This is a genomic window from Nocardiopsis sp. NPDC055824, assembly GCF_053616335.1.
Genome location: NZ_JBSHDN010000028.1, coordinates 1 through 46,265, shown reverse-complemented (window position 1 = coordinate 46,265; position 46,265 = coordinate 1). Strand labels below are relative to the sequence as shown.

Genomic DNA, 46,265 nt, shown 5'->3' with positions numbered 1-46,265 from the left:
GGCCGAGCGCCTCCTACGGCAACCGCAACCACCCCGTGCGCACCTGCCAGGAGCCCCCCGACTCCAACCGCTCCACCACCGCGCGCTCCAACCGCGTCCGCCTCGGCGCACCCCCCACATCCACCCGCGCCATGCCGAACACGAACCGGAACACGTCCGACTCCCCCGGCACACCCGCACCCACCAGCGTGAACCGCCGCTGGAACCCCACGATGTTGGACCCCTCCCCCAACACCGAGCCCCACTGCGGATCCAGCAACCACGACGTACACGTGGCCACCACCGGATCGATCCCCAAACACTCCCGGGCGAACCCCCGCGCCCGCCCCAGCGCCTCCTGCACCGCCACCGGGTCCAACCCGCCCGTGGGAATGTGCAACCGCAGCACCGGATCACCCACACCCATCCCCGGACCCAGCCCCCGCGCCTCCTCGGGCGCATACCACTCCACCCCGCCCTGGTTCCCCAACAGGGCCGGCTCGAACTGCAACCCGCCCACCCAGAACAGGCGGCCCCGGAACTGCGCCGCCACCCACGACGCCGTCTCCAGCGACAGCCGGCCGAACATCCGCCGCGAACGCCCCATCTGCACACCCACGTCCGCGAGCGTGGCCGCCGTCACCGACCGCTCCACACCCCGCGCACCGTGCGAGGCGAACTGCGCCCCCACCATCGCCGCGAACGCCCACAGCGACGCCACCCGCACCCGCGGATCCTCCACACCCACCAGCGAGGGCCAGTCCCGCCACTGCCCCGCCGCCAGCTCCGCATCGGCGCACAACCGCCGGTACATGCACTCCACCACGTACCACAGCTCCGGCGGCCACACCCCCCACGGCCCGCCCGACCCCGGCCACAACCCCTCCACCTCGGCCCGGTCCACCGCCTCCAGGGCGAACAGGTCCAACACCCGCGCCGCCTGCGCCCCCGAGGGCACCACCAGCGCCCTCACCGGCTCCGGCAACAGCGCAGCCTCCTCCAACCACGCACGCTCACCAGCACCCAGCCCGAAACGCTCCGCAACAGCACCACTGTCCATCCCCACATCATGGCCGAACCGCCACACCCGGCGCGAGTGAGGCCAGGCTCACAGGTGGGCATAGGGTTGACGTAACCCGGCGATACCAACAAACCCACCGAAACCGAGGAAGACCACCGATGCCCGTGCCCGACCCGGCGCACCACGTACGCGACTGGCTCGCCACCTACGACACACCCACCACATCGGTGGCCCACCTCCTCTGCGACCGCCACGACCCCCACACCGTCGCCACCACAGAAATCGGCCCCACCCTCACCGCCACCACCCTCACCTACGGCGAACTCGCCCACCGCTCCCGCGCCCTGGCCACCGGACTCGCCGACCTCGGCATCACCACCGGCGACCGCGTCGCCACCCTCCTGCCCAAAGGCACCGACCTCACCGTCACCGCCCTCGCCGTCTGGCGCCTGGGCGCCGTCCTGGTCCCCCTCCTCTCCTCCTTCGCCCCCTCCGCCATCAACGAACGCCTCACCAACTCCCGCGCACGCCTGGTCGTCTGCGACGACGAATACCGCACCAAACTCGACCCCACCCCCCACACCAGCCCCACCTGGGACATCGCCACCACCGGCACCCACCCCCTACGCCCCGGCGACCACACCCTCACCACCCTCACCCAACACACCACCACCCCCACCGTCACCGACACCCCCATCGGCGGCCACGGCACCCTCGCCATCCTCTACGTCTCCGCCAACGTCGGCCCGCCCCGCGGCGTCCCCGTCCCCGCCCGCGCCCTGACCGCCATGCACGCCTACCACCACTACGGCCTCGGCGTCCGCGACGACGACGTCTACTGGAACACCGCCGACCCCGGCTCCGCCTACGGCCTCTACCACGGCCTCATCTCCCCCCTCCTGGCCGGACACGGCTCCCTCGCCCTGCGCGCGGGATTCTTCGACCCCGAACTCACCCTCGACGTCCTGGGCCTGTACGGCGTCACCAACCTCGCCGCCGACCCCACCACCTACCGCACCCTGCGCGCCGCCACCAAGACCCTGCCCCCCGAAGTCATGGTCCAACGCCTCACCAGCGCCGGCGAACCCCTGGCCCCCGACGTCATCGACTGGGTCGCCGACGTCTTCGGCGTCCCCGTACGCGACCACTACGGCCAGACCGAACTCGGCTGGTGCATCGGCGTCCCCAACGGCGACACCCCCGCCCCCGCCACCCCCCTCGTCCCCGGCGCCATCGGCCCCGCCCTGCCCGGCTGGAACATCCAGGTCCTCGAAGCCGTCTCCGACGACCCCGCCCCCCTTGGCACCTACGGCCGCATCGCCATCGACCTCGCCAACAGCCCCCTCGCCTGGTTCGAGGGCTACCTCGACAACGAGGCCGCCTCCCAGGTCCGCTTCACCCCCGACCACGCCCACTACCTCACCGGCGACACCGGCATCCAGGACCGCGACGGCCAGATCTTCTTCTCCACCCGCGACGACGGCGCCATCCGCACCCACGGCTACCGCATCGGCCCCACCGAGGTCGAGGCCGTCCTCAACGACCACCCCGCCGTCGAGGAGTGCGGCGTCTACTCCATCCCCGACGAGATCGCCGGACAGCTCATCGGCGCCCGCATCGTGCCCGCCCCCGGGCACACCGCCACCCCGCGCCTGGCCGACGACCTCAAGGAATGGGTACGCACCCGCTTCGCCACCCACGCCGCACCCCAGGTCGTCGACTTCGTCGACGAACTCCCCCGCACCGCCTCCGGCAAGATGCGCCGCTCACGCCTGCGATGACCCCGCCGGGCGGTCCGGCACAGGGCCGGGCCGCCCGGCGTGCACGCCCCCGAGAACCACCGCGAACCCACACAGACCCCCCCCCCCAAACCACCCCAGACACCCACCAACCCTCACTTTTGATAACTTGACTTATCGAAACTCAAAAAACAGGCGTCCACCCCACCCCCGGAGCCCCCGTGACAGCCCAGCCGCCCCCCCACCCCACCGACGACCCGACCCAGGCAATCGCCCTCCACAACCACCACACACCCGCCCTCCCCGACACCGCACTGACCGCATCCGCAGCCGCACGCGTGGCCGACGGATGGGCCGCCTCCACCCGCACCGGCTACGCCCGCGACTGGCACACCTTCACCACCTGGTGCTCACACACCTCCCGCACCCCCCTCCCCGCCACCGCCGAAACCCTCGCCTCCTACACCGACCACCTCGCCACCACCGCAGCCGCCCCCACCACCGTCGACCGGGCCCTGGGCGCCATCGCCTCCCGCCACGCCGCCGCCGGACACGCCGTCTCCACCAAGGCCGCCCGCCTCGTCCTGCGCTCCTACCGCCGCGAATGGGCCGCAGCCGGAGGCCGCCGCAAACAGGCGCCGGCACTCTCCGTCGAAGAACTCCGACAGATGCTCGACGCCGCCCAAGAAGGCCTGACAGGCCTGCGCGACCGCACACTCCTCCTCCTCGGCTACGCCATGATGGCCCGCCGCTCCGAACTCGCCGCCCTGAACACCACCGACCTGCGCCAGGTCCCCGAAGGCCTCGAAGTGTTCGTGGCCACCTCCAAGACCGACAAGGACTCCGCCGGCACCACGGTCGCCATCCCCTACGGCACACACCTGCTCACCTGCCCGGTACGCACCACCACCGCCTACCTCGCAGCCCTGGCCGACGCCGGGGTCACCGAAGGACCGCTGCTGCGCTCGATCGACCGCCACGGACGAGCGGCCGGAACCGCCGATTCGGCCGGACGCGGAACAGGCCGCATGTCCGGAGCCGGGATCAACCTCGTGGTCAAACGCCTCGCGGACAAGGCCGGCATCGAGAACGTCACCGCCCACTCCCTACGCTCCGGACCCGCCACCGCCGCAGCCGCCGCCGGCGCCCCCCGCGCCTGGATCGCCCGCCAGGGCCGATGGTCCGAAGCCTCCACCGCCGTCGACACCTACATCCGCCCCGCCGACGCCTGGCGCGACAACCCCATCCGCAAAGTCGGACTCTGACCCCCGCCCCCACCCGGGGGCACACCGGGTAAGGCCGAAAGGGGCAACCGCCCGGCGAGGCCCCTGGGCGCCGCCCGGATGCGATGGCCGGCGCTGTTCGGTTGCACCTCCGCGCAGATGCGGTCTTCAAGGCGACGGAACGCGGCTGGCCTTGAGGACCGCTTCGAGCTGCTCGCGCATCCATGCTGCGAGGGATCCCTCGCGGTGCAGTGCCCAGCCGATCAACGCGCCGTGATAGGCCGTCTCGAGAAGCTTGGCCAGGGCAATGACGTCGGTGCTGTCACAGAGCTCACCCTCGGTTACCGCTGCCTGCAGGTGGCGCTCGAGTGCCGCGCGTAGCCGGCGCGCGCCACGCAGGGTCTCCGCGTGGAAGTCGGGTTCGACGAGGTCCAGCTGGAGCATCGCCACCGAGTTCGCAACCCCCTCCGGGGTCATGTCCGGGTCCACCGCGCCGACCAGGCCCTCGACGACCCGGTCCAGCGGCGAAGGGTGTTCGGCCTTCTCAACCGGGAGAACCCACCGCTCCACGCCGCGGCGGTCTGCGGCGAGCAGCAGCTTACGCTTGGTGCCATAACGCTGGACCAGCGTGGCGGGAGCGAGGCCGACCTCGCGAGCCGCCGCGGCGAGTGTGAGCTTGGCTGGGCCGACACGGTGGGCGAGCGCGAGAACGCCGTCCAGGACGTCCTCGTCGGAGACAGTGCGCGGACGTGGCATCTATTCGACGGAGGGTTGCGCGGCCTCGGCGTCGGCCAAACGCGCCTCCGCGTCGACTACACCCCAGTCCGGGTACTCTCCGTCGACGTCGGAGAAGCCGTAGGTGTGCATGAGCTCCCACGAGCCGAGGCATTGCCCGGCGAAGCGGGCCCGGTCGGGGTCGGCGGCGAGGGCCGCGATCCCACGACCGAGCAGGTGGGGGGTCTCTGAGTAGCGGAAGTAGCCGCTGTGGGCATCGGCAGCGTCGCGCCAGGTGGCCTCGGTGACGCCGAAGTGTTCGAGCATGGCCTCAGAGCGCAGGAAGCCGGGGGTCACCGACAGCGCGGTCGCACCGTACGGGCGCAACTCGGCCGCCAGCGAGAAGCCGAGCCGCACGACCGCCTCCTTGACGTGGTCATAAGCGACGACGCCACGGAACGGGACGCCGGCCTTGCCGTCGCCGACCTCCACGACCAGCCCGTCTCCGGTCTCGATCAGCAGCGGCAGCGCGTAGTGCGCGGTGATCAGATGCGTCTCGATCCCGTTGCGCACGATCCGCAGCGTGTCCTCAAGCGGATGTTCCCACACACCCTTGACCCAGCGCGTGTACGGGTCGCCGCCCCAGACGTCGTTGACGAGCACGTCCAAGCGGCCGTGCTCGGCGCGGATCCGGTCCATCAACGCCGCGACATCGGCACTCTGGGAATGGTCGCAGCGGACGGGGATCCCGGTCCCACCGGCGGCGTCGACTAGTTCCGCGGTCTCTTCGATCGTCTCCGGCCGGTCCATCTCCGAGCGCCCGTCGCGAGTACTGCGGCCGCTGCCGTAGACGGTGGCTCCGAGCGCTCCGAGCTCGACAGCGATCGCGCGGCCACAGCCGCGAGTGGCGCCGGCGACGAGGGCGACCCGACCACTGAGGGGAGGCGTGATACTCATGTGGACGATTATAACCAAACGAACGTTTATATTGCCATTCGGAACGCTCAGGGTGAGATCTTCCCGTGTGCACAGTGCGGACGCGCCGTCATGGTCCACCTCGACCTGCAAGAGGTGCGACCGCTCGGAAAGGGTGGTCGAGATGGAGCGGGGTCGGGACGCTTCTTCAACCGGGGCACCCCGTCGTCGATGACCAGGTCGGCGTTGCCGGCATAGCCCACCTCCAGGGCCCGGGAGGCGTCCAGGTGCCGGTTGCGCAGGTGCTCCACGAACCCCGCCGCGGTGGCGGGCAGGCCGACCTCGCCGCAGAAGGCCTCCAGTGGTTCACGACGGGCTCAGGGGTGGCATTGCCCCTCTCGGGCCTACTTGGTTCACCCCCACCCGCCCCGCGCCACCGAGAACAGCCACCCGCCGACCCCGCCCCCCAGGGGTCGCGCCGGCGGACGAGAGGCCCCGCAGCGGACCGGCCGAAGGAGCCGAATGCCATCATCTGCACATGGTGATGGAGCCGATGCCCGACTACGACGACTTGATCTGGCTCTTCGAGGACGAGCCGATCCATCGGTATGCCGAGGACGAGAAGGCGACCGGGTACGAGTACGGCTGGCGCGAGCTGTGGCCGTACACGTCGGTGACCTTCAAGACCACTCGGTCCGGCTATGAGATCGCGATGGACATCGAACCGGGATACGAGGTTGTCCGCCTGCGGCTACGCGCCGAGAGCGACGGCACCGGACTGTTCGACCTGAACCTCGTCGGCGTGCGAACGGTCGGGGTGGAACGAACAGGTGGCCGCGAGTTCCTCCGCGTCGACTTTCCCGACGACGCCCCGGCGGCGACGCTATGGCTACGCATGAAACCGGACGTAGCGCTCCTGTGGTCATACGACGCGAACTCGTCCTGAGGAGGAGCACCGGCACGACCCCTGGCTACACGGCATCACACCCACACATAGTCGTCATCGGTCACAGCACCCCACCCCGCGTCGGCCACCACCGCACGCGGAGACGACAACGCCGCCAACGCCGCACCCACCGGCGGGAACAACGGCAGCGCACCGACCGCACGAAAATCCACCCACTCCACCACACCCACCTCGAAACCGCCGTCCCGCTGCTCGTCGTACTCCTCCACCGCCAACACCTCCCGCACCGCCTCACTCACATGCAACCGGTACAACAGGTGCAGCTTGCGCGGAGAGGGCGTGGGCCCCGGACGCGTCACCCGCTGATCCACCACCCACAACAGCTCCGGCGCCCCCGCCTGCCCCTCCCCGAGCCACAGCTCCTCGCCCAGCTCGCGCCACAGCGCGACCAGCAGGTCCTCACCGGGCTCGACGTTCCCGCCCGGAGGCGTGTAGTGCACGGAACCGGGCCGGTCCCTGCGGATCAGCGCGACCTCCTCACCGCAGAACACCAGCGCCCCGACACGGATCTTCACACGCGAGAACGCCTCGGAAGCACTCACAGCGCAGCCCCGCCGAACGGGAACCCGGCGCCCTCCGGACCCCGGAACACCGCCTCGCGCACCCCGCCCGGGCAGGCCCCGCGCCCCGCCGGCGCGATGCCGCACCCGGCGACCCCGGCCTCCGAGTCGTCGACGAACATTGTGCTCATCGCACGGCCCGCACGTTCGGGACAGACCTCCACGAACACGCCCCGGTGCCCGGCCGACTCCCGCACCGCCTCCGTCTCACCGTCCCCGTACACGGGCGGCGAGCCGAACAGGCGCTGGTACCACGCCGGGGCGGCCTGGTGGTCGGTGACGGGGATTCCCGCGTACAGGTCAAGGGCCATGCCGAGATCCTAGGGACTCCCCTCCCCCGCCACCAGGAGCGGCCCCGCACCACCGCGGCGCCGGGAGGCGCTCAGGGCACGAGCTCGTCGATGCGCGCGGCCAGGGCCATGTCCTTGTCGGTGAGAGCGCCCTCGGAGTGGGTGCTCAGCGCCAGGTGCAGCGTGTCGTAGCGGATGTCGATGTCGGGGTGGTGGTCCACCTGCTCGGCGGCCTGGGCGATCTCGTTGACCAGGGAGACGGCCGCCGGGAAGCCGGGCAGGCGCACCGTCCGGCGGATGACGGGTGCGTCGGGGTCCAGCTCCCAGCCGGTGAGCCTGGTCAGGCCGTCACGGACCTGGTCCTCGGTGAGCTTCATGCGGATCCTCTCCCCTGCCCGCGCACGGCGGACGGTCTGCTGCGCCCGGTACGCGGGACGGCCGGGACCGACCGTCCCGCGTACCGTTTCCGGCGCCGTTGGGTGAACACCCGGTCGCCCCGGGTGCACGCGGATGTGTTCGCAGGAGGCTACGTACCCCTCGGAGAGCCCCTGTTCACACAGAGCTCTCGCTACGGAAGTGATTTCTGGTATTCAGTGCGGCGAAGCCGCCCCTTTGTTCTGTTTGTCTGATTTTTGAGAGAAGTGTCCATCTTTACGACGTAGATTTTTTGCCCGTTTCGCGTTATCAAGCTGAGGCCCACGCCCTGACCTGCGAAGATGCTCTCACACACCCTCTCATCAGCCTTTTCAGCCCTTTCAGGCTTGCGTAATCCCCCGCGGAGCGGTTCACTCTGGGAAACCCCGGCCCTCCCCCACCCCGGCGGACGCTTCCCAGCCACGCCCGCCTCTCCCCCGGAAGCGAGCCCATGCCCCACGAGAAGCGCCGGTCGCTTCGCGCCCGCATGATCACGCTGGTCCTGATCCCCAGCACCGCGCTGCTGCTCCTGTGGGCTGCCTTCACCGCCGTCCTGGTCACCGACATCCGCGAACTGCGCACCACCGCCGCCCTCACCGAGCAGGTCGCCACCCCCGTCATCACGGTCATCGGCGAACTCCAGCGCGAACGGCGCGCCACCATGGACTCCGCCAACGGCACCGAGCGCACCGCCCACCGCCTGCGGACCACCCGGCAGGAGACCACCGAGGCCGTCGAAGCCCTCCGCCTGCGCCTGCGCGCGTTCGACGAGGACGACCTGCCCGAACAGGCCCTGAACTTCCAGCGCTCCCTCAACCGGCTCGAGGCCCACCGCCAGAGGGTCGACGCCCTCTCCCCCGGCGAACGCACCCTGGAGGAGGCCGCCACCGCCTACACCGAGATCATCGAGAGCGGGCTGCGCGTGTGGGACGCCCAGGTCGAGCGCGCCGACTCCGCCCAGGTCCCCCACCTGCGCTCCCTGACCTCCCTGGCCCGCACCCGCGAACTCCTCAACCAGCAGGACGCCGTCCTGGCCCACGCGGTCGCCACCAACGCCTTCCCCGCCGAGGCCCACGCCGAGTTCGCCGCCGCCGCCGGGGCCCAGCGCTACACCTGGGGCCGGGTGGGCGCCGAACTCAACGACCAGGACAGTCAGCACTACCTCCTCCTGGAGTCCTACTCCGCCCTGCAGAGCGTCTACCAGCTCCAGGAGAGCATCATCAGCATGCCCATCCGGGGCGAGAACACCGTCCCGGTCAACGCCACCGCCTGGCGCGGCGCCGCCGAGGCCGTGGACCTGCGCATGCGCGGTGTGGAGGAGGCCCGGACCGAGCAGGTCGTCGCCTTCAGCCACACCCAGTCCGCCGAACTGCGCAACAGCGCCCTGCTCATCAGCGTGCCCGCCCTCGTGGCGGCGCTGGCCTCCTCCGCGGTGGCCGTGGGCGGCACCCAGCGCCTGGGACGCCGGCTCCAGCACCTGCGGGTCCTCACCCTGGAACACGCGCAGGTGCGCCTGCCCGAGGTGACCGCCCGCCTGCGCGCGGGCGGCAGCGTGGACGTGGACGCCGAGGTCCCCAAACTGCGCGTGCGGGTGCGCGACGAGATCGGCCGGATGGCCGAGGCGTTCAACGACGCCCAGCGGGCCGCGGTCGCCGCCGCCGTGGAGGAGGCCCAGGTCCGCGCCGGGGTGCGCGCCATGTTCCGCAACATCGCACGCCGCACGCAGTCGCTCGTCCACCGCCAGCTGGGGCTGCTGGACACCCTGGAACGGGGCGAGACCGACCCCGAGGTGCTGGAGGCGCTGTTCCGCATCGACCACTTCAGCACCCAGCTGCGGCGCAACGCCGAGAACCTCATGCTGCTGAGCGGGGACACCCCCGTGCGCCGTGGACTGGGCCCGGTACGGCTGTACGAGGCGGTGCGAGCCGCCGCCAGCGAGATCGAGGACTACGCGCGGGTGCGCATCCTGGCCCTGCCCGCGGTCGCGCTGCGCGGCGACGTGGGGACCGACACCGTCCGGCTGCTCGCCGAACTGCTGGAGAACGCGACCTCCTTCTCCCCCCCGGGGACGGAGGTGACGGTCCGGGGCCGCGAGGACGACCTCGGCCGCCACGTCCTGGAGGTGGAGGACCGCGGACTGGGCATGACCGACGCCCAGCTGGACTCGGCGAACGTGCTGCTGGCCGACCCGCCCCGGTTCGACCTGGCCCGCATGCGCGAGGACTCGCACCTGGGCCTGTTCGTGGTCGCCACGATCGCGGCCCGGCACGACTTCGAGGTGACGCTGCGGGACTCCCCCCACGGGGGGACCCGGGCCGTGGTGTCCATCCCCCGCCGGGCCCTGGCCGCGCCCGGGGACGGCCCCTCGCCGCTGCAGGCCACCGGGCCGCACCGGCGACCCGTCCCCGGCGCCGGAACGGCCGACCCGGCCGCGGAGCCCGGCGTGGTGCTCACCGAGGTCGCGGCGGCCCCCGCCCCCTCCGAGCCGCAGGACCGGGGCACCCCGGCCGGCGAGGGGGCCGCCGACGGCGCCGGGGACGGGGCGGAGGACACCTACATGGGGCTGCCACGGCGCCGGCGCAAGCACGTGGCGCCCCCCCAGGAGGCGCCCGCGGCGGCGCAGGACACGGGCGGGCAGCGTTCGCTGTCGGACATCCGGTCCATGATGAGTGCCTTCCAGTCCGGGACCCTGCGCGGGCGCGCGGAGTCCGAGGAACTGGGTGAGGGTGGCGCGCGCGGTGCGCGCCCCGGTGAGAGGTCGGAAGGGTGATGTCGATGTCGGCGGGCACTACGGCGGGAGACCGGGTCACCGGTGGAGAAGAGGTGGGCGGGGAGCCCCCGGCCAGGACCCTGGACTGGCTGCTGGGCGACCTGGTGGACAGGGTGGCCGGTGCGCGCGACGCCCTGCTGCTGTCCGCGGACGGCCTCCTGCTGTCCTCCTCCCCGGGGCTGGTCCGGGAGGAGGGGGAGAGGCTCGCGGCGATCGCGTCGGGGTTCGCCAGCCTGGCCCGGGGGGCGCGTTCGCAACTGGGGGCCTCGGAGGTGCGTCAGACCGTCGTGGAGATGGACAACGTCTTCTTCTTCGTGCTGGCCGCGGGCCGGGGCGCCTCGTTGGCCGTGGTGGCCGAGTCCACGTGCGACATGGGCCAGGCCGCGTTCGAGGTGAACCGCCTCGTGCGCCAGGTGGGGCCGCACCTGTCGGCGCTGCCCCGCCGCGGGCACGGGAGGTCGTGAGGCGGGGGCCGGTGCGCCGCGACGGCGCACGGCCCGTGCCGTCGAGGAGGAGTGGGAGTGAGCGCGGTGCCGCCTGGCGAGGAGTTCCCCCGGGAATGGTCGTTCGAGTCGAGCCTGATCCGGCCCTACTCGCTGACGGGTGGGCGGACACGGCCCTCGCGCTCGGACTTCTCCATGACGTCGCAGGTGGTGGCGGTCCCGTCGGGAGCGCCGCCGGAGGTGGACCCGGAGCTGGAGCTGATCCTGTCGCTGTGCGCGCGTCCGCTCTCGGTGGCGGAGGTGGCCTCGCGGTCGGGTTTTCCCCTGGGCGTGACCAGGATCCTGCTGGCCGACCTGTTGGACCAGGGGTACGTGATGGTGCATACCTCGGACTGGGAGCGGAACAGGCCCGACGCGGCGACGCTGCGCGCGGTACTGGACCGTATCCGGGAGTTGTGAGGGTGGAACGGATGGGCCTGAGAGGCCGGATGGGGTGGATGGGGCGTTGGTCGTGATGGAGGCCGAGGGGGCAGGGCCTGTCCCCGACACCCTGAAGATCGTGGTGGCCGGGGGTTTCGGGGCCGGCAAGACCACCTTGGTGTCGGCGTTGAGCGAGGTGGAGGCGCTGCACACCGAGGAGGTCATGACCTCCGAGAGCGTGGGGGTGGACGACCTGGAGGGCGTGGAGGGCAAGACCACGACGACGGTGGCGCTCGACTTCGGACGCATCACCTTGGACGAGTCGACGGTGGTGTACCTGTTCGGTACCCCCGGGCAGCGCCGGTTCTCGTTCATGTGGGAGGAGCTGGTCGAGGGCGCTCTGGGTGCGGTGGTGCTGGCCGACACGCGCCGGCTGGCGGACTCCTTCGACGCGATCGACTTCTTCGAGTCGCGCGGGGTGCCGTTCGTGGTGGCGGTGAACTGCTTCGACGGGCACCGCACACACCGGGCCGACGACGTGCGGGTGGCGTTGGACCTGGAGGAGCGTGTGCCGTTGCTGCTGTGCGACGCGCGGGACCGGGAGTCGGTCAAGGAGGTGGTGGTGGAGCTGGTGTCGCTGGTGCTGCGGTTGGAGCTGTCGGGGGCCTGAAGGGGGCCGGCCCTGATCGGGCGCCGCTACCGGGCCGCGCCCCGGCGGTCCACGGGCACGATCATCGGCGTGCCGGTCTCGGGGTCGGGGATGATCCGCACCGGGAGCCCGAACACCTCCTCCACGAGTTCGGCGGTGACCACCTTCGCCGGGTCGCCCTCGGCGACGATGGCGCCCTCCTTCATCACGATCAGGTGGCTCGCGTAGCGGCACGCGTGGTTGAGGTCGTGCAGGACGGCCACCAGCGTGTAGCCGCGCTCGGCGTGCAGGTCGGCGCACAGGTCGAGCATGTCCATCTGGTGGGCGATGTCCAGGTAGGTGGTGGGCTCGTCCAGCAGCAGCAGCGGGGTCTGCTGGGCCAGGACCATCGCCAGCCACACGCGCTGGCGCTGCCCCCCGGAGAGCTCGTCCACCGACCGGTCGGCCAGGGCGGTGACGCCGGTGGCGTCCATGGCCTCGGCCACCACCGCCTCGTCCTGGGCCGACCACTGGCGCAGGAACCCCTGGTGCGGGAACCTGCCCCGGGCCACCAGGTCGGCGACCCCGATGCCGTCGGGGGCGATGGAGGTCTGCGGGAGCAGCCCCAGGCGGCGTGCGACCTCCTTGGCCGGGTAGGAGCCGATGACCTGCCCGTCCAGGTGGACGTGCCCGTGCGCGGGCTTGAGCGTGCGCGACAGGGCCCGCAGCAGGGTGGACTTGCCGCACGCGTTGGGGCCCACGATCACCGTGAAGGAGTTGTCGGGGATCGACACGGCCAGGTTCTGGGAGATGACGCGCTGCTCGTAGGCGAGGGTGAGGTCCCGGCCGTTGAGGCGGGAACCGGTGTCGGCTGGAGTGGTCATCGTTCTCTCTCGGTCTCGCTCAGGCACGTCCGCCGCGCCATTCGGTGTACAGCAGCCAGATCAGGTAGCTCCCGCCGATGACGGCGGTGACCACGCCCACGGGAAGCTGGGTGGGCGCCAGGGCGCGCAGCGCCACCAGGTCCGCGACCACCAGCAGGGTCGCTCCCGTGAGCGCGGAGCCCACCAGGGTGGTCCCGCCGGTGCGGGTCAGGCGCCGGGCGATCTGGGGAGCGGCCAGGGCCACGAAGCCGATGGGGCCCGCCACCGCGATGGCGGCGCCGGTCAGCGCGCTGGCGGCCGCCAGGGCCCAGATCTGGGTGGAGCGGATGGGCACCCCGAGCCCCTGCGCCGTGTCGTCGCCCAGCTCCATGAAGCGCAGCCGCCGGCCCAGGGCCAGGAGCACGGGGGCCAGGACCGCCAGGGAGATCCACACGGCGGCGACCTCGGCCCAGCCGCGCGAGTTGAGGCTGCCGATCATCCAGATCTGGGCGCCCAGGGCGTCGGTGAGCTCGGCACGGGTCAACAGGTAGTCGCGGACCGACCCGAGCATCGCGGACACGCCGATGCCCACCAGGACCAGCCGGTACCCCTGCACGCCGTTCTTCATGGCCAGGAGGTAGACGATCGCGGCGGTGAGCAGCCCCCCGGCGATGGCCCCCAGGGACACCGCCAGCCGGCCGGCGCCCAGGACCAGGATGACCAGGACGGCGCCGGTGGCGGCCCCTGACGTGAAGCCGATGATGTCGGGGCTGCCCAGGGCGTTGCGCGACAGGCTCTGGAAGACCGAGCCCGCGATGCCCAGGGCCGCGCCCACGCCGATCGCGGTCAGCGCGCGGGGCAGGCGCACGCCCTGGACGAAGAAGACGTCGAGGCGTTCGCCGTAGCCCAGGATCGCGCCGGGCACGGCCGCCAGGGAGATCTCGTAGTCCCCCACCGTGACCGTCACGGCCAGAGCGAGGACGCCGACCAGGACCAGGGCCAGGCACACGGCCACGGTGCGCGGGCGCACCAGCAGGGAGAGCCGTTCGCCGAACAGGCGCACGGCCAGGGCGCCGCGCGGGGTGGCGCGGCCGGTCGGGGTGGGGCGCGGCGGCGCCAGGGTCTTGCTCACAGCTGGGCCATCCTTCTGCTGCGGACCAGGGCGATGAACAGGGGCGCCCCGACGAAAGCGGTGATGATGCCGACCTCCAGTTCGGAGTGGGGCAGGACGACGCGGCCGACCACGTCCGCGGCGGTGAGCAGGATCGCGCCCAGGACGGCGGCGTAGGGCAGCAGCCACCGCTGGTCGGGGCCGGTGATCATGCGCGCGGCGTGGGGGATGATCAGGCCCACGAACCAGATGGGCCCCGCCGAGGCGGTGGCCGCCCCGCACAGCAGGACCACGGCCAGGGCCGTGGCGGTGCGGATCAGGGGGATCCTGGCGCCGAGGGTGGCCGCGAGGTCGTCGCCCAGGGCGACCGCGTTGAGGGAGGGGCCCAGGCACAGGGTCAGGACCACCCCGGCGACGAGGAAGGGGGCCACCTGCCAGAAGACGTCGAGGTCGCGTCCGGCGAGGGAGCCCACCTGCCAGAAGCGGATCCGGTCGAAGACGAAGTCGTTGAGGACGATCACTCCGTAGACGATCCCCTGGAGCACGACCGCGACCGCGGTGCCGGCCAGTGCCAGGCGGACCGGGGTGGCGCTGGCGCGCCCGCGCGATCCCAGGGCGTAGACGGCCACGGCCGCCACGGCGGCGCCGATGAACGCGGGCCACACGAACGCCGACCCTCCGGCGCCGAACGCGAAGACGGCGATGACGACGGCGGCGGCGGCCCCGGAGTTGATGCCCAGCAGGCCGGGTTCGGCGAGGGGGTTGCGGGTCAGGGCCTGCATGAGGGCGCCGGCCAGGCCCAGCGCGGCGCCGACGAAGATGCCGATGACCGTGCGGGGCACGCGCAGGCTGCGGATGACGTCGTGGTCGTAGCTGCCGTCGTAGGCGGCCAGGGCGGCCCAGACGTCGGCGACGGGGATGGGTTTGGCCCCGACGGTGATGCTGAGCAGGGCACACACGGCGAGGACGCCGAGGGCCAGGAGCAGACCCGTGGGTCGAAGGACACGCCTGGTGAGGGTGGGGCGCGTGAGGGTGGGCGCGCGCAGGGCCACGGCTTCCCCGTTCGTTGTGGCGTGGGTGGTGGGTGGGGCCGCCCTGTCGGGCGCGGCCCGGCGGGGCGTGGTTCGCGGAACCGAAAAGCCCAGGGGACAGGTTAGCCTTACCTTCATCCTGTTCGCACGGAAGGGCCCCTCATGGTTTCGCTCCCGCGCACCGCACGCACCCTGGTCACAGTAGCCGCCCTGGGCTCGCTCCTGGCCTGCGGGGGCTCCCCGCAGCCCCCGGCGCCGGAGGAACCGGAGGGCGGCACCCGCACCGTGGAGGCGGCCAACGGGCCCGTGGAGATCCCCGCCACACCGCACAGGATCGCCGTGCTGTGGCGCCCCACGCTGGCGGCGGTCACCCTTCTGGGCCACGACGTGGTCGCGACCATGGGCACGCCCGGCGGGGAGGACCAGGGGCTGGCGCCGTTCCTGCCCGAGGGCGCGGACGGCGGCGGGCACGCCCTGGTGACCAACTCCCCCTCCGAGGAGGACGTCGACGTCGAGGAGCTCGCCAACGCCGCACCGGACCTGATCATCGGCGTCAGCACCCCGGTGGGCGCGCAGGCGGACATGCTGGAGAGCCTGGAGGCGATCGCGCCGACGGTGCTGCTGGAGTGGGAGGGCACCGGGTCCTGGCGCGGGCACCTGGACGAGGTGGCCGGGGTCCTGGACGCCTCGGAGGAGGCGGGGCGGGCCCTGGAGGCGTACGAGGAGGCGGTGGCCTCCGCCCGCGGGGACATCGAGGCGGCCGGCGTGGACCCCGCCGCGACCGAGCTGTCGCTGGTGCGGTTGCAGAGCGGGAGCGAGATACGCCTGGAGACGGCGGAGTCCTTTCCCGGTCAGGTCGTGGACGACCTGGGGTTCGCCCGCCCGGAGGGGCAGCTGGAGGGCGAGGGCCCGAGCGACTACATCGCGCAGAGCTACGAGAACCTGGACCGGGCGGACGGGGACGCCGTCTTCGTCATGGCCGGGTCCGGGTACCCCGACGCGCCGCGGACCTTCTCCGAGGGGGTGTGGTCGAACCTGGACGCCGTGCGCGAGGAGGCGGTGTACCGGGTGGACCACGACCACTGGGGCGCGGCCAACCACTACGCGGCGCTGCGGATCGTGGAGGACGTCAGGGCGGCCCTGACCGGGGAGGCCGAACCCGCCCTGTGACACCGCCGCCCCGGGCGCACGCAGGTGACCAGGCGCCAAGGGGGCGCCGGCGCCCCCACCAGGGGAAGGCGCCTGGCCGCGTGCTCGGGGGACGGGCGCCGGGCCCGGCGGCGGCCCACGGTTCCGCCGACCGCTGTGAACGCCGTCGGCGCGGCCGGGGCGCGGCTCACACGTGGATCGAAGGCCTGCGGTTCCTCCAGGGCACGGCCTGTTCGAGCTGGGCGGCCACCGCCAGCAGCAGGTCCTCGCGGCCGTGCGCGGCCACCAACTGCACCCCGATGGGCAGACCCTCCCGGCTCAGGGCCAGGGGCAGGCTGATCGCGGGCTGGCCCGAGACGTTGAACGGCGCCGTGAAGGGCCCGTACCGCAGCAGGGCTCGCAGCCAGGAGCGCACACTGTGCCCGGAGGCGTCGTAGTCCAGGGTCCCGTGCGGTGCGGGCAGCCGTCCCAGCGCGGGGGTCACCAGCAGGTCGTACCGGGACAGGAACGCGCCCAGGGGCCGGGTCACCCGGTGCTGGGCCTCCAGCATGGCGGCCACCTCCAGGGCCGTGCACCGCCGGGCCTCGGAGAGCACAGCACGCGAGACCCCTTCCAACAGGGCGGGGTCGGGACGCTTCGGCGCCCGCAGCAGGGCCGTACCGGTGGCCAGGGCTGCCAGGGCGGTGCCCTCCACCACGTCCTCGGGCTCCAGGTGCGGATGGGACTCCTCCACGGTGTGGCCGATCCACTCCAGGACGCGGCCCGCGTCCGAGGCGGCCTCGGCCACGGACGGGTCGACGGGTGTGTCGGCCCAGGGAGTGGTGGTCACGGCGATCAGCAGCCGCCCGGGGTCGGCCCGCATCGCCTCGGCGTAGGGGTGGGTGGGGGCGGAGACGACGAATTTCTCACCCACTGGCGGCGCGCAGACCGCGTCCAGGACGTGTGCTGTGTCCCGGACGGTGCGGGTGAGCCCGAACTCTGTGACGAGCCCGAACCCGGCCTCTCCGGTCAGCGGGCCGCAGGGGGTGCGGCCGCGGGTGGGCTTGAGTCCGATGACGCCGCAGGCGGAGGCGGGCACGCGCAACGACCCCGCCCCGTCGTTGCCGTGGGCGAAGGGCACGGCCCCGGCTGCCACGAGGGCGGCCGCCCCGCCGCTGGAGCCTCCCGCGCCGCGGTCGGGGTTCCAAGGATTGCGGGTGATGCCGTGGCGCGCCGACTCGGTGGCGAAGTGCAGCCCCAGTTCGGGTGCGGTGCTCTGGCCGAGCGGTACCAGGCCGGCGGCGCGGAACCTCGACATCAGGGTGTGGTCGGTGGTGGCGACGGCGTCCACAGCCCTGCTGCCCAGGGTGAACCGCATACCGCGGGCGAAGGGGCCGCTGTCCTTGACCACGAACGGGACCCCGCTCAGAGGGCCGTCCGCCGGCGGGAGGGGGTCGGGCTCGGACAAGGGGCCGGTGAGCGCGTTGAGTTCGCCGTGCGCACGTTCCAGCGCGAGCCGGGCGACCCGTTCGACATCGGCTGCGCTGACCTGCCGGGTGCGGACGAGGTCGGCCAGGGCGACGGCGTCCAGTTCGGCGTACTCGTGGATCTCCAGGGCTGCTCCTCGGCACGGCGGCCCGCAGGGGGCGGACCGCTGGTCAGGGTAGCCCCGGGGGCGGTCCCCGCGCCGCCCCTTTTCCCTGTCCCCCGCCTGCTGTCGGGCGCGCGTCCGACCGCTGCGCGGCGCTGCGCATCGTGGAGGACGTCAGGGCGGCCCTGGCCGGGCCGCTCCTGCTGGGGGAACGGCCCTCCCCCTCCACTGGGTCGCCATCGCCTGTGTGACGGGGGCGTCCGCGGGCGCGGTCCTCACCGCCCGCGGGGCCCGGCGCCGGACGCCCTAGGCGAGGAGGTCCCAGGCCATGCGCAGGAGCAGGGCCAGGACGACGACGAGCAGGACCGCGCGCACGAACCCGGAGCCGCGCCGCAGCGCCATCCGCGCGCCGATCTGGGCGCCGATGACGGTGCAGACGGCCAGGCTCAGCCCCAGGAGCCAGTCGACGTGGCCGCCGAAGGCGAACACGGTGAGCGCGCCGAGGTTGGTGCACACGTTGACGATCTTGGCCGAGGCGGAGGCGGAGACGAAGTCCATGCCGACGACGGCGGTGAAGGCGATGATGAGGAAGACGCCGGTGCCGGGGCCGATGAGGCCGTCGTAGAGGCTGACGCCGACCCCGGCCAGGGCGGTGACGGCCAGCAGCCGGTTGCGTGTGCGCAGGCGCGGGTCGGGGGTGGCTCCCATGGCGGGGCGGAAGTAGACCAGCAGTGCGACCCCGGCCAGGACGACCATGATGACGGGTTTGAGGACCTCGGCGGTGAGGGCGGCGGCCATGGCGGCGCCGACCCCGGACCCGAGGAGGGCGAGCGCGGCGGTGGGCAGGACGACGCGGCGGTCGACGGCGACCTTGCGGGAGTAGGCGATGGCGGCGGAGACGGTGCCGAAGACGGCGCCGAGCTTGTTGGTGCCCAGCAGGGTGGCCAGGGGGGTGGTGGGCGCGGCGACGAGGAGGGCGGGCAGCAGGAGGAGGCCGCCTCCCCCGACGACGGCGTCCACCCAGCCGGCGGCGACGGCGACCCCCATGACCAGGGCGAGGATCTCGGGGTCCATCTACCGCACGCGTTCAGGGAGAGAGGTGATCATGGGTTCTTTTCAATGAGGAAGAGCGGGAACCCGGTGAGTTTATCCAGCCCGTACCGGTGCATTCGGGGCGGTCGACTACTGCAAACCCCTTACAAAAGCCCCTCCTTTACTACGTAGATTCGTAGTGGGGGAAAAGGGGCGGCGGCGCCCGGGATCAGGGGGCGCCGCCGCGGTCTGCTGTCCCGGTCAGAACCGGGAGCGGTCGAACCAGTCGCGGGCCTGCGCCAGCACGTCCGGGTCCAGCCGGTGTCCCCCCGGGTGCTCGCGCGCCTCCACGTCCGCTCCCCTGTCGCCGAGCTGGGCGGCCAGCAGCCGCGCCTGGTCGGGGGTCGTGACGGGGTCGGCCGCCCCGGACCCCAGGAACACCCGGACCCCGGACAGGTCCACCGGGTCGGGTTCGCGCCCCTGGAGGGGAGCCCCCGCCGCGAACAGGGCGGCCCCGCTGAGCAGGCGGGGGTGGAGCAGCAGCAGCGCCGCACCGGTGTTGGCCCCGTTGGAGAACCCGCTGACCACGATCCGGTCGGGGTCCAGGCCGTAGTCCCGGGCCGCGGCGGTGACGAACCCCGCCAGCTCGGCGCTGCGCGCGACCACGTCGTCGACGTCGAAGACGCCCTCGCGCAGGCGGCGGAACCAGCGGTTCATGCCGTTCTCGCTCACACGGCCGCGGGGCGAGAGCAGGGCCGCGCCGGGCGAGAGGGCCCGGCCCAGCGGCAGCAGGTCGCTTTCGTCGGCGCCGGTGCCGTGGAGCAGCAGGAGCGTGGGCGCTCCCGGCCGGGTGGCGGGCTCGAAGACGTGGACGAAGTCCTGGGTCGCCGTCACCGGGGGACCTCCAGCGCGGGCAGGCGGCGGGCGATCTCCTCGCGGCCGGGCTCCAGCCACGGTGGGAGCCTCAGCTCCCGGCCCAGTGCGAGCAGCGGCTCGTCGTAGTCGAAGCCGGGGCCGTCGGTGGCGATCTCCAGCAGGACCCCGCCCGGCTCGCGGAAGTAGATGGAGGTGAAGTAGGTGCGGTCGCGGATCTCGGTGACGCCCACGCCGTCGTTCTCCAGGGTCCGGCGCCAGGCCTCCTGGACGTCGCCGTCGGGGGCCCGGTAGGCGACGTGGTGGACGGTGCCGGCCGCGACCAGGCCGCGCTCCGCTCCGGGGGCGGCCAGGACGTCGACGATGGTGCCCACCCCGTCGCCGGAGCCGCCGGTGCGGAAGCGGAGCCGGTCGCCGTCCTCGCCCTCCAGCCGGAAGCCGAGCTGCCCGCTCAGCATCTCCACGGTGCCCTCGACGTCCTGTTCGGTGAGGGTGACCGCGCGGATGCCCCGGACGGCGTGCTCGGGGGGCACCGCTCCCCCGTCCCAGGGGTCGGTGTCGTGGGCGTCGGCACTGGCGGCGAGCTCGATGGCGAGACCGTCGGGGTCGCGCAGCACGAGCACGTCCTCCTCGCCCCTCTCGGCGGGCCGGGTGGCGTCCACGCCCAGGGAGGCCAGGTGCTCCGCCCACCATCCCAGGGAGCCCTCGGGCACGGAGAGGGTCGTGGTGGTGGCCTGGCCCGCGCCGATCCTGCCCCGGGGCGCGTCGGGCCAGGGGAAGAAGGTCATGATCGTGCCGGGGTTGCCCGCGCGGTCGCCGTAGTAGAGGTGGTAGGTCTCGGGCGCGTCGAAGTTGACCGTGCGCTTGACCAGCCGCATGCCGAGGGCGTTGAGGTAGAAGTCCGCGTTGGCCTGCGGATCGCTGGCGATCGCGGTCACGTGGTGGATTCCCGCGGGGCGCACGTCCATGTCGTCACCTTCCGTCGAAGTCGCCGGTGTGTCTTCGGACCAAGGTAGTTGAATTTTAAACTAACCCGGCCGATGCGTCTCCCCCACCCTCCCCCGGCGGGGCGCCCCCGACGCCCAGGGACACGGGGCGCGCACGCGGGCGGTGCAGCGCGGACCGGTCCCGCCACCGGGGCGGGGCGGGCGAGCAGGGGGGCGGCGCGGCCTCAGGCCGCGGGGGGCAGGCGGCGCAGCCGCAGCCCCACCAGGGCCGCCACCGCGCACAGCCCCGCCGCGAAGGCCACGGCGCCTCCCCAGCCCACCGCGTCGTAGACCAGACCGCCGCACCACCCGAACAGGCTGGAGCCGAGGTAGTAGGCGAGCGTGTACAGGGCCATGGCCTGGGCGCGGCCGGTGACCGCGCGGGCCCCCACCCAGGCCGAGGCGGTGGCGTGGGCGCAGAAGAAGGCGAACGTCAGCACCAGCAGGGCGGCCATGAGGCCGGCCAGCGCGGTGGTGAGCAGGCCGCCCAGACCCGCGGCCATCAGCGCCGTGGCGGCGATGAGGACGGGGTAGCCGCCCCAGCGCCCGGAGAGGTGCCCGGCGACCGCCGAGCCGAGCATCCCTGCGGTGTAGGACAGGAAGAGCAGGGACGCCGCGGACTGGGAGAGCCCGAAGGGCTCGCCCATGAGACGGAAGCCGAGCAGGTTGTACACGGTCATGAACGCGCCCATGAGCAGCAGGGCCTGGGCGTAGAGGGCGGGCAGGCCGCGCGTGGTGAGCGCGGCGGCCAGGCGCCGCCCCATCCCCGGGCCCCCGGGGGCCTTCGCGCCGCCCGGGCCGTCCCCCCGCGCCCCTTCCGCCGGGCGCCCGGAGGGGGGCGCGGCCTCGACCGCGCGCCGCGGGCGCGGCAGGACCAGCACGAAGACGACCAGGCACACCAGCCCCAGGAGGGTGTTCGCCGCGATCCCCCACTGCCAGCCGCCCAGGTCGGCGGCGAACCCGGCGAGCAGGCGCCCGCCCATCCCGCCGAGGGGGTTGCCCGCGATGTACAGCCCGGTGGCGCGCGCGGCGTCGGCCGGGTGGACCTCCTCGGACAGGTAGGCGACGGCCGCGGCGGGGACCCCGCCCAGGGCCGCGCCCTGGAGCGCGCGCAGGGCGAGCAGGGCCCAGAGGTCGCCCGCCAGGGGCGTCACACAGCCCAGGAGGGTGGTCAGGGCCAGGGACACGGCGATGACGCGGGCCCGGCCGAACCGGTCGGCGGCGCCGCTCCACACCAGCGTGAACCCGGCCAGTCCCCCGGTGGCCACGGAGACCGTGAGCGCGGCCTGGGACGCGGTGGAGCCGAAGCCGTCGGCGATGGCGGGCAGGACCGGCTGGACCGACCACAGCTGGGCGAAGGTGGCCACGGCGACGGCCACCATGGCGGCGACCGTGCGCCGGTAGGCGGCCGTGCCCGCGCGGAGGCGGGCGTCGTGGTCGGGCGGGGACGTGGTCGCGGTCATGGGTCCACGCTAGGAACCACGGTTTCATACGTCCAATGCATGGTTTGTCCCTGACTCATACTGGAATGCATGGAACATGCGGAGGGGTCGGAGCGGGCGGGGCGGCACGGGCGCGCGGACGGGGCCCGGGAGCCGGACGCGGACGCGCTCGCCCGGGTGCTGGCGCCCCGGCTGAGGATGGTGGCGGCGGTCGCCGGGACCGAGCACGTCACCCTGGCGGCCGAGACGCTGGGGGTGCCCCAGCCGACGCTGAGCCGGGCCCTGGCACGGGCCCAGGAGGAGCTGGGGATCGCCCTGGTGGAGCGGACCGGCCGGGGGGTGCGGCTGACCCGCGCCGGCCGGATCCTGCTCCCGCACGTGGAACGCGCCCTGGACGACCTGCGCAGGGGGATGGCGGAGCTGACCGGCGCCGAGGAGGGGCGGGTGGCGCTGACGTTCCTGCCCACGCTGGGGGTGGAGGTGGTGCCGGTGCTGCTGCGGGGGTTTCGCGCCGAGCACCCGGGGGTGCGGTTCTCGCTGACCCAGGAGCCGTGGGCGGAGTCGCTGAGCCGCGTGTCCTCGGGCGGGGCCGACCTCGCCCTGACCTCCCCGCTGCCCTCGGGCAGGGGGCTGGCGTCCGCGGTGCTGCACACGCAGTCGCTGCGGCTGGTGGTGCCCGAGGGGCACGCCCTGGCGCGGTCCCCGCGGGGGGTGGCGGCGGTGGCGGCGGCCGAGGAGGAGTTCGTCCTGCTCAAACCGGGCCGGGGCGTGCGCCACCTGACCGACCGGCTGCTCGACCGGGCGGGGTTCACCCCCCGGGTCGCGTTCGAGGCCGACGACATCTCGACCGCGCGCGGCCTGGTGGCGGCGGGCCTGGGGGTGTCGGTGCTCCCCGCCCGCCCGCGCGGGCCGCTGGCCGGGACGGTGGAGCTGCCGGTCCTGGGCGGTGGCGCGGACCGGCCGATCGGGGTGGTCTGGCCGCGCGAGGGCTCGGGCGGCGGGTACGAGCCCCCGGCCGTGGCCCTGTTCCGCGACTACGTGCGGCGGGTGGGGCCGCGCATCATCCCCGGCCTGACGGGCTGAGCCGCCGCACCGGGGCCCGGCAATTCCGTTGCCCCGCCGTACACGCCGCGCCACGATGGCCGCATGACCTTCTCACCGCCCTCCTCCCCCGCCCGGCCGGTCGCCCTCGTCACCGGCGTGGGCCGCACCGTCGGCATCGGCTCGGCGATCGCCCGCCGGCTGGCGTCCTCGGGCTGGGACGTGGCCTTCACCCACTGGACCCCCTACGACGCGCGCATGGACTGGGGTGTGGAGGCCGGCGCGGCCCGGGCCACCCTGGACGCACTGGCCGAGCGCGGCGCGGCGGCCCACTCCGTGGAGGCCGACCTGGCCGACCCGGCCTCCCCCGCCCGGATCTTCGACGAGGCCGAGGAGCGCCTGGGCCCCGTCACCGCGCTGGTGATGGCCCACTGCGAGTCGGTCGACTCGGGTCTGCTGGACACCACCGTGGAGTCCTTCGACCGCCACTTCGCGGTCAACGCGCGCGCCACCTGGCAGCTGGTCCGCGAGTTCGGGCTCCGCTTCGGCGGGGCGCACGGGACGGGGCGGATCGTCGCCCTGACCAGCGACCACACGGTCGGCAACCTGCCCTACGGGGCGAGCAAGGGCGCCCTGGACCGGATCGTCCTGGCCTGCGCACGCGAACTCGCCCACCTGGGGGTGACCGCCAACGCCGTCAACCCCGGCCCCGTCGACACCGGCTGGATGTCGCGGGAGACGCGGGAGGAGTGCGCGAACCACACCCCCCTGGGACGGCTCGGCACCCCCGAGGACACCGCCGACCTGGTGGACTTCCTGTGCTCCCCCCGGGGGGTGTGGGTCAACGGCCAGCTCCTGCACAGCGACGGCGGCATCTCCGCCTGAGCGCGCCGGGCGTCCGCCGAGGGGGCGGCGGGCCCGGCCCCTCCCCGCCGGGTCCGGGGGGCCGGCCCGGTGGGGAGAGGCCGACCGCGCCCGTGCGGAACCTGCCCCTAGACTCGGGGGCGAGCCCCTCGACAGCTGCCGGAAAGAACCTCCATGAGCCAGACGGACGGCGTCCGCACCGCCCACCACGGGCAGGACCGTCTGTCCCTCCCCCAGGTCCGGCTCGACGACCTCCTGGACGAGGTCCGGTCGCGGCTGAGCGAGATCTCCGCCGGCCAGGAGCGCATCCACACGCTCCTGGAGGCGGTGGTCTCCATCGGGGAGGGACTCGAACTCGACCCCCTGCTGGTGCGCATCACCGAGACGGCCGCCAGCCTGGTGGACGCGCGCTACGGCGCCCTGGGCGTGATCGGCCCCGACGGGGAGATGAGCCGCTTCATCCCCGTGGGCCTGGAACCGGACGAGATCGCGGGCATCGCGCACTGGCCCAAGGGCGAGGGCGTGCTGGGCCTGCTCATCAAGGACCCGCGCCCCCTGCGCCTGCGCGAGGTGCGCGACCACCCCGAGTCGCGCGGGTTCCCGGCCGGGCACCCGCCCATGCACACCTTCCTCGGCGTTCCCATCAGCATCCGCGACCAGGTGTTCGGCAACCTGTACATGACGGACAAGCGCGACGGCGCGGAGTTCACCGGGGACGACGAGCTCCTGCTGCGCGCCCTGGCCACCGCGGCGGGGACCGCCATCGAGAACGCCCAGCTCTTCGCCCAGACGCAGAGCCGGGAGACCTGGTTGGACGCCTCGGGCCAGATCACCACCCGGCTGCTGTCCGGCGCCCCTCCCGAGGAGGTGCTGCGCCTGGTCGCGCGCCGCGCCCGGGGGATGGTCGACGCCGACCTCGCGGTCATCGCCATGCCGGGCGAGGAGCCCGACACCCTCACCGTGCGGGTGTGGGACGGGCCCGAAAAGCACAACGGGGCCGTGGCCGCCGGTGCGCGGGGGGCCACGCTCACGTGTGCGCCCCACACCCTGCTGGGACGCGTCTACCGCAGCGGTGAGCCCGTCCAGACCGACGTGTCGGCCTCGGACGGGGACGGGACCGGCTTCCTGACCCGGCTGGGGGTGGGGCCCGTGCTGGTGCTGCCGTTCGGCCCCCCGGACGGGGCGCGGGGCGTGCTCGTGCTCGCCCGGGGCCGGGGCGGCGGGGATTTCCAGGACAGCTGGCTGAGCATGCTGTCGCCGTTCGCCGACCAGGCGGCGGTCGCGCTGGAGCTGGCCGAGGCCCGGCTGGACTCCGAGCGCCTGAGCGTGCTGGAGGACCGCGACCGCATCGCGCGCGACCTGCACGACACGGTCATCCAGCGCCTGTACGCCACCGCCATCACGCTGATGGGCACCGTGCGCCGCATCGAGGACACCGTGTCCTCCCAGCGGGTGCAGAACGCGGTCGACGACCTGGACGACACCATCCGCCAGATCCGCTCCACGATCTTCGCGCTCCAGAGCTCGGGCGAGGAGGGCCCCTGGCTGCGGTCGCGGGTGCTGGACCTGGTCAACTCCGCCTCGGAGACGCTGGGGTTCGCGCCCCGCCTGCTCACGCAGGGGCCGATCGACAACGCGGTGGACGAGGCGGTCGGGGAGCACCTGGTGGCGGTGCTGCGCGAGCTGCTGTCCAACGCGGCCCGCCACGCTCGGGCCACCGCCGTGGACGTGGAGCTGTCCGTGGGCGAGGAGCTGGTCCTGCGGGTGAGCGACGACGGCCGGGGCATCACCGGGGGCGTCTCGCGCAGCGGGCTGCGCAACGCGGCCTCCCGGGCCGAGGAGCTGGGCGGCCGCCTGTCGGTGACCTCCGGTCCGGGCGGGGGAGCGTGCGTCGAGTGGTCGGTGCCGCTCCGCCGCACCGGCGGGGCCGGGGAGGTGCGCGGGTGAGGCCCGCGGGGGCCTCCTATCCCTGGTCCATGGACAGCCGCACCGCGTAGGCCGCGGCCTGGGTGCGCCGGGCCATCCCGAGCTTGGCCAGGACCCTGGAGACGTAGTTCTTGACGGTCTTCTCCGCCAGGTACATCCGCGCGCCGATCTCGCGGTTGGTGAGCCCCTCGCCGATGAGCTCCAGGACGCGGCGCTCCTGCTCGGTGAGTTCGCTGAGCGGGTCCTTGCGCACCGCCTCCTCGCGCAGCCGCTTGAGCATGCGCGCGGTGGACTCGGGGTCCAGCAGGGAGCGCCCGTCGGCGACCGTGCGCACTGCTCCGACCAGGTCGGTACCGTGGATCTGCTTGAGGATGTACCCGGACGCCCCGGCCATGACCGCGCCGTAGAGCGCCTCGTCGTCGGAGTAGGACGTCAGCATGAGCATGCGGGTGTCGGGGAGCAGGGAGCGGATCTCCCGGCACACGGTGACGCCGTCGCCGTCGGGGAGGCGCACGTCGAGCACGACCACGTCGGGGGCGAGCGCGGGGACCCGCGCCAGCGCCTGCGCCGCCGTCCCGGCCTCGCCGACCACCTCGATGCCGTCCTCCTCGTCCAGGAGTGATCCCACACCCCGCCGGACGATCTCGTGGTCGTCCACCAGGAACACCCGGATCGTTCTGTCTCCACCCATCGGGCGGGCACCTCCTCAGAGCTGGGGACGGGAGCCCGAGGCGGCCCGTCCGCCCTGTGTCGGGGTCGCCCGCCGCCGCGTGCCCATTGTCGGGCACCCGCGGCGGGGGCGCTCCGGCCGCGGGAGGGGCGGGGCGGGAGGCAGGCTCCCGTCCACCCAGCCTAGCCAGCGAAGATTCATGCCATATGAGTCGAACGTCCCGTTCTGTTTGAGCCCTGCGTCCCCCCGGGTAAGCGCACAGGAGGGGACCTCCGCCGCCGGACGAGGGGCCGGCGGTCCACGCCTTCGGGGCCGGGACCGGCGAGAATGGCGGGGAACGGAGCGAGGGCACCGACTTCGGGGAGCCTGTCATGGACGGATCACGCGGCGCCGGGGCGCCGGACCAGGATCGGGGAACGGTCGCGGGAGCGGCCGCACCGCCCGCCCAGCGGGAGGCGGACGACTACGCGGGGACCGACCGGCTCGCGGAGGAGCAGGAGCTGATGGAGGGCGCCGACGTCGCCGAGGGGGACGACGGGGCGAGCTTCACGGTGCTGGAGCGGCAGACCTGCCTCAACCTGCTGGGCACCCGCGACATCGGCCGGGTGGCCTTCACCATCGACGGGGACGCCGCCCCGACGGTGCTGCCGGTGAACTACGCGCTGTTCAACGACACGGTGGTGTTCCGCACCACCCTGGCGGGAACCGTGATGCGCTACGCGCGCGGCCACGCCGCCTTCCAGGTCGACCTCTTCGACGAGGAGCGCCGTGACGGCTGGAGCGTCCTGGCGAGCGGGCGGTGCAGGTGGGTCCGCGACGCGGAGGAGCTGGCCCGCATCCCCCGGGGCCGCCTGCCCCTGCCCTGGGCGGCGGGCGAGCGCGACCAGGTCCTCAAGCTGGTCCCGGGCCGGGTGAGCGGGCGGCGGGTCCACCGGCCCTGAGCCGGCGGGCGGCGGCGCGGCCGCCTCCGGCCCGTGGCCGGGGGTCGCGGGGCCCGGCCACCGGCGCGTCACCCGGGGGTCGGCGAACGTCTCCCCAGCCTTGTCCGTACCGGGCGTTCGGTCTGTCCGGTTGCGGGTACCGAATCCGTCATGGGAGCACATCACCCCCTTCGGGCCCGGTACGCCACGGGCTCCCCCCACCGTCGTCCGGGCCCGGCCACCCCCTGCGCGCACCCCGCCCACGGGGACGCGGCCCGCCGCGCCCGCTCCGCGGGACACGGCTCCCACCGGCCCGGCCGGTACCCTGCGGGGCGCCCGGCCCCCTGCGGCCGCCCCGGACGCACGTGAGGGCGGGACCGCGGGGCCGCACGCTCCTGGGCGCCGCGGCGGCCGCCGCGGCCGTCCTCCTCACCGTCTCCGGCGCGCCCCTGCCCTCCGGCCTGTGGGCGCGGCCCGCCGCCCCCGAGACCCCCCGCGACGCCGACGCACCGCTCTCCCTGGAGGTGCTCTCCTCCCGCCCCGACACCGTCATGGGCGACACCGCCCTGGTCAGGGTGGTTCCCTCCCCGTCCGTGCCCGCCGCCGACGTCCGCCTGGACGTGGGAGGCGCCGACGCCACCCCCTCCCTGCGCACGGTGCGCCTGGCCGACGGCACCCCCGCCCTGGAGGGCCTGGTCTCCGGGCTGCCCCGGGGGAACACCGTCCTGACCGCCTCGGCGCCCGGGGGCGGGGGGAGCGCGCAGGAGGGGACCGACCCGGTGACGGCCAGGGTCACCGTCACCGCCCACCCCCTCACGGGCCCGGTCTTCTCCGGCCCCCACCAGGAGCCCTTCGTGTGCGACACCGAGCGCTTCGAGCTGCACGGCGGCGGCACCCTCGGCCCGCCCCTGGACCCCGACTGCTCGGCCCCGACCGTGGTCCGCCACATGTACCGCACCGAGGAAGGGGCCTGGGCCCCCATGGCCGACCCCGACCGGGTGCCCGGCGACGCCGCCCGGACCACCACCTCCACCGGCCACAGGGTCCCCTACACCGTCCGGGTCGAGACCGGCACGGTGAACAGGTCGATCTACGAGACGGCGCTGCTGTACACCCCCGGCGACCCCGGGCCCGACCCGTGGCAGCCGCCGCGGGGCTGGAACCGCCGCCTGGTGTACACGTTCGGCGGCGGGTGCGCGGGCGGCTGGTACGTCCAGGGGACCAGGACCGCCGGGGTCCTGGACCACGGCATGCTCTCGCAGGGGTACGCGGTGGCCTCCGCCTCCCTCAACGTGTTCGGCAACAACTGCAACGACCTGCTGGCCGCCGAGACCGCGGCCGCCGTGGTCCAGCGCTTCTCCCTCACCCACGGCGCCCCCGACCTGACCCTGGGCCGGGGCTCCTCCGGGGGCGCCTACCAGGCGCACCAGATCGGCGACAACCAGCCGGGCCTGCTGGACGGCCTGCTGGTCTCCCACTCCTTCCCCGACGTGGCCTTCTCCGTGGTGCCGACCGCCACCGACGCCCTGCTGCTGCACGAGTACGCGCGCGAGCACCCCGGCACCCTGAGCAGGGAGGAGCAGCGCGCCGTGTCCGGGTTCGCGCGCTGGGACGCCATCGGCAAGCTCGCCGGGGAGGCCGACCGCGTCGACCCCGCGGGCGTGTGCGCGGACCGGGTGCCCGAACGGGTGCGCTGCGAGCTGTACGCGCACACCGGCAACGTCTACGGGACCGACCCCTCGACCGGTCTGCCGCGCCGCCCCCTGGACAACGTCGGCGTCCAGTACGGCCTGGGAGCCCTCCTGGACGGCACGATCGACGCCGACCAGTTCCTGCACCTGAACGAGCACGTGGGCGGCCTGGACGCCGACGGCCGAGTGGTGGAGGAGCGCACCGAGGCCGACCCCGCCGCCACCGTCGCCGCCTACCGCACCGGCCGCCTCCTCAACGGGGGCGGCGGACTGGCCGACATCCCCGTCGTGGACCACCGCGCCTACGAGGACGACGTCCCGGGCGGCAGCATCCACATGCGCTTCCACTCGTTCTCGCTGCGCGAGCGCCTGCTCGCCGCCAACGGCACGGCCGACAACCACGTGATGCTCGTGGAGCGGGGCGGGCGGGGCGGGTTCTCCTCCTCCGCCCCGGTGGCCGGAAGGGCCCTGGCCGAACTCGACGCCTGGGCGAGCGGGGTGCGGGAGCTCGGCGCCGCCGACCCCGGCCGCCCCGCCATCGACCACGTGCGCGCCGCGCGCCCGGAGTGGCTCACCGACTCGTGCTGGGTGGGCGACCCCGCCCGCCGGGTGGTGGCCGAGCAGCTCCCGCTCAGCGCCGGGCAGGGGGACGCGTGCGCCGACGCCTACCCCGTGCACGCCTCGCCCCGGCTGGTCGCGGGCGCGCCCCTGGCCCTGGACGTGGTCGCGTGCCGCCTGGTCCCCTTCGACGCCGCGGAGCACCCGGCCGACCTGACCCCCGAGCAGGCCGAGCGCGCCGCGGAGGTGTTCGCCGACGGGGTGTGCGACTGGTCGGCCCCCGGACGGGGGCAGCAGGGGCTCGCGGGAACCTGGCTGCGCTTCTGAGCCGCCGCGGGGGGCGGCGGGGGCGGGCCCCGGTCCGCCGGTGCCCGTGGGCCCGTCGGCGGCCCCCGGGCCCGAGGACGCGGAGCCTCCGGGTGCGGAGTCCGCCCGTCCCGGCGGCGCGCCCCGGGGCGGCCCGCTAGCGGCCGGCGCCGTCCGGGCCCGGCCCGGCCTCCCCGTCGCGGGGCGCGGTCGCCCCGCCCCCGGCCGGGTCACGGTCGGCCAGGGCGTGCAGCAGGAACGCCCCGCCGTAGGCCGGCCTCCCCCGGCGCTCGTGCTCGGTGAGCACGTACTCGTCCAGGACGGCGAGGATGCGCCGGCCCAGTTCGTCCCGGTCCTCGTCGGACAGGTGCAGCACGAACCGCGCGTAGTCGCGGACCGAGTCCGGCCCGGCCTCCTCCAGTTCCCGGCGCAGGGCCTCCACCGGCGCGTCGGCCGTTTCGTCGCCGGCGCCGATCAGCGGCCCGTCCAGCCACCAGGACTCCCCGGTGGCCCGGTAGGGCTTCTCCAGGGCCCCGCTCGCCCCGGTGCGCACGGGCGCGGGCACGAGCAGGCCCGAGTCCACGAGCTGGCGGACGTGGTACAGGACCGTGCCCGGGGTCGTGTCGAGCCGGTCGGCCAGTTCCCGGTTGGTGAGCTCCCGCACCGCGCACAGCCTCAGGATGCGGATCCGCAGCGGGTGGGAGAGGGCCTTGACCTCCTTGACGGTGGCCGGTCGCCTCCTGCGCGCCGGGGGCGCCTCCCCCTGCGCCCGCGTCCCGGTCCCCTTCGCACCAGCCCGTTCTCCCATGGGGCCAGCGTAGCAACGATCGACAAAAGCCAAATCGATTGTTTTCTCTCAATCACCCTGTCAGGCTCGACCCATGACGGAGACGACCCCCCTTTCCGACCCCCCGCCCCCCACCGGACCCCGGCACCTCGGAGGCCGGTTCTGGACCGTGTGGACCTCCTCCGGACTCTCCAACCTCGCCGACGGGGTCCTCAAGGTCGCGCTGCCCCTGGTCGCCCTGCGCTTCACCGGCTCCCCCTCCTGATCGCGGGCGTGGCGTTCGCGCTGACGATCCCCTGGCTGCTCCTGTCCCTCCCGGCCGGCGCCCTCGCCGACCGGTACGACCGCCGCCGCCTCATGGTCGGCGCCAACCTCGCGCGGGGGCTGCTCCTCGCCGGCCTGGCCGCGGCGCTGGCCCTGGACCTGGGGTCGGTCTGGCTGCTCTACGCGGTGGCACTGGGCGTCGGGACCGCCGAGACCGTCCACGACACCTCGGCCCAGTCGATCCTGCCGCAGGTGGTCGGCCGCGACCGGCTCTCCCGCGCCAACGGGCGCCTGCACGCCGTCGAACTGACCGCCCACCAGTTCGCCGGACCGCCCCTGGGCGGGATCCTGGTCGCCCTGGGCCTGGCCGCCGCCTTCACCGCCCCCGCCGCCCTGTGGCTGGTCGCGGCCGGCACGCTGGTCCTGGTGCGCGGAAGCTTCCGGACCGAACGCGCCGCACCCGCCACCATGCGCACCGACATCGCCGAGGGGCTGCGGTTCCTGTGGCGCCACCGGACCCTGCGCACCCTCGCCGCCATGGTGGGCCTGAGCAACTTCTCCACCAACGCCGCCTTCACCGTCATGGTCCTGTTCGCGGTGGGCCCCACCTCCCCCATGGGCCTGTCCGAGCCCGCCTACGGGCTGCTGCTGACCGCCACCGCGGCGGGCAGCGTGCTCGGCGCCCTGACCGCCGAGCACGTCGAGCGCCTCCTGGGCCGGGCCTGGTCCCTGCGCGTGAGCGCGCTCGCCTTCGCCGTCCTGGTGGGGGTCCCGGCGCTGACCGCCGACCCGCTCGTGATCGGGGCGGGCTTCTTCGTCGGCGGGGTGGGCCTCTCGGTGTGGAACGTGGTCACCGTGTCGCTGCGCCAGCGGATCACCCCCGACCACCTGCTCGGACGGCTCAACAGCGCCTACCGGCTGCTGGCCTGGGGCACACTCCCGCTGGGCGCCGCCGCGGGCGGGCTGATCGCGCAGTTCTTCGGACTGACCGCCGTGTTCGCGGGCATGGGCGCACTGGCCCTGGTCACGTTCCTGTGGCAGTTCACGCTGAGCGAGGCGGACCTGGGCGGCGCCGGGCGCGCCACCGCCGGGGCCTGAGCCCCCGAGCGCCGGGAGAAGCGCCCCTCCCGGCGCCGCGCGGGCCGCGGTGCGGCGCGGGAAAACCACCTGCGCCCCGGAACGCCGCCGGGGATACTGCTGCGATGACCGAACCAGAACACCGGGAGCAGCGCGAAGAGGTCCTGGAGGGCGGCAACGTCGCCGACGGGGTCGTACGGGTGGGGCAGACCGTGCGCAAACCGTGGACGCGGTCGTCCCCGTCGGTGGCGTCCCTGCTCCGGTACCTGCACCGGTGCTCCTTCGAGGCCTCCCCGGTCCCCTTGGGCGCGGACGCCCGCGGGCGCCAGGTGCTCGGCTACCGCCCCGGCGCGATGGCCGACACCCTGCCGCCCCTGACGGGGGCCGAACTCCGCCGGCTGGGCGGGATCGTCCGGCGCCTGCACGCGCTCACCGCCGGCTTCCGGCCGGACGGGGAGCCGGAGTGGGACATCGCGACCCCGGACCCGCGCGAGGAGGTGCTCTGCCACTACGACCTCGCGCCGTGGAACCTGGTGCGCGACGGCGACGACTGGACGTTCATCGACTGGGACGGCGCGGGGCCGGGCACCCGGATGGGCGACCTGGGGTACGCGGCGCACGGGTTCGTGCCGCTGCACGCGGGCGGCGACCCCGGGTCGGACGCCCTGCGGCTGCGCGCCCTCGCCGACGGCTACGGGTGCGACGACGCCCAGCGCCGTGAGCTGCCCGACGCCGTCCTGCACCGGGTGCGCGGCATGTACGACCTGCTGGAGGAGGGCGCCCGGACCGGCGCCCAGCCCTGGGCCCGGCTGCACGCCCAGGGGCACGCCGACCACTGGGGGCCGGCCGCCGACTACGTCGAGCGCCACCGGGCGGTGTGGCTGGCGGCGCTGACCGGCCCCGGGGAGCCCGCCGCCACGTGAGCGCCTCCGGCGGGGGCCTGCGCCGGCGGGCGGAGGCCCTCCGCGCGGAGCGGGCCGGCCCGCGCGGTGACCGGCCGGACCGGGCCTGCCCCGGGCGCCGCCGCGGCAGCGCCGCGACCGGTCCGGAAGGCGCCTCCCGGACCGGCTCCGGGAGCCCTCCGCGGCGGTACCGGCGCGGAGGGCTCAGGCTGGCCTGGTCCACACGTAGGCCGCCGAGACCGGGTGCCCCCGGAACCTCTCCCACGTGGGCTTGGCCGCCACCCACGTGTCGTCCACCGTGCCCTCGGAGAGCTCGGCCAGGGTCCAGCCGGCGGCCGTCGCGGCGCGCACGTGGTCGCTGATCAGGTGGACGTGCGTGGTGATGGCGATGTCCTCGCCGGAGGCGTCGGTGTAGTGGGTCGGCATCCCGGAGACCATCGAGAAGTGCGGGTGGTAGGAGACCAGCACGCAGGTGCCGCCGGGGCGGGTCAGCCGGAAGGCCTCGGCGTAGAGGGGGGCCAGGTCGGGCAGGTGCTCGTCGATGAGCGAGGCGATGGCCAGGTCGTAGGAGCCCCCCGGAAGGCCGGTGTCGCGCACGTCGCCCAGGGTCAGGGTGTCGTGGGCGCCCCGCTTGCCGGCCAGTTCCAGCATCCCGGAGCTGATGTCGACGCCGTCGATCCGGGCGACCCCGCGCGCCCGCAGCCAGGAGCCGGTGCGGCCGGTCCCGCAGCCGAGGTCGGCGGCGGCGGTCACGGCCGACCAGTCGGGGGCGGTGAGCCCGTCCAGCAGTCCGAGGTCCATGGCGTCCAGGACCGAGCCCTCGTAGGTGGCCGACCAGCCGTCGTAGCCGGTGGCCGGGTCCACGGTGCGGTAGTGGCGGGTGTCGAAGTCCGCGAAATCTGGCATGGGGCCGAGTATGGCGCGACCCGGGATCGGGCCGCGAACGCTTTTCCCGTCCCGTGCCCGCTGCCGGGCAGGCGCCGTTCGTACGCCCGGCGCCGCACTCCGGGCCGTGCGGCGGGAGAGGCCCGCCCGAAAGGGCCCTCCGGTGCGGGAGGGACCGTGCGGGAGGGCCGCCCCGCCGCCGGGACCCGGCGGCGGCCGAGCGGCGGTGCCGCGGCGCCGGGTCGCACGGCGGAGGGGGCCGGCTCCGGCGCGGCCGGCGCCTCGTGCAGGTGCGCCGGGAGCGCGGCGAACACGTCCGCACCGGCGTTGACCAGGACGACCTGGTTCGGGGAGGGCCCCGGGCGGGAGCGGGGCCGTGGAGCGGCGCCGGGGCCGGCACGGAGGAAAACCGGTTGCGGCGCCCCGGCGCGGCCTCCTACGGTGCATGCCATGTCCTGCTGCCACGCGATCTTCGACGGGGCGCTCGCCTGGTCGGTGAACGCCCACCCGTACGCCAAGCGCCTCCGGTCGGCCCGCCTGCACCGGTAGGCCGGGCCCCGGTCGGCCCCGGTCCCCCCTGGGGGTCCGCGCCGACCGCCCCGCTTCGCGTACGCGTCCCCTTCCGCCCCGCGCTCCCCGCGGCGCCGCCCAGCGGCCCCGGTGGCCGCGCCGGGCGGTCCCTCCCGTGTGGCCCGCCGGTCCAGGCCCAGTCGCGTCCCCTTTCCCACGGACGGGCTGCCCGGACCCCTTCACCCGCACGCCGGCCGGCGTGCCCGTTCGTGCTGCCCGTCCTCGTCCGCCACCCCGCGTGGCCGGAACGGACCTTCCTGTGGCACGAACCGAACGACCCTCCCGGACGAACGCCCGCGACAACCGGCGCCGCCTGTCCCAGAACTTCCTCGCCGACCCCGGCGCCGCGCGCCACGTGGTGCGCGTGTCCGGGGTGGGACCCCGGGACCTGGTGGTGGAGGTGGGGCCCGGCGAGGGCGCCATCACCCGCTTCCTGGCCCCGGCCGCACGCCGGGTGCTCGCCTACGAGCTCGACCCCCGCCTGGCCGAGCGCCTGGCCGCCCGCTACCGCGATCCCGAGCGGGGCGTCCGCGTCACGCGGGCCGACTTCACCCGTGTGCGCCCCCCGGGCGAGGACTTCGCCGTCGTCGGCAACATCCCCTACGCGCGCACCGCCGACATCGTGCGCTGGTGCCTGGCCGCCCCGCACCTGACCTCCGCCACCCTGGTCACCCAGCTGGAGTACGCGCGCAAGCGCACCGGCGGGTTCGGCAGGTGGAGCCTGCTGACCGTGAGCACATGGCCCGAGTGGTCGTGGGCCCTGGCCGGGCGGATCGACCGCCACCGGTTCCGCCCGGTGCCCCGGGTCGACGCCGGCCTGCTGGTGCTGCGCCGCCGCCGCACGCCCCTGGTGGATCCGGGGAGGATGGGCGGGTACCGGCGCATGGTCGAACTCGGTTTCAGCGGGGCGGGCGGCTCCCTGGGCGCGTCGCTGCGCCGCGCCCACCCGGCCCGCCGCGTGGACCGCGCCCTGGACGCGGCCGGGGTGGCCCGGGGCACCCCCGTCGGCCACGTCTCCCCCGACCAGTGGCTGGAGGTGTTCGACGTGCTGGACCCCCGGGGGCGGTGACCGGGGAGGGCCCGGGGGCGCCTTCGCCCTCCCCGGGCCCCCGCCCCGCGACGAGGGACGCGGGGCGTCCGGCCGGGGCGGCGTCCGGCCGCGTTCTCAGCGCAGGAAGTCCAGGAGCGCGGCGACGAGTTCGGCGGGCGCGTCCTCCTGGACCAGGTGCCCGGCACCCTCGAGGAACCGGAGGCGGGCGCCCGGGATCGCGGCGGCCAGCCGCTCCCCCCGTTCCGGGGGCAGCCAGGTGTCCTGCCGGCCCCACACCACCAGGGTCGGCTGGTCGAGGCGGGCGTACCCGTCCTCCACCTCGGCCGTGTGGCGCTCGTCGGCCTGGGCGATCTGGCGGTAGAACGCGGGCTGCCCCTCCTCCCCCAGCCAGGGCCGCACCAGCGCGTCCAGGGTCCCGGCACGCAGTTCGCGGTGGGCGGCCGAGGCCACGTAGGCGCGCACCAGCGCCTCGTGCAGGTGCGGCGGGAGCGCGGCGAACACGTCCGCACCGGCGTTGACCAGGCGGAAGAAGTCGCTGCCCCAGGGGCGCACGCTCACCGCGTCCACCAGGGCGAGCCGCTCGTAGGCGACCCCGTCGAGCACGGCGGCGCGCAGGGCCACCGCGCCGCCGAAGTCGTGGGCGACCACGGCGGGCCGCTCCAGCCCCCAGTGGCCGAGCAGGGCGGTGAACGCGGCCTGCTGGGCGGGCAGGGACACGTCCTGCCCCCCGTACTTGGCGGAGGCGCCGTAGCCGGGCATGTCCCACACGTGGACGGTGTACCGGTCGCCGAGGGCGCGGACCGCGTGGCGCCACACGTAGGACGAGAACGGGGTGCCGTGCAGGAGCACGAGGGGGGCGCCGTCACCGAACCTGTCCCAGTGGACCGTCCCGTTGGGCGCCTCGAACCTGCGGCCGAGCCTCCAGTCGGCTTCGGTCATCATGAGCCCTTCCGTCGAACCATCCCGGCGCCGGATGCCCGGTACCGGGAGCAGCCAGCCTAGGGCGTGTTCCGTGGATGCTGTCCGTCGCGAGCGGCGCATCCGGTGCGTTCATCGCAAGGCCGAAGAAGGAGTCAGGGTGGGGTCCTGTCGACAGATGAGAACGCCGCGAGGGGCGTGCCGGGGCGACGCGCAGCAGGGCGAGTGTCCGCGGAACACGCCCTGGGGGGAGCGGTGACCGGCGGCCCGGGCGGAGGCTCACACCCGCAGGACCGCGAAGCACTCCCCGGGCAGCGCGACGGTGGCGCCGCAGAACCGCGCGGCGCCGTTGGCCAGGACGAGTTCGCGGGGGGCGGCGTCCAGTGCCACCTCGGCGCCGCCGGGGTCCAGGTTGACCACCACCCGCAGCCCGCCCCTCACCAGAACCAGCCTGCGGCCCTCCCCCTCGGCGGTCACCGCGAAGCGGTCCAGCCGCGGGTCGGACAGCTCGGGTTCGCGGCGGCGCAGCGCGATGAGCGCCCGGTACGTCTCCAGGACGAACCGGTGGGGCCCGGCCCCGGGCTGGGACCAGTCCAGGACCGCTCCGTCGCGGGTGGCGGGGTCCATCGGGTCGGGGACCTCCTCGTCGGCCCACCCCAGGGCGGCGAACTCGCGGCGGCGGCCCGCGCGCACCCCCTCCGCCAGCGCGGGGTCCTCGAAGGAGGCGAAGAACGGCCACGGCGTGGTGGCGCCCCACTCCTCGCCCATGAAGACCATGGGGGTGAACGGCGAGCACAGCACGAGGGCGGCGCCGCACACGAGCAGGCCCGGCGAGAGGTGTTCGCCCATGCGGTCGCCGCGCGCCCGGTTGCCGATCTGGTCGTGGGTGCTGAGGTAGGCCAGGAACCGGTGCCCGGGGACGCGGGCGGTGTCCACGGGCGCCCCGTGGGTGCGCCCGCGGAAGCTCGAGTAGGTTCCGGCGTGCCAGAACACGCGGCCGAGCGTGGCGGGCAGCGCCCCGGGGCGGGCGAAGTCGCCGTAGTAGCCGTGGGTCTCCCCCGTCAGGGCCACGTGCAGCGCGTGGTGCAGGTCGTCGGACCACTGCGCGCTCATCCCCAGGCCGCCCGCCTCGCGGGGCAGGACGGTGCGGGGGTCGTTGCGGTCGGACTCGGCGATCAGCGACAGCGGGCGTCCCAGGGCCGCGGCCAGGGCGTCGGCCTCGGCGGAGAGTTCGGCCGTCAGGGGGACGGCGCGGTCGTCGCGCAGGGCGTGGACCGCGTCCAGGCGCAGCCCGTCCAGGTGGTAGTGGCGCAGCCAGCCCAGGGCGTTGTCCAGGACGTGGCGGCGCACGGGGTCGGAGTCGGGGCCGTCCAGGTTGAGGGAGGGGCCCCAGGCGTTCTCGCCGCGGAAGTAGGGGCCGAACCGCGGCATGTGGGCGCCCGAGGGGCCCAGGTGGTTGTAGACGACGTCGAGGAGCACGGCCAGACCCCGGGCGTGGCAGGCGTCCACCAGGGCCTTGAGGGCGTCGGGGCCTCCGTAGGGGGTGTGGACCGCCGCCCACAGGACCCCGTCGTACCCCCACCCGTGGGTGCCGTCGAAGGCGTTGACGGGCATCAGCTCGACGTGGGTGACGCCCAGGTCGACCAGGTGGTCCAGCCGGTCGACGGCGGCGGTGAGGGTGCCCTCGGGGGTGAAGGTGCCCACGTGGAGCTCGTAGACGACCGCGCCGGGCAGCGCCCGGCCGGTCCAGGAGGCGTCGGTCCACCCGAAGGCCGCGTGGTCGTGCACGCGGCTGGGGCCGTGCACGCCGTGGGGCTGGTCCTGGGAGCGCGGGTCGGGCAGGGGGGTGGGGTCGTCCTCCAGGAGGTAGGCGTACTCGGTACCGGGCCCGGCCCCCTCGACCCGGGCCCGCCACCACCCGTCCGCACCCCGTTCCATGGGGACCACGCGCGCACCGGGGGCGGGGGAGCCGCCCGGTCCCCCGGCGCCTGCCCCGGGGGCCACGCTCAGGCGGACCCTCTCCAGGCGGGGGGCCCACACGGCGAAGTCGCCGTGGACGCCCAGGCCGGTGTCCGCGGGGGGCCGGGCGGTGGTCGGGGTGGTGTCCGGTGCGCTCACGCAGGGTGTGTACCCCCCGGTCGGCCCCGTCACCCGCGGGGCCGACCGGCCGGTGGGCGGCGGGCGGCCCCGGGCGGGCCGCGCCCCGGGAGCCGCACCGCAGGCTCCCTGGCGGTGTGGGAGGCCGGGGCGGCGGACGGGTACGCGCCCGGGCGCCGGGAGGGGGCGACGGCGGGGGCCTCGGGCGCCGGCCCGCGGGGCCGTGTCCGACCGGGGTCTCAGGCGCGGGGGCGGTAGACGTGCAGCCGCACCGAGGCGGTGACGGTGAACGGCTCGGGGAGCCCGGCGACGCGGGCGCGCAGTTCCCCGGCTCCGATGTGGCGGGCGCTGGGGCCCATACCCACGACGGTCGCCACGTCCTCGTGGGAGAGCGCCATGGCCAGGCCCAGGCCCTGTGCGCCGACCGGTGCGAAGTGTCCGTGCAGGGACTCCGCCAGGCGCTCGTCCTTGCGCGGGTCCACCTCCAGCAGCCCCAGCGGGGCGCGCAGTTCGACCAGGTGGTCGGCGGCGGGGACGACGACGAGCAGGACGCCGTCGGGGCGCAGCACCCGGTGGAACTCCGCCGCGTTGCGCGGCGCGAACACGTTGAGCACGGCGTGCGCGGAGTCCCCGCGCAGGGGCAGGCCGCGCCAGGCGTCGGCGGTGACGGCGCCGCCGCGCCCGTGTGCGCGCGCGGCCCGGCGGGCGGCCCACTTGGACACGTCCGCGGTCAGCCCCACGGCGCCGGGCAGGGCGTCCAGGACCCGGGTCAGGTAGTGGCCGGTCCCGCCGCCGACGTCGACCACGACCGGGGCGTCGTCGCCGAGCTCGCGTCGCAGCGCGTCGGCGAGGGCGTCACCCACGAAGTCGTAGTGTCCGGCCTGCTGGAAGCGCAGGCGGTCGGCGACCATCTCCTTGCTGTCGCCGGTCCCGGGGGGCGTGGCCCCGGTGAGCAGGCTCGCGTAGCCCTCCCGGGCCACGTTGAAGCTGTGCCCCGCGGCGCAGGCGAGGCCGCGCTCGTCCGGGCGCAGGCCCTCGCCGCAGGCGGGGCAGGCCAGGAGGGCGGCGACGGTGCCGGGCATCCGCAGCCTGGGGCCGGTGTGGTGTGTGGTGTTCGCTTGCGCCATGATCGCCGCTCAGCCTATCCCCTCGCCCGGACCGGGGCGGGGCGGTGGACGGCCGGGGCGGTCCCGGACCCCGCGGCTCCGGCCGGGGTCGGCGGGCGGGTGGGCACGGCGAACCCCGCAGCGGTCCCCCGGCACGGCCCGGGCGGCGGGATCCGCGGCTCCGGCCGGGGCGGGCCCGCGCGATTCCGGCGCGGGGGGCGGAACCACTTCCCGCCGCCGGGTATCTGAGATCGTAGTCACCGTCGACCTCGCAGCCCCCACCCCCTTGAGGCGCCCTCGCCCTCCACCCGCAAGGAGCACGCGTGAAACCCCCTGTCGCGGACCGCTACCGACTCGACGAAGTGATCGCCGCGGGCGGCATGGGAACGGTCTGGCGGGGCCATGACCTGCGCCTGGACAGACCGGTCGCGGTCAAGCTGCTGCGCGACACCGCCTTCCAGGACGCCGAGGGCGCCCGGAGGCGCTTCGAGCGCGAGGCCAGGGCCGCGGCCAGGCTCAGGGGGCCCGGCTTCGCGGAGGTCTACGACCACGGCGAGACGGTCCTGGACGGCGAGAAGCTCGCCTACCTGGTGATGGAGCTGGTCGAGGGGGAGTCCCTCACGGCGCTGCTCAGACGCGAGGGCCCGCTTGTGCCCGACCGGGCCATGGAGATCACCGCCGTGGTCGCCCAGACCCTGCAGACCGTGCACGACGAGGGCATCGTCCACCGCGACATCAAGCCCGGCAACATCCTCATCAACCTGGACGGGGAGGTCAAGCTCGTCGACTTCGGCATCGCCCGGATCAACGACGCCACCTCCCTGACCTCCACCGGCATCGCCCTGGGGACCCTCTCCCACGCCTCGCCCGAACAGCTCGACATGGGCGAGCTCACCTCCCGCACCGACATCTACTCGCTCGGCACGGTCGCCTACCAGTGCCTGGCCGGGAGGCCGCCCTTCGACTCCGCCGACCGCGCCGCCGTCATCGCGGCCCACTTGAACGCCGATCCGCCCCCGCTGCCCGACCACGTCCCCGACCTGGTCGCGCACGTGGTGCTCGTCGCGCTGGAGAAGGACCCGCGCGACCGGTGGGGTTCGGCGCAGGAGTTCGCGGCGGCCTGCCGGGACGCCGCGTCCGGGGACCGAACCGTGCTGACCCGGCGCACGCGCAGCAGGAGGGCGGGCCCCCGGGGGATGTGGTCCTGGCGGGGCGGGTTCGTCGCGATGGCGGTGGCCGCCGCGCTGCTGCTGACCGCGACCCTGGTGTGGTCCCCGCTGACGGGGACGGACGGCTCCCCCACGACCGCGGACGGGGCCGCCGCCGAGGCCCCCGCGCCGACCGGCGGCACGCCCTCCGCCGACGGCGGACCGTCCGCACCCGAAGGGGACCGGGGCCCCGGCGCGACGGCCCCCGCCTCGGACTCCGACGAGGCCCCGGGCGCCTCCGAGCGGGAGGAGGACGACGAGGAGGACGAGGCGGACGGGGGCTCCCCGCGGGACGACGGCGCGCCCTCGGGCGGGAGCGGTTCGGGGGACGGGACCGGAGGCGGTGACGGCGGCGGGTCCGGGGGCGGGGGCGGCGGGTCCGGGGGCGGCGGCGGGTCGGCCCCCACCGGCGGCACCGTGCCCGACGTCGAGGGGATGACGACGCACAGTGCCAGGAGCGTCCTGCGCGAGCGGGGGTTCACCAACGTCCAGGGGCAGTGGCAGACCTGGGGCGAGGGGCAGAACTTCCTCCCCTCCGAATGCGAGGTGCTGTCCCAGACGCCGGCCTCCGGCACGGACCAGGACCTCGACGCACCGGTGCGCCTGACCTACTTCTACTCCCGCGGCCTCCCGGACTGCGGCTTCCCCGTCTTCGGCCGGTAGGCGCCCGCGCGACCGCCCGCGGTCCGGCTCCTCCCGGGGGGCGCCCCCCGGGGAGTGTCGTCGAGCGATGAGCGGCGTCCATGACGTCCGGACCCGAGTTGGGGCAGCCCGGTCGACCAAGGCAACATCTTTGTTCGTTGAGTCCGGTGTCGTGGATCCGAAGGGGTTGTGGCGGATGAGGGTTCTGTTCTTTCCCGATGGCAGCGGGGTGGACGTCTCGGGCGACGCGACGGAGCTCGTCCTCCTGGCCCTCGCCCTCGTCGGGGGGAAGGGCCGCGTGGAGACCACCGCCTCGGCCGAGCCGAGCTTCGGCGGCACCGAACTGGCTTCGGTCGAGGTGGTGGGCGCCGGCGGCCCGGGGGTCGGTGTCAGGGTCGACGTGGAGCGCCGCGTCCTACTCATCGAGGGTGACCGACCCGGCTTGACCGCACTCGCCGACGACGTCCGGTCGATGGCGGGGATGGACGACGGCGGACACCAGCACATCGAGTACTTCCCAGGTCACCACTACCTTGCCGCCAGATCACTGGCCATGGTCGTGAACAGTCCGCACGGGGGCATGCCGGCCCGGTGAACGCCCGATGGCCGCGGTCGGCGGGGGTTCGTGGAAGGTGCCGTCGCGGAGCACGGCGAAGAGGACGGCGGCTCCTCCTCCAGCGGGACACAGCAGAGCGTGGGTCGTGGTGCCCGCCCCGGCCGTCCTCCTTGTCGTGGCAGGCCGGGGAAGCAGGGTCGGCCAGAGCGGCACACGGAGAGGAGGAAGGCCCGTTCGAGCTGCTCGCCCCCGAGGGGCTGTTCACCGCCGATCGAGGAGCCTGGGCTGCGCACGGCCCTCACCGGCGGACCAGCACGGCCACCGGGTAGCGCCGGAGCAGCTCCGCGAGCGGCGCGCACGTGTGCCCGTCGGTGCGCGCGGGCGCGAGGACGCGCCCGGTGAGCCGGTCGGTCCACTCCCCCGGGCCCGCGGGCAGTGCCAGGACGGTGTCCGCCCACCCCCCGCCCGCGGCCAGCCCCAGCGGCAGGCGGGTGGCGACCGCCACCACGTCGGGGTGGCGCGCCCCCCGCGAGGTCCGGGCGAAGGCCACGGCGTGGCCGGCGGCCCGCCCCGAGGCGGTGAGCGGCAGGTAGCCGGCGGGGCGCAGCTCCCGGCGCAGGCGCAGGCAGGTGCGGACCAGGTGGAGCTTGGCCGCGCCGGTCCCGTCCACGGGGGGAAGCCACCCCTCCTCCAGGCGGGCGAGCATGTCGGCGCGGGCCCGGTGGTCCACGGGCCTGCGGTTGTCGGGGTCGACCAGGGACAGGTCCCACAGCTCGGTGCCCTGGTAGACGTCGGGGACCCCGGGGCCCAGCAGCTGCACGGCCTTCTGGCCCAGGGAGTTGCTCCACCCCGCGCCGCGCACCGACTCCACCGCCGAGGCGACCTCCTCCCTCAGGGCGGGGTCGCCCAGGACCCGGCCGGGCCAGGAGCGCACCCGCTCCTCGAAGTCGGCGTCGCGGTCGGTCCAGGAGGTGCCCAGGCGCGCCTCGCGGGCGGCCTTGAGCAGGTACTCGGCCAGGCGGTCCGCCCCGATGGGCCAGGCCCCGACCAGGGTCTGCCAGCCCAGCAGGTTGAGCGCGGGCTCGGGCAGGGCGCACCGCCCGGTCCAGCGGCGCACCGCGCCGGCGAAGGCCTCCGGCGTCTCGGACAGCGCGGCCAGGCGGGCGCGCACGTCCTCGGAGCGCTTGGTGTCGTGCGTGGACAGGGTCGTCATGGTGGCGGGGCGGGAGGCCTCCCGCCGAGCCGCCCCGTCGTGGAACTCACCCGGGTCCACGGCGAAGCGCGAGGGGTCGCCGCCCACCTCGTTCAGGGCCGCGAACCTGGTCCCCCGGTAGAACGCGGTGTTCTCGGTCCCCATCGCCACGACCATGCCGCTGGTCTGCTGGATGCGGCGGGCCGGCTCACCGGAGGGGTCGCCGCGCACCAGCCGGTCGATGTCCTCCAGGTCCGGGGCCAGGTCGGGGCGCCGCCCGCGGGCCCGGTCCACCGCCGCGGCCCAGTCTGCCTCCCCCTCGGGGAGGTAGGAGCGGTACACCCCGAAGGCGCACAGGAGTTCGGCGACGGCCTCCTCGCGTCGGCGGGCCGCCCCCTCGGGGTCCGGATCCGCACGGTCCCCGGCCCGGGGCGGCAGCAGGGCGGCGATGCGCCGCACCTCCGCGCGCAGCAGCACGGTGGCCGCGTGGCGGCGCGCCCCCTCGTCGAGGGCCTGTGCGTCCACCTCCACGCCCTGCTCCCGGGCCAGGTCGGTGAAGGCCGCCTCGCCGGCCGGGTCGACGAACAGCCCGCACACCTCCCGCAGGGCGTCGTAGCCGGTGGTCCCGGCCACCGGCCAGGACTGGGGCAGGCTCTCGCCGGGGGCGAGGACCTTCTCCACCACCACCCACCCGCCGAAGCGCCCGGCGAGCCTGCGCAGGTACCCGCCGGGGTCGCTGAGCCCGTCGACGTGGTCCACCCGCAGCCCGTCGAGCTGGCCCAGCTCCGCCCACCGCAGGATCTCGGCGTGGGTGGCGTCGAACACGCCCGGCTCCTCGACGCGGACGGCGGCCAGCCCGTCCACGTCGAAGAACCTGCGGTAGGTGAGTTCGGAGTCGCCGCGGCGCCAGGACACCAGCCGGTAGTGCTGGCGACCGTGGACGTCGCCGACCCGGTCGCCGGGGGCGTACGTGCCCGGGGCCAGGGGGTAGCGCTTGTCGTGGTAGGCCAGGCACCCGTCGACCACGCGGAGGTCGTCCAGGGCCGAGGCCCCGCCGTCCCCGTCGTCGGCCAGCACAGGCACCAGGACGGGTCCGGCGTCGAAGTCGACGTCGAAGCAGCGCGCGTACACCGACGCCCGCCCGTGTTCGAGCACGTCCCACCACCAGGGGTTGGCGTCGGGCCGGGCGACGGACATGTGGTTGGGCACGATGTCCACGACCACGCCAAGGCCGCGCTCGCGGGCCTTGGCGGCCAGGGCGGCGCGGGCGGCGTCGCCGCCCAGCGCGGGCGAGACCGCGGTGGGGTCGACCACGTCGTAGCCGTGGCCGGACCCGGGCGCGGCGGTCAGGACCGGCGAGAGGTAGAGCGCGCCCACCCCGAGCCGGTCCAGGTGGTCCACCAGACCCGCGGCGTCCTCCAGGGTGAACCCGGGGCTCAGCTGCAGGCGGTAGGTTGACGTCGGAGCGGCGGCCGTGGGCGTGCTGTGCGTGCTCGTCACGCACGTACCCGTGCCCGTGCCGCCCGCGTGTCATGCACGCCCGTCACCGCAGGCGGTGAGCGCCATCCCACACGGGGGCGCTTTGGGGGTGTTGGTCCACCGGTGGTTAAATTCTTCGGCGGTGGACCATCACCAGCGACGACGTGCCGGGAACCGGCCGCGGCGGTGAGACCAGGACCACCGACACCGACGAAGGGGATAGAAGCAGTCGTGCTCCCGTCCAACAAGCACACCAAGACCGGCGCCCCGCGCCACCGCGGCGCCTACCGGGGGGCGGCCTCGGCCGCGCTCGCCGGTCTGCTGCTGGCGACCACCGCATGCGGAAGCGACGACGCGGTCCAGGGAACCGCCCCTCCCGCGGTCCCCGACGACCTGGAGTGCTTCTCCGGAAGCCTGTCGGGCGCCGGGTCCAGCGCCCAGGAGAACGCGATGACGACCTGGATCGCGGGCTACCAGTCGGCGTGCGAGGACGCCCGCGTGTACTACGACTCCATCGGGTCGGGCGGGGGGCGCAACCAGTTCATCGACGGGGCCGTGGCCTTCGCCGGGACCGACGCCGCGATGGACCCCGACGAGAACGGCGACGCCATGGAGCGCTGCGGCGGGACGAACACCATCAACCTGCCCGCGTACGTGGTGGCCATCGCCGTGGTGTTCAACCTCGAGGGCGTGGACTCCCTGAACCTGCGCCCGGACACGATCGCCAAGATCTTCAACCAGGACATCACCCGCTGGGACGACCCGGAGATCGCCGAGGACAACCCCGACGCCGACCTCCCCGACCTGGAGATCACCCAGGTCAACCGCGCCGACGACTCGGGCACCACCGAGAACTTCACCAACTACCTCAGCCAGGCGGCCCCCGACGCCTGGCCGCACGAGGCGGGCGGCCAGTGGCCGATCACCCCGCGCGAGTCGGCGCAGGGCAACAGCGGCATCGCCGACACGGTCCAGCGGGCCGAGGGCTCGATCGGGTACGTGGAGATGTCGCACGTGCACGGGATGTCCACGGCGAACATCGGGGTCGGCGGGGAATTCGTGGAGATCTCCCCCGAGGCCGCCGCCCAGGTGGTCGCCGACTCCCCCCGCCGCGAGGACAACGCCAGCGAGCACGACCTGGCCCTGGACCTGGAGTACGGCACGACCGAGGCGGGCAGCTACCCGCTGGTCCTGGTCAGCTACGAGACCGTGTGCGAGGAGTACCCGGACGCGACCGAGGCGGAGAACGTCAAGTCGTTCCTGCGGTACGTGGTGAGCCCCGAGGGCCAGGAGGCGGCCTCCGCCGAGACCGGCTCCACACCGGTCAACGACACCCTGCGCGAGCAGCTCCTGGCGTCGATCGACGCCGTGGGCGCGCGGGACTGACGCCTCCGCCCGGACGGGGCGGCCCGAGC

Annotated in this window: 41 protein-coding genes and 1 pseudogene; 20 read left to right on the top strand and 22 right to left on the bottom strand. The window is 74.6% G+C overall.

The window, feature by feature from the left end:
- Positions 1-13 precede the first annotated feature (13 nt).
- Positions 14-1,039: an acyltransferase domain-containing protein gene (locus tag ACWGL3_RS09210; RefSeq protein WP_267949941.1), complete on the bottom strand. Its 1,026-nt coding sequence runs from the start codon at positions 1,037-1,039 to the stop codon at positions 14-16.
- Between the two features lie 119 nt (positions 1,040-1,158).
- Here ACWGL3_RS09210 and ACWGL3_RS09205 point away from each other — a divergent pair, with 119 nt between their 5' ends.
- Both ACWGL3_RS09205 and ACWGL3_RS09200 read left to right on the top strand, forming a co-directional pair.
- Positions 1,159-2,781 (top strand): AMP-binding protein, encoded by a 1,623-nt coding sequence (locus ACWGL3_RS09205; RefSeq protein WP_452461131.1) that lies wholly within the window; start codon positions 1,159-1,161, stop codon positions 2,779-2,781.
- Between the two features lie 179 nt (positions 2,782-2,960).
- Entirely contained in the window at positions 2,961-4,004 is a 1,044-nt protein-coding gene (locus ACWGL3_RS09200) for a tyrosine-type recombinase/integrase (RefSeq protein WP_452461130.1), read from the top strand.
- 126 nt (positions 4,005-4,130) lie between these two features.
- On the opposite strand, the gene ACWGL3_RS09195 is transcribed toward ACWGL3_RS09200, so the two are convergent.
- The 3 genes and pseudogenes from ACWGL3_RS09195 to ACWGL3_RS09185 form a co-directional block, all read right to left on the bottom strand.
- The gene (locus tag ACWGL3_RS09195) at positions 4,131-4,718 is read right to left on the bottom strand and encodes a TetR/AcrR family transcriptional regulator (RefSeq protein ID WP_267949938.1); all 588 of its coding nucleotides are present in this window, start codon (positions 4,716-4,718) and stop codon (positions 4,131-4,133) included.
- On the bottom strand, positions 4,719-5,633 hold the full coding sequence (locus ACWGL3_RS09190) for an SDR family oxidoreductase (protein WP_452461129.1): 915 nt from the start codon (positions 5,631-5,633) through the stop codon (positions 4,719-4,721). It abuts the gene before it with no gap.
- A gap of 137 nt (positions 5,634-5,770) precedes the next feature.
- A pseudogene (locus ACWGL3_RS09185) lies at positions 5,771-5,953 on the bottom strand (hypothetical protein); the annotation flags it as partial.
- Positions 5,954-6,129: 176 nt separating this feature from the next.
- Here ACWGL3_RS09185 and ACWGL3_RS09180 point away from each other — a divergent pair.
- Entirely contained in the window at positions 6,130-6,537 is a 408-nt protein-coding gene (locus ACWGL3_RS09180) for a hypothetical protein (protein WP_452461128.1), read from the top strand.
- 35 nt (positions 6,538-6,572) lie between these two features.
- On the opposite strand, the gene ACWGL3_RS09175 is transcribed toward ACWGL3_RS09180, so the two are convergent.
- From ACWGL3_RS09175 to ACWGL3_RS09165, 3 genes are all read right to left on the bottom strand, one after another.
- Positions 6,573-7,073, bottom strand: a complete 501-nt coding sequence (locus ACWGL3_RS09175; RefSeq protein WP_267949935.1) for an NUDIX domain-containing protein — start codon at positions 7,071-7,073, stop codon at positions 6,573-6,575.
- A gap of 23 nt (positions 7,074-7,096) precedes the next feature.
- Positions 7,097-7,429, bottom strand: a complete 333-nt coding sequence (locus ACWGL3_RS09170) for a VOC family protein (RefSeq protein ID WP_452461127.1) — start codon at positions 7,427-7,429, stop codon at positions 7,097-7,099.
- Positions 7,430-7,500: 71 nt separating this feature from the next.
- Positions 7,501-7,785, bottom strand: a complete 285-nt coding sequence (locus ACWGL3_RS09165; RefSeq protein WP_267949933.1) for a 4a-hydroxytetrahydrobiopterin dehydratase — start codon at positions 7,783-7,785, stop codon at positions 7,501-7,503.
- A 488-nt stretch (positions 7,786-8,273) separates the two neighbouring features.
- Here ACWGL3_RS09165 and ACWGL3_RS09160 point away from each other — a divergent pair, with 488 nt between their 5' ends.
- From ACWGL3_RS09160 to ACWGL3_RS09145, 4 genes are read left to right on the top strand one after another with little or no spacing between them, the layout of a single operon-like run.
- On the top strand, positions 8,274-10,592 hold the full coding sequence (locus ACWGL3_RS09160) for a sensor histidine kinase (protein WP_452461126.1): 2,319 nt from the start codon (positions 8,274-8,276) through the stop codon (positions 10,590-10,592).
- Positions 10,592-11,056 (top strand): roadblock/LC7 domain-containing protein, encoded by a 465-nt coding sequence (locus ACWGL3_RS09155; RefSeq protein WP_452461125.1) that lies wholly within the window; start codon positions 10,592-10,594, stop codon positions 11,054-11,056. Before ACWGL3_RS09160 ends, ACWGL3_RS09155 begins: the two co-directional genes overlap by 1 nt.
- 57 nt (positions 11,057-11,113) lie before the next feature.
- Entirely contained in the window at positions 11,114-11,494 is a 381-nt protein-coding gene (locus ACWGL3_RS09150) for a DUF742 domain-containing protein (RefSeq protein WP_267949930.1), read from the top strand.
- 55 nt (positions 11,495-11,549) lie between these two features.
- Positions 11,550-12,125: a GTP-binding protein gene (locus ACWGL3_RS09145; protein WP_267950376.1), complete on the top strand. Its 576-nt coding sequence runs from the start codon at positions 11,550-11,552 to the stop codon at positions 12,123-12,125.
- A gap of 26 nt (positions 12,126-12,151) precedes the next feature.
- Here ACWGL3_RS09145 and ACWGL3_RS09140 read toward each other — a convergent pair whose 3' ends face one another.
- From ACWGL3_RS09140 to ACWGL3_RS09130, 3 genes are read right to left on the bottom strand one after another with little or no spacing between them, the layout of a single operon-like run.
- A complete protein-coding gene (locus ACWGL3_RS09140) occupies positions 12,152-12,967 on the bottom strand; it encodes an ABC transporter ATP-binding protein (protein ID WP_267949929.1) in 816 nt (271 codons plus the stop codon).
- A 19-nt stretch (positions 12,968-12,986) separates the two neighbouring features.
- Positions 12,987-14,078: a FecCD family ABC transporter permease gene (locus ACWGL3_RS09135; RefSeq protein ID WP_452461124.1), complete on the bottom strand. Its 1,092-nt coding sequence runs from the start codon at positions 14,076-14,078 to the stop codon at positions 12,987-12,989.
- Entirely contained in the window at positions 14,075-15,109 is a 1,035-nt protein-coding gene (locus ACWGL3_RS09130; RefSeq protein WP_452461123.1) for a FecCD family ABC transporter permease, read from the bottom strand. The genes ACWGL3_RS09135 and ACWGL3_RS09130 overlap by 4 nt, the downstream gene beginning before the upstream one ends.
- A 141-nt stretch (positions 15,110-15,250) precedes the next feature.
- Between ACWGL3_RS09130 and ACWGL3_RS09125 the strand changes: the two genes are divergently transcribed.
- A complete protein-coding gene (locus ACWGL3_RS09125; protein ID WP_267949926.1) occupies positions 15,251-16,258 on the top strand; it encodes an ABC transporter substrate-binding protein in 1,008 nt (335 codons plus the stop codon).
- Positions 16,259-16,424: 166 nt separating this feature from the next.
- Here the strand turns inward: ACWGL3_RS09125 and ACWGL3_RS09120 are convergent, their stop codons facing one another.
- The 5 genes from ACWGL3_RS09120 to ACWGL3_RS09100 all read right to left on the bottom strand — a co-directional run bounded on the left by ACWGL3_RS09120 (position 16,425) and on the right by ACWGL3_RS09100 (position 22,161).
- Entirely contained in the window at positions 16,425-17,684 is a 1,260-nt protein-coding gene (locus ACWGL3_RS09120; protein WP_267949925.1) for an amidase, read from the bottom strand.
- A 429-nt stretch (positions 17,685-18,113) separates the two neighbouring features.
- Positions 18,114-18,881: a sulfite exporter TauE/SafE family protein gene (locus ACWGL3_RS09115; protein WP_267949924.1), complete on the bottom strand. Its 768-nt coding sequence runs from the start codon at positions 18,879-18,881 to the stop codon at positions 18,114-18,116.
- A gap of 219 nt (positions 18,882-19,100) precedes the next feature.
- Complete coding sequence (locus ACWGL3_RS09110; protein ID WP_452461122.1) at positions 19,101-19,733, bottom strand: alpha/beta hydrolase; 633 nt, start codon at positions 19,731-19,733, stop codon at positions 19,101-19,103.
- Positions 19,730-20,680, bottom strand: coding sequence for a ring-cleaving dioxygenase (locus ACWGL3_RS09105; protein WP_267949922.1), 951 nt, complete (start codon positions 20,678-20,680; stop codon positions 19,730-19,732). The genes ACWGL3_RS09110 and ACWGL3_RS09105 overlap by 4 nt, the downstream gene beginning before the upstream one ends.
- A gap of 203 nt (positions 20,681-20,883) precedes the next feature.
- Entirely contained in the window at positions 20,884-22,161 is a 1,278-nt protein-coding gene (locus tag ACWGL3_RS09100) for an MFS transporter (RefSeq protein ID WP_267949921.1), read from the bottom strand.
- Between the two features lie 177 nt (positions 22,162-22,338).
- Between ACWGL3_RS09100 and ACWGL3_RS09095 the strand changes: the two genes are divergently transcribed.
- The 3 genes from ACWGL3_RS09095 to ACWGL3_RS09085 all read left to right on the top strand — a co-directional run bounded on the left by ACWGL3_RS09095 (position 22,339) and on the right by ACWGL3_RS09085 (position 25,992).
- Positions 22,339-23,223: a LysR family transcriptional regulator gene (locus tag ACWGL3_RS09095; RefSeq protein ID WP_267950375.1), complete on the top strand. Its 885-nt coding sequence runs from the start codon at positions 22,339-22,341 to the stop codon at positions 23,221-23,223.
- Positions 23,224-23,286: 63 nt separating this feature from the next.
- Positions 23,287-24,066 (top strand): SDR family oxidoreductase, encoded by a 780-nt coding sequence (locus ACWGL3_RS09090; protein ID WP_344180532.1) that lies wholly within the window; start codon positions 23,287-23,289, stop codon positions 24,064-24,066.
- Between the two features lie 153 nt (positions 24,067-24,219).
- The gene (locus ACWGL3_RS09085) at positions 24,220-25,992 is read left to right on the top strand and encodes a GAF domain-containing protein (protein WP_452461121.1); all 1,773 of its coding nucleotides are present in this window, start codon (positions 24,220-24,222) and stop codon (positions 25,990-25,992) included.
- Positions 25,993-26,008: 16 nt separating this feature from the next.
- Here the strand turns inward: ACWGL3_RS09085 and ACWGL3_RS09080 are convergent, their stop codons facing one another.
- A complete protein-coding gene (locus ACWGL3_RS09080) occupies positions 26,009-26,662 on the bottom strand; it encodes a response regulator (protein ID WP_267949918.1) in 654 nt (217 codons plus the stop codon).
- A gap of 350 nt (positions 26,663-27,012) precedes the next feature.
- Between ACWGL3_RS09080 and ACWGL3_RS09075 the strand changes: the two genes are divergently transcribed.
- Both ACWGL3_RS09075 and ACWGL3_RS09070 read left to right on the top strand, forming a co-directional pair.
- Positions 27,013-27,582: a pyridoxamine 5'-phosphate oxidase family protein gene (locus ACWGL3_RS09075; RefSeq protein WP_267949917.1), complete on the top strand. Its 570-nt coding sequence runs from the start codon at positions 27,013-27,015 to the stop codon at positions 27,580-27,582.
- 344 nt (positions 27,583-27,926) lie between these two features.
- On the top strand, positions 27,927-30,137 hold the full coding sequence (locus ACWGL3_RS09070; RefSeq protein ID WP_452461120.1) for a DUF6351 family protein: 2,211 nt from the start codon (positions 27,927-27,929) through the stop codon (positions 30,135-30,137).
- Between the two features lie 136 nt (positions 30,138-30,273).
- Here ACWGL3_RS09070 and ACWGL3_RS09065 read toward each other — a convergent pair whose 3' ends face one another.
- Positions 30,274-30,924, bottom strand: coding sequence for an ArsR/SmtB family transcription factor (locus ACWGL3_RS09065; protein WP_267949915.1), 651 nt, complete (start codon positions 30,922-30,924; stop codon positions 30,274-30,276).
- A 73-nt stretch (positions 30,925-30,997) separates the two neighbouring features.
- On the opposite strand from ACWGL3_RS09065, the gene ACWGL3_RS09060 reads away from it, so the two are divergent.
- The 3 genes from ACWGL3_RS09060 (at position 30,998) to ACWGL3_RS09050 (ending at position 33,167) form a co-directional block, all read left to right on the top strand.
- Positions 30,998-31,168, top strand: coding sequence for a hypothetical protein (locus ACWGL3_RS09060; protein ID WP_452461119.1), 171 nt, complete (start codon positions 30,998-31,000; stop codon positions 31,166-31,168).
- Positions 31,169-31,176: 8 nt separating this feature from the next.
- A complete protein-coding gene (locus ACWGL3_RS09055; protein WP_452461118.1) occupies positions 31,177-32,265 on the top strand; it encodes an MFS transporter in 1,089 nt (362 codons plus the stop codon).
- Positions 32,266-32,369: 104 nt separating this feature from the next.
- A complete protein-coding gene (locus tag ACWGL3_RS09050; RefSeq protein WP_267949913.1) occupies positions 32,370-33,167 on the top strand; it encodes a phosphotransferase in 798 nt (265 codons plus the stop codon).
- Positions 33,168-33,350: 183 nt separating this feature from the next.
- Here ACWGL3_RS09050 and ACWGL3_RS09045 read toward each other — a convergent pair whose 3' ends face one another.
- Entirely contained in the window at positions 33,351-34,052 is a 702-nt protein-coding gene (locus ACWGL3_RS09045; protein WP_267949912.1) for a class I SAM-dependent DNA methyltransferase, read from the bottom strand.
- A gap of 808 nt (positions 34,053-34,860) precedes the next feature.
- On the opposite strand from ACWGL3_RS09045, the gene erm reads away from it, so the two are divergent.
- Positions 34,861-35,670, top strand: coding sequence for an ErmE/ErmH/ErmO/ErmR family 23S rRNA (adenine(2058)-N(6))-methyltransferase (erm, locus tag ACWGL3_RS09040; RefSeq protein WP_267949911.1), 810 nt, complete (start codon positions 34,861-34,863; stop codon positions 35,668-35,670).
- 96 nt (positions 35,671-35,766) lie between these two features.
- Here erm and ACWGL3_RS09035 read toward each other — a convergent pair whose 3' ends face one another.
- The 3 genes from ACWGL3_RS09035 to ACWGL3_RS09025 all read right to left on the bottom strand — a co-directional run bounded on the left by ACWGL3_RS09035 (position 35,767) and on the right by ACWGL3_RS09025 (position 39,794).
- The gene (locus tag ACWGL3_RS09035; RefSeq protein ID WP_267949910.1) at positions 35,767-36,591 is read right to left on the bottom strand and encodes an alpha/beta fold hydrolase; all 825 of its coding nucleotides are present in this window, start codon (positions 36,589-36,591) and stop codon (positions 35,767-35,769) included.
- 258 nt (positions 36,592-36,849) lie between these two features.
- Positions 36,850-38,688, bottom strand: a complete 1,839-nt coding sequence (gene treZ / locus ACWGL3_RS09030; protein WP_452461117.1) for a malto-oligosyltrehalose trehalohydrolase — start codon at positions 38,686-38,688, stop codon at positions 36,850-36,852.
- 218 nt (positions 38,689-38,906) lie between these two features.
- Positions 38,907-39,794 carry a putative RNA methyltransferase gene (locus ACWGL3_RS09025; RefSeq protein ID WP_452461116.1) on the bottom strand — a complete coding sequence of 296 codons (888 nt, stop codon included), beginning with the start codon at positions 39,792-39,794 and terminating at the stop codon, positions 38,907-38,909.
- 302 nt (positions 39,795-40,096) lie between these two features.
- On the opposite strand from ACWGL3_RS09025, the gene ACWGL3_RS09020 reads away from it, so the two are divergent.
- Together ACWGL3_RS09020 and ACWGL3_RS09015 are read left to right on the top strand one after the other, a co-directional pair.
- Positions 40,097-41,644, top strand: coding sequence for a serine/threonine protein kinase (locus ACWGL3_RS09020; protein WP_267949907.1), 1,548 nt, complete (start codon positions 40,097-40,099; stop codon positions 41,642-41,644).
- A 175-nt stretch (positions 41,645-41,819) separates the two neighbouring features.
- Positions 41,820-42,218, top strand: coding sequence for an Imm32 family immunity protein (locus ACWGL3_RS09015; protein WP_452461115.1), 399 nt, complete (start codon positions 41,820-41,822; stop codon positions 42,216-42,218).
- 259 nt (positions 42,219-42,477) lie between these two features.
- Here the strand turns inward: ACWGL3_RS09015 and treY are convergent, their stop codons facing one another.
- A complete protein-coding gene (gene treY, locus ACWGL3_RS09010) occupies positions 42,478-44,871 on the bottom strand; it encodes a malto-oligosyltrehalose synthase (protein WP_267949905.1) in 2,394 nt (797 codons plus the stop codon).
- A 210-nt stretch (positions 44,872-45,081) separates the two neighbouring features.
- Between treY and pstS the strand changes: the two genes are divergently transcribed.
- Complete coding sequence (gene pstS, locus ACWGL3_RS09005) at positions 45,082-46,236, top strand: phosphate ABC transporter substrate-binding protein PstS (RefSeq protein ID WP_267949904.1); 1,155 nt, start codon at positions 45,082-45,084, stop codon at positions 46,234-46,236.
- The last annotated feature ends 29 nt before the right edge of the window (positions 46,237-46,265 follow it).

What these genes read in the sequence shown, in the direction of transcription:
- ACWGL3_RS09095 (WP_267950375.1), top strand. Translation starts at nt 22,339, where the DNA reads ATGGTGGCGGCGGTCGCCGGGACCGAGCACGTCACCCTGGCGGCCGAG.
- ACWGL3_RS09105 (WP_267949922.1), bottom strand. Translation starts at nt 20,680, where the DNA reads ATGGACGTGCGCCCCGCGGGAATCCACCACGTGACCGCGATCGCCAGC.
- ACWGL3_RS09170 (WP_452461127.1), bottom strand. Translation starts at nt 7,429, where the DNA reads ATGGCCCTTGACCTGTACGCGGGAATCCCCGTCACCGACCACCAGGCC.
- ACWGL3_RS09075 (WP_267949917.1), top strand. Translation starts at nt 27,013, where the DNA reads ATGGACGGATCACGCGGCGCCGGGGCGCCGGACCAGGATCGGGGAACG.
- ACWGL3_RS09165 (WP_267949933.1), bottom strand. Translation starts at nt 7,785, where the DNA reads ATGAAGCTCACCGAGGACCAGGTCCGTGACGGCCTGACCAGGCTCACC.
- ACWGL3_RS09125 (WP_267949926.1), top strand. Translation starts at nt 15,251, where the DNA reads ATGGTTTCGCTCCCGCGCACCGCACGCACCCTGGTCACAGTAGCCGCC.
- ACWGL3_RS09045 (WP_267949912.1), bottom strand. Translation starts at nt 34,052, where the DNA reads ATGCCAGATTTCGCGGACTTCGACACCCGCCACTACCGCACCGTGGAC.
- ACWGL3_RS09210 (WP_267949941.1), bottom strand. Translation starts at nt 1,039, where the DNA reads ATGGACAGTGGTGCTGTTGCGGAGCGTTTCGGGCTGGGTGCTGGTGAG.
- ACWGL3_RS09065 (WP_267949915.1), bottom strand. Translation starts at nt 30,924, where the DNA reads ATGGGAGAACGGGCTGGTGCGAAGGGGACCGGGACGCGGGCGCAGGGG.
- ACWGL3_RS09140 (WP_267949929.1), bottom strand. Translation starts at nt 12,967, where the DNA reads ATGACCACTCCAGCCGACACCGGTTCCCGCCTCAACGGCCGGGACCTC.
- ACWGL3_RS09050 (WP_267949913.1), top strand. Translation starts at nt 32,370, where the DNA reads ATGACCGAACCAGAACACCGGGAGCAGCGCGAAGAGGTCCTGGAGGGC.
- ACWGL3_RS09190 (WP_452461129.1), bottom strand. Translation starts at nt 5,633, where the DNA reads ATGAGTATCACGCCTCCCCTCAGTGGTCGGGTCGCCCTCGTCGCCGGC.
- ACWGL3_RS09145 (WP_267950376.1), top strand. Translation starts at nt 11,550, where the DNA reads ATGGAGGCCGAGGGGGCAGGGCCTGTCCCCGACACCCTGAAGATCGTG.
- ACWGL3_RS09155 (WP_452461125.1), top strand. Translation starts at nt 10,592, where the DNA reads ATGTCGATGTCGGCGGGCACTACGGCGGGAGACCGGGTCACCGGTGGA.
- ACWGL3_RS09090 (WP_344180532.1), top strand. Translation starts at nt 23,287, where the DNA reads ATGACCTTCTCACCGCCCTCCTCCCCCGCCCGGCCGGTCGCCCTCGTC.
- ACWGL3_RS09060 (WP_452461119.1), top strand. Translation starts at nt 30,998, where the DNA reads ATGACGGAGACGACCCCCCTTTCCGACCCCCCGCCCCCCACCGGACCC.
- ACWGL3_RS09025 (WP_452461116.1), bottom strand. Translation starts at nt 39,794, where the DNA reads ATGGCGCAAGCGAACACCACACACCACACCGGCCCCAGGCTGCGGATG.
- ACWGL3_RS09085 (WP_452461121.1), top strand. Translation starts at nt 24,220, where the DNA reads ATGAGCCAGACGGACGGCGTCCGCACCGCCCACCACGGGCAGGACCGT.
- ACWGL3_RS09015 (WP_452461115.1), top strand. Translation starts at nt 41,820, where the DNA reads ATGAGGGTTCTGTTCTTTCCCGATGGCAGCGGGGTGGACGTCTCGGGC.
- ACWGL3_RS09080 (WP_267949918.1), bottom strand. Translation starts at nt 26,662, where the DNA reads ATGGGTGGAGACAGAACGATCCGGGTGTTCCTGGTGGACGACCACGAG.
- ACWGL3_RS09205 (WP_452461131.1), top strand. Translation starts at nt 1,159, where the DNA reads ATGCCCGTGCCCGACCCGGCGCACCACGTACGCGACTGGCTCGCCACC.
- ACWGL3_RS09100 (WP_267949921.1), bottom strand. Translation starts at nt 22,161, where the DNA reads ATGACCGCGACCACGTCCCCGCCCGACCACGACGCCCGCCTCCGCGCG.
- ACWGL3_RS09195 (WP_267949938.1), bottom strand. Translation starts at nt 4,718, where the DNA reads ATGCCACGTCCGCGCACTGTCTCCGACGAGGACGTCCTGGACGGCGTT.
- ACWGL3_RS09035 (WP_267949910.1), bottom strand. Translation starts at nt 36,591, where the DNA reads ATGACCGAAGCCGACTGGAGGCTCGGCCGCAGGTTCGAGGCGCCCAAC.
- ACWGL3_RS09180 (WP_452461128.1), top strand. Translation starts at nt 6,130, where the DNA reads ATGGTGATGGAGCCGATGCCCGACTACGACGACTTGATCTGGCTCTTC.
- ACWGL3_RS09160 (WP_452461126.1), top strand. Translation starts at nt 8,274, where the DNA reads ATGCCCCACGAGAAGCGCCGGTCGCTTCGCGCCCGCATGATCACGCTG.
- ACWGL3_RS09115 (WP_267949924.1), bottom strand. Translation starts at nt 18,881, where the DNA reads ATGGACCCCGAGATCCTCGCCCTGGTCATGGGGGTCGCCGTCGCCGCC.